The sequence below is a fragment of the Mycolicibacterium confluentis genome, assembly GCF_010729895.1.
Lineage (GTDB): Bacteria > Actinomycetota > Actinomycetes > Mycobacteriales > Mycobacteriaceae > Mycobacterium > Mycobacterium confluentis.
Genome location: NZ_AP022612.1, coordinates 516,670 through 573,054 on the forward strand (window position 1 = coordinate 516,670; position 56,385 = coordinate 573,054).

Genomic DNA, 56,385 nt, shown 5'->3' on the forward strand with positions numbered 1-56,385 from the left:
CGCCGACGTCACGCACAGCCTGATGGGTGCATTCGCCTCAGCAAGGCAGGCCGCTGACACCATCGCCGCGGTCATCGCCACCGGAGTGGTGCCTGCCGCGGTGGAGTGGCTCGACCGGGCGGGTATCGCTGGACTGCAGCAGTTTTACGACACAGGCTATCCGCTGGACGCCGATTCGATCGTGCTCATCGACATCGACGGCACCGCCGCGGAGGTGGCGCGAGATCAGAAGATCGTGCAGCGGGTGCTTGGCGAGAAAGCGACCGAGGTCCGCGTCGCCGAGGACGAGAAAGACCGTGCCGCACTCTGGTACGGCCGCCTCAACGCGCCCAACTCAGTGGTGCAGAGCGGCAAGGGCTTCTTCATCGGTGACGTCACCGTGCCTCGCGATCGGATGCCGCAGATGCAGGAAGCCATCCAGGGCATCGTCGCCCGCCACACCGACGGGCTTCTGTTCATCGCGGTGTGCGGTCACGCCGGTGACGGCGACCTGCACCCCACCACCTTCTACGACAAGGACAATCCACTGGCGGCATCCGCCCTGGATGCCGCCAACAACGAGATCATCGAAGCCGCGCTCGCCCTGGGCGGCACCATCACCGGTGAACACGGTGTCGGCACCGAGAAGATCCAATTCATGACCAAGCGCTTCACACCGGTGGAGATCGCTGCACAACGGTCGATCAAGAAGGCGTTCGATCCGGCCGGGCTGCTCAACCCCGGCATCATGCTGCCCGAGCCATCCCCCGACGAGCCCGACACCAGCGCGTTCGGCGCCGCCGTTCGCGACGCCCTCACCGGAAACACCAGTTTCGACTTGAGAGCTCCGCTCATCGCGGGTGACAACACCGACATCACCATCAACCTCGGCAACCTCAGTCTCGTCGTCGGCGCGGCCACCACGCTCGATGCGCTCAAGGGTCACCTCCGCGAGCACGGCGTCAGCTGTGCCGCGGTCCCCGACACAGGCGGAGAGCGCACCATCGGAGAACTCGTGGCCACCGCCACCGGCTCCGAGCGGGATCACATCAGGCATGCGTTACTCGGCGCCGGCGTCACCATCGTCGACGGGCAGATGCGCGCCCGCTTCGGTGCCGAAACCATGAAAGACGTTGCCGGATACGACACCAAACGGCTGTACATCAGCGGAAGGGGCGCCTTCGGTGCGCTGGAAACCCTGATCTTCAAAATTGTGGTGGAGCGGTAATTCTCGTCCACGTCGACGCGACGGCGCCCGTCGGCGGTGAGCAGCGAGCGGCTTGGGTGGGCGCCTTCGAAACCCTGTCCAGACTCGTGGTGTGTGAGACGATTTCCTCGTGGTGCTTCATCAACAGTGCCTATCCGACCATCACCCCCACGTCGGAACACGCGATGCCTGAGCGCACAGGGGCCCACATCGCAGACTTCGACACGGCACCGATTCTGACGTTGCGCACCGGTCCCGATACGCCGCCGCCCGTCGTTCCCACCGCCGTCGACTCCGGTCAGCAGTGACGACATGACCATCTGGGACCGCCGCCGCAACGCCAAAGCCGAACGCGTACATTCCGGTCGCGCGTACAGCAACGGCAAGGTGGTGGACCCGGCGAAGCTGAAAGACCTTCTGCACCAGGTGATCCGCTCCGGTGACCGAGTCGCACTGGAGGGCGATAACCAGAAGCAGGCCGACTTCTTGTCCCGCACGCTGGCCGATTGCGATCCGGGGCGAATCAACAAACTGCATATGCTGATCTCCTCGGTGTCGCGATCCGAACACCTCGACCTGTTCGAGCGCGGCATCGCCGACAAGCTCGACCTGGCCTACGCCGGGCCGCAGAGCGTGCGCATAGCGCAGATGGTCGAAGACGGCGTCGTCCGCATCGGTGCCATCCACACCTACGTCGAGTTGTATGCGCGTATGTTCGTCGACCTCGCCCCCGACGTGGTCCTGCTGTGCGCAGAACAAGCCGATGCCGACGGCAACCTGTACACCGGCCCCAACACCGAGGACACCCCGACGATCGCCGAGGCCGCCGCCTTCCATGACGGTGTGGTGATTGTGCAGGCCAATGAAATCGTGGACACCGCCACGCTTACCCGAGTCGACATCCCCGGGAGTTGGGTGGACTTCGTGGTGCAGGCCGACCGGCCCTTCTTCCTGGAGCCGCTGTTCACCCGGGATCCGCGCCACATCGGCCCCGTCGAGATCCTCAAGGCCATGATCGCGATCCGCGGAATCTACGAGCGTCACCAGGTGGTCTCACTCAATCACGGCGTCGGATTCGACACCGCCGCAATCGAACTGCTGCTTCCCACCTACGGTGAGAGCCTCGGTCTGAAGGGCCGGATCGCGAGGCACTGGGTGCTCAACCCGCATCCCACCCTGATCCCGGCCATCGAGTCCGGCTGGGTGGAATCCGTCCATTGCTTCGGCGGCGAAGCCGGAATGGACCGCTACACCGCCGCCCGGCCGGACGTGTTCTTCACCGGAGCCGACGGGTCATTGCGCTCGAACCGGGTGCTGGCGCAGCTGGCCGGCCAGTACGCCATCGACATGTTCATCGGTTCCTCGTTGCAGATCGACGCCGTCGCCAACTCCTCCACGGTGACTGACGGCCGGCTCTCCGGTTTTGGCGGCGCCCCGAACATGGGCCACGACCCCCACGGGCGACGACACTCGTCGGCGGCGTGGCTGGACCTCGCGGACGGCGACGGCGCCAGTCGACGCGGCCGCAAGCTGGTGGTGCAGATGGCCCAAACCTTCCGCGCCGGAGGCGTACCCACCTTTGTCGAGACACTCGATGCCGTCGAGGTGGGTAGGCAGGCCGGGATGCCGCTGGCGCCGGTGATGATCTACGGTGACGACGTGTCCCACGTGGTCACCGAGGAGGGCGTCGCCTACCTGTACAAGGCGCACTCACTGGCCGACCGTCGCGCCGCACTGGCCGCGGTTGCCGGCGTGACACCGGTGGGCCGCCGCGCCGACACCCGTCAGGTCGAGGGACTGCGGCGGGACGGACTGGTGGCCTTTCCGGAGGATCTCCACGTCGAGACCCGACTCGCCGAACGCTCTCTGCTCGCCGCCCGCAGCATCGAGGACCTGGTGGCCTGGTCGGGTGGTCTCTACGAACCGCCGTCACAGTTCCGGGACTGGTGACGACGATGCGCACCTCCAGTTCTCTCGCCACGGCACCGCTCACCAGCATTGAGATCGCCGACATGGCCGTTGCCGCGCTGCACGCCGAAGCGGATCTCACCCCGAAACCCGGACTGGTCGATCAACGGGGCCGGGGCGCGCACACGGATATGGACCTGGCGGTGCTGCACGCATCGGCGGACTCGCTGCACCTCGCGTTCGCCGAGTGTGCTTCCGCGGCAACTCAATCACTGGCCGACGACGAATTGCGAGCTCGGTTGGGTGAGATCGGTCGGGCCGGGGAACGGGACATGCTGGCGGTCACCGGTGGTGTGAACACCCACCGCGGTGCGCTGTGGGCGTTGGGGCTGCTCAGTGCAGGAGCAGCTCTCGGCGCCGACGCTGTGGCCGTTGCGGCCCGGCTGGCCGCCATTCCCGATCCGCACGGCCCTTCGACGGCGTCACACGGGGCGCGGGTCCGTCAGCGTTACGGGGTCTCCGGCGCCACAGGTGAAGCACAGGCCGGGTTCCCGCACGTGCGTCTGCACGCGCTGCCGGCGCTGCGGGCCTCCCGTCGATCCGGCGCCGATGAGGGCACCGCGCGGCTGACGGCACTGTTGGCGCTGATGGCGACCCTGGAGGACACCTGCGTCCTGCACCGCGGCGGACCTGACGGCTTGAGTGCGGTGCAGGCCGGAGCGCGGGCAGTGCTCGACGCGGGTGGCATCGGCACACCCGAGGGGCGACATCACTTCACCGCGCTCGACGAATTGTGCTTGTCCGGGCGGCTCTCTCCCGGCGGCAGTGGCGATCTGCTGTCGGCCACTGTGTTTCTCGATGCGCTGGACGCAGAAGGACTGACGCCATGCAGACCCTGACGTACCGATTCCCGGCACAGGAGGCCGCGGCGCATGCGATACACGTCGGTGTTGTCGCGTCGGGAGATCTGGAGATTCTCCTGCAACCGCCCGCACCGGGAGAGCCGACCGACAGTGTCATCGTGCGGGTACGCACGAGTGTCAACGGATTCGACACGGTCTGGCATGACGTGCTGCAGCGGTTCTTCGCGCGGACGCCCCTGGCGGGCAGTTGGGAACTCAACGACTTCGGCGCCACGCCGGGTGTGGTGAACCTGCGGCTGCGCCAGGCCGCGGAAGCGGCGGCATCATGACCGAGGCGACACCATTGGCCGGCCAAACCTGGCAGGAACTCCTGGCGCGGCGGAGCTTCATCGAACTCGACGCGTTGGGCCGGGCGGCCGCACTGCTGGACCCAGGGACGCTGCGGGTCCTATCCGGCCCCTTCGATCGGCTCGAGTCCCCCTGGCTGGAGCCGCAGGGCATCACGCCGCAGGCCGACGATGGCACCGTCATCGCCCGTGGCGCTGTGGACGGCAAGCCTGTCGTCATCGCGGCGATCGAGCAGGGCTTCCTCGGCGGCGGAACGGGCGAGGTGTCCGGCGCCAAGATCTCCCAGGCACTGCTGCTGGCCGCCGCAGACTCCCGGGCGGGCACGCCCACGGCCGCTGTCATCCTGTTCGAGACCGGCGGTGTCCGACTGCAGGAAGCCAACCTCGGTCTCAATGCGGTAGCCGAGATCTGCTCCGCCCTCTTGGATCTGCGCCCGCACGCACCGGTGATCGGGGTGGTGGCGGGAACGGTCGGATCGTTCGGCGGCATGAGCATCGCGGCGGGCCTGTGCACCCGACTGATCGTCACACCGCAAGCTCGCATCGGTCTCAACGGACCCGCGGTGATCGAACAGGAGGGTGGTATCGACGAATTCGATTCGCGTGATCACATTCTCATCTGGGCGATCGATGGGGGCGAGCAACGCCATGCCATCGGACTGGCCGATGATCTGGTGCCCGACGATGCCGACCGGTTGCGTACCGCGGTGATCGACGCGGTCAATGCCGGTGTACCGCGGGCAGGCCACCACCGCAGCGAGCGCCTGGACGTGCTGGCATCGCGGCTGGCCGTTCTGAACCCAGCCGATGCACCGACCCCTCGCGACCTCAGGACCCTCTGGGGAGCCTCCCGCGAGCCGGCTCCGGCTCCGGCCACGGCTCCGGTCGCAGCGCTCGATCCCCCTGCCACCAGGGGCAGAACGTGGCTGGCCGCGCTCAGCGGAACGGCCACTGTCCAACCGGTCATCCCGTCGGTCCTTTCCGCGACCACTGCAGACGCCCGGTACCTCGCCGTCGTTCCCGATCCGGACAACCGGTTCTACCGCGCCCGTGAAGGGCAGGTCGGTGTCACCGAATCGCTGGCCCTGGCACAGGCGGTCCACGACATTGTCCACGGTGACCGGCACGCCCAACACAAGCGGGCCGTCATCGCCATCGTCGACCTGCCCAGTCAGGCCTACGGCCGCTACGAGGAGATGGCCGGACTCCATCAGGCGATGGCGGCGGCCACCGACGCCTACCACCGCGCGCGAGTTGCCGGCCACCCCATTGTTGCTGTCGTCGTCGGCACCGCCCTGTCCGGTGGCTTCCTCACCCACGGCCTGCAGGCGAACCAGATTCTTGCGCTCGATGCGCCGGGTGTCGAGATCCACGCGATGCACAAGGAGGCCGCCGCCAAGATCACCCTGCGTTCGGTCGCCGAACTCGACGAGCTCGCGAAAACCATTGTGCCGATGAGCTACCGGGTCGAGGACTGGGCGAAGCTCGGCTTCTGCGACGGTCTGTTGACGGTCGCCGATGCCGACAACCCCACCCCAGACGATGTCGCCTCGGTCGCCGCCGCGGTCACCGCCGCCATCCAGCGCGCCCGGCGCGGTCCCTTCGACCTGTCCAATCGGCTTGAGTCCGACGCGGCCGTCACCGGCAGGCGCGCCTCACGTGCTGTTCGCGACCTGCTGGCACGGCAGTGGGAAGGCGCTGACTGAGATGGATACCGCACGCCCGCATGACCTGTTGCGACTGTCCGGTGCCACCGCGCTGCCTGCCGACGCTCCCGACTGGGCGGTGCGCGCACTTCGCCTCACCCCGTGGGCGGTGGTCCGGCGCAGCCCGCCGCAGGACGGTTTCATCCCCGTCGGAGTGCGCGGGAGCAGCCGGTCTCGGCGATACGCCACCTACGCGGCAGCGGACGACGTAGACGCGATCAAGAAGCCAGAAGAACTGGTGCACTGCCGATCTGGTCGCAATCTGCCGGCGTGGCGCGCCTTGTGCATGGGCCGTCCTCTCCTGGAATCCACCGGGCTGGCGTGGGGCCCCACAGGCAGCGTCGGCTTCGAACTGGCCACCGGTCGGGCCACCGCGACTCCCGGCAGCGATCTGGATCTCGTGGTTCGTGTCAACGAGCTGCGCGAAGTGCTTCCGCTGCTGACCGCATTGCAGTGCCAGCTCCGGAGACTTCCCGCGCGAGTGGACTGCCAGGTCGAAACCGGCTCTGGCGCTGTGGCTCTCGCTGAATTGGTGAGTAGTCAGACTGATGTCTTGGTGCGCACAGCCAACGGCCCCCGGCTCGTCGCACGCACAGCGCTGTCATGAGCCTGGCGTTTCTGTTCCCTGGGCAGGGCGCCCAACACCCCAACATGCTTCACGAGCTGCCCGCCAGCCCCTCAGTCGCGGCAGTCCTCCAGGAAACAGGTTGCCAGCTGACCGAGCTCGACTCCGAAGCGGCGCTGAAGAGCACGACCAATGTACAGATCGCCATGCTTGTCGCCGGAGTGGCGAGCGCGCGGGCGCTGATCACGGACCACGGCCTGACCCCTCAGTTTGTTGCCGGTCACTCCGTGGGTGCCTTCGCCGCCGCGGTCACCGCGGGAGTCCTCACAACCGCCGAGGCGCTCACGGTTGTGTCACTACGTGGTCGGTTGATGGAAAACGCCTGTGCACAGGGTGTTTGGGGCATGGCCGCGGTGACGGGACTTCCCACCCGTGCCGCGTTCGAGCTGGCGCACCAGATCAGCACGAACCGCGATCCGATCTGGGTCGCCAACATCAACAGCGCCACCCAGACCGTTTTCAGCGGCACCGGATCGGCATTGAAGACGTTGGCCGACGCGGCCAGACGTGCCGGCGCATGGGACTGCGAACGGCTCGACGTGGCCGTCGCCTCACACTGCCCGGCGCAAGCGGACACCGCCCGGCGCATGGCTGCGCACCTGGCGACACTGCCGCGTCGAACACCGACGGCGCGTTATCTCACCAACACGATGGGACGGGCGACGACGTCGGCCGAGGCCGTCCTCGACGATCTGGCGAACGCGGTGGCGCATCCCGTCCGGTGGTACGACGCCACCCGGCTGATGGGCGAACTCGGTGTCACGTGTGCCATCGAAACCGCGCCCGGCCATGTCCTGACCCGACTGATGGCGTCGGCTGTCCCCGCGGTGGTCGCCGTGTCTCTGGAGGACGACGGCTTGTCGAACGCTGCTCGTCGAGTCGAGACCATCCTGCGGGACCATGGGCGGAGGTAGCTCACGGAGTTCGTGCCGCCATTGCCGCAAACAGGGTCGGACGATACGTGCCCGTACGACGAACCAATGCCGCGCGTTGCAGCACATCTCGGCAGGTCAGCCGAGAACGGCCGAACCCCCGATGGCCTGCTGCAGCCCCCGCGTCGCCAACTGGTCGGCCAACTCGTTGTCGGCGATGCCCGAGTGACCCTTGACCCAGAACCACTCGACCTCATGCCGTGCGCAGGCGGCCTGCAGACGCTGCCAGAGATCAACATTCTTCACCGGCTGCTTCGCCGCGGTCAGCCAGCCGTTGCGCTCCCAGCCGAACACCCACTTGGTGATGCCGTTGCGCACATAGGTGCTGTCGGTGTGCAGGTGTACCAGCACCGGCCGGGTCAGCGCTTCGAGCGCCATGATCGGCGCCATCAGTTCCATCCGGTTGTTGCTGGTCTCGCCGGGCTCGCCGCCGAACATCTCGCGTACGTGCTCACGGTGGCGCAGGACCGCGCCCCAGCCGCCGGGTCCGGGGTTGGGTCGGCAGCCGCCATCGGTGTGGATGATGACGGGATGGGTCTCCATGGACTCAGAGAATAGGTGCCGAGATCATTGCCGTCGGTACCGACATTCCGAGAGCGCGATGCTTCAGCGTGGTGATCCGACGTCCGGGCTGTACGGCGTCTTTGACCGGTGTCGTGCGGTCCCCGAAGAACGCCGCGGTCGCCTCCACGTCGCCGACGACGTAGGTGATGCCCCACAGCGTCGACGGGCCGTCCTCGGCCGAATCCGGTGACCCGACCACTTCCAGGATCACCTCGCCGAGGCGGAAGAAGACCTGCTTGACCCGTCGTCCACCCAGTTCGGCCTCGCGTTCCCGGCGCGGGGCGACACCGACCGCCGCGAGGGCGTCGACCGTCCTCCTCAGATGGGGCGACAGCAGGACGACGTGGTCGATGGAGGTCGCACCGTTGGCGTGCGTGGCCGGCGCTGGCGGTGCTGTGGTGGCTCGGGTCGTCCGGACGCCGTCGAGGACGCCGGGGGCGTCTGGTGGCAGGTCCCGCAATGACCAGCCGACGATGCCCTTGCCGGGCTCGCGGCCGAGAAGACGGATGCTCACCGCGCCGATGCGGCAGACCCCGTCCTCCACGGTGAACCCTGCCTGGGCCCACGCTTCCGGCGGGTCGGCGACGTCGAAGGAGTCCACACTGACGGCCATGGGGCTCAGCGTACAAATCCTGTCGGTGCCTGCTCCTAGCTTGGGTGCATGAGGCGGATAGCGGTCCTTCTTCCCACGGCGGATCTGGTGGAGCGGATGATCCGGGACAAACCGGAGTGCTGGACGTGGGCGGTGTTCGCGTCGGTGCTGTTCCAACGCTGGGCGGTGCTGGAGGAGCGCAAGGTGGTGCAGGTGATGAGCACCCCCGTGACGCCGGCGGGTGTGCTGCTTGAGGCTCCTGACGTGGCACGCTTCGTCACAGAGCACATCCGCGGTGCGGAGGTCGCCATCGTGAAGCTCATCGATTGCCTCAACGGTCCCGCGTTCGAGGCGGCCTTCGGTGCTCCCGACAATGAGGACGCGGCGAACGCCGAGGCCATCGTTGCGGCGGCCCATGAGTTCGGCGACTGCTACCAGCAGGTGCTCGAAATCGCTGAGGAGTGCCGAATCTGGTTGACGCCAGGGGAGTTCACCGACCTGCTGGCCGACACCGTGCAGCTGATCAACGGCTTTCTGCAGGACCTGGCTGGCTTCGTCAACGACGTCCTCGCGCGACTGGAGGATCTGCAGAAGCTGGCGATGGTCAACCAGCGCCCGTCGAAGTTCCAGCCCGTACTCCCGCAGATCGTCGTCGACGGGCAGTTGTTGGCATCCATTCAGAAGCGGCTCGACGAGATGGGCTGAGGTGTGCCCTGCGCTCAGGGGGTAGTCCTTTCAAATGCCCGCCTATGAGCGACTTTCGGCGGGCAGCTGAGGGTTCGATGATGATCCGCGGCGTGCGTGTTATGCGGCGGATGGGGACTGCTGCGTTGCTCGAGGCCCAGAGGTAGTCCTCTCATTTGCCCGCCTATGAGCGACTTTTTGCCGGGCGCTTGAGTTGTCGGCCCTTCGTGCCATGGTGCAACATGGCAATTCGACTGCGGGGCACAGAACTCCGCTATGTGCTGACCAGCATTCTCCTACTGTACGGGCCCATGAAGGTCAGCGAACTGGCGGAAGAACTGACGCGTCAGGGTTTCACGGTCGACGGGCGCCCCACCAAAACCGTGTCCGACGCGCTGCGCTGGGAGAGGCGGCGCGGGCGAGTGGTCCGCCTGGGCTGGGGAGGCTACGGTCCTGGCGCCATGCCGCGATCCACTGAATATCGGATCGATCAACGGGTCCTCGCGTTACGCATGGCCGTCCGAAAGTCGCTCTTAGCCGAGCAATTGGAAGGATGGGAGGAGGGGTGGCGTGAGCGGGTTTGAAGTGAGGTCGCCTCGTTCTGCGGCTGCCCCACCCCAAAGTCGCTCGTAGCTGGGCAATTGAGAGAGTCGCCCCTGGACACGGGAGTCAATGCGCCGGGGCGAAGTCTCCTCACCCTTCGCCCGCCCCACCCGAAAGTCGCTCGTAGTCGGGCATTTGAGAGGGGTATCCCCTGGGGCATAGGAGACAGCCCGCCGAGGCGAAGTCTCCTCACCCTTCGCCCGCCCCACCCGAAAGTCGCTCGTAGCCGGGCATTTGAGAGGGGTATCCCAGCGGAGGTCAGCCAGGCCAGCCCCCCCAACCGCGGTCTACTGTCCCAGCACCGTCTTCAGCGCCTCGAGCACCGACGCGTCCTCAATCGTCGACGGCACCGGCTCGTCACGGCCCGCCGCGATGCCCCGCAGCGTTTTGCGCAGAATCTTGCCGGACCGCGTCTTCGGGAGTGCCGGCACCACGTCGACCATCTTGAATGCCGCGACGGCACCGATCTCCTCGCGCACCAACGCGACCAGCTCCGAGGTCAACTCCTGCGGTTCGGCGCCGGCCTTGAGCACCACCAGGCCTCTCGGGGCCTGCCCCTTGATCTCGTCGGGCACGCCGATGACGGCGCACTCAGCCACCGACGGGTGCATCGCCAGCACCTCTTCGATTGCCCCCGTTGACAACCGGTGCCCGGCGACGTTGATGACGTCGTCGGTGCGGCCCATCACGAACAGGTAGCCGTCCGAGTCGAACCGCCCGCCGTCACCGGTCAGGTAGTACCCGGGATGCTCGGACAGATACGACGCTTCGTACCGAGCGTCGGCGTTCCACAGCGTCGGCAGCGTCCCGGGCGGCAACGGCAGCGCGATGCAGATCGAGCCCTCCTCGCCGGGCTCGCAGCGGTACCCGTCGTCGTGCAGGATCTGCACGTCGTACCCGGGCATCGGCTTTGTGGGTGAACCCGCCTTGATCGGAAACTGCTCGACGCCCATGGGATTGGCGGCAATCGCCCATCCGGTCTCGGTCTGCCACCAGTGGTCGACGACGGGCACACCCAGATTGTCGGTGGCCCAGTGATAGGTGTCGGGATCGAGCCGTTCACCCGCCACGAAGAGGTACTTCAGGCTTGAGATGTCATGCTCAGCAAGGTGTTTGGCGGCGGGGTCTTCTTTGCGGATCACCCGGATGGCGGTGGGTGCGGTGAACAGCACTTTGACGCCGTACTCGGCGATCACGCGCCAGAACGCGCCGGGGTCAGGGGTTCCGACGGGCTTACCCTCGTAGAGCACCGTCGTCGCGCCGTACAGCAGTGGCGCGTACACGATGTAGGAGTGGCCGACCACCCAGCCCACGTCGGAGGCCGCCCAGAACACGTCCCCGGGTTCGATGTCGTAGATGTTGCGCATGCTCCACAGCAGCGCCACCGCGTGCCCGCCGTTGTCGCGGACGATGCCCTTGGGCTTGCCCGTCGTCCCGGAGGTGTAGAGCACGTAGAGCGGGTCGGTCGCAGCCACCGGCACGGCCTCGGCGGGCGAAGCCGTCGCCATCACGTGATGCCAGTCCACATCGCGGCCCTCGACCATGTCGCAGCGGTGCCGATCGCGCTGCACCACGACGCAGTGCGCCGGCGGGTGCTCGGACATCGCCACGGCGTCGTCGAGCATCGGTTTGTACTCCACGATGCGGGCGGGCTCGATCCCGCACGACGCGGTGACCACGACGGTGGGTTGCACGTCGTCGATGCGCACGGCGAGTTCGTGCGGCGCGAACCCGCCGAACACCACCGAGTGCACGGCCCCGAGGCGCGCGCAGGCCAGCATGGTGATGACGGCCTCGGGGATCATCGGCATGTAGATGACGACCCGGTCGCCCTTGTTGACCCCGAGGCTGCGCAGCATCCCGGCGCAGCGCGCGGTCTCATCGAGCAGTTCGGCGTAGGTGTAGACCCGCTTTGTCGAGGTGACGGGGGAGTCGTAGATCAGCGCGGCCTGCCCACCGCGACCGGCGGCGACGTGTCGGTCCAGCGCGTTGACGGACGTGTTGAGTTCGGCATCGGGGAACCAGCGGTAGAACGGCGGGTTGGTGTCGTCGAGAATCCGCCGCGGGGCGCGGGTCCACGTCACGGCCTGGGCCGCGTCGGCCCAGAATCCGGCGGGGTCGGTGATGCTCGCGTCGAACACATCTTTGTATGCGCGCATGCGGGCACCTTAGTCCCCGTATTCCCCTATCGTCGGCGGGGTGTCCGCTGAAGTCGAGATCAGGTCCCTGGACGGTACGGAAAATGCGGCGAGCGGCGACATCGCCGTCGTCACGCTGAACCGTCCCGAGAAGCTGAACGCCATCGACGGCGCCCTGATGGCAGGCATGGACGCCGCCCTCGACGAACTCGAATCGGGTCGGTACCGCGCGGCGATCCTGACCGGGGCAGGGCGCGGCTTCTGTGCGGGTGCTGATCTGAGCGGCACCGGCGCGGCGTGGACGGGCAAGGCCAAGACCGCCCTGAAGACCAGCTATGACGGGCAGGTGCGCCTGGCCGACCAGATGACCCGTTTGTACGAACTGCCCGTGCCGGTGATCGCGGCGGTCAACGGAGTCGCGGTCGGTGGCGGCCTGGCGTACGCGCTGCACTGCGACATCCGGATCGCGTCGACAGCCGCACGCTTCGGGTCGGTGTTCATCAAGGCCGGGTTCTCGTCCATGGACATGGGCACCAGCTATCTGCTGCCGCGCATCGTGGGCGCAGGCATCGCCCGCGAACTGATGCTCACCGGCCGCATCATCGATGCCGACGAGGCATACCGAATTCACCTGGCCAACGACCTGACGTCACCCGAGGACCTCATGGCCGTCGCCGAGGCCAAGGCCCGCGAGATCGCGGCCAACAACACCTACGGGGTGTGGCAGACCAAGACCGGGCTCAACACTGCCCTGGACGCGCCGAGCCTGCGTCATGCCAAGGAGATCGAGAACCGCACCCAGGTGCTCAGCACGTTCACGGGCAACTCGGCCGAGGCCGCGATGGCCCTCCGCGAGAAGCGCGCCCCGGTCTGGAACGAGCTGTGATCAGGCGGCTCAGACCCGCGCGATGACCTTCTCCGCGAACTTCTCCAGGTGGCGGATCTTGGTGTCCAGGGGCTCAGGGTCGGGGCCCTGGATGTAGGGGTAGCGGAAGCCGACGATCACGTCGGTGACGCCCTTGTCCTCCAGACGTTTGATGCCGTCGGGCGTGTAGGCGTCGCCGGAGATCACGTGGATCTCGAAATCGTCCTTGGGCTCCTGCTCGGCGCGATACCGGGTGAGCTTGGCCAGCAGTTCGTCGAGTTCCTCGGGCGCACCGCCGCCGTGCATCCACCCGTCGTTGCGGGCGGCGCGACGCAGGGCCGCGTCGGCGTGACCGCCGATCAGGATCGGGATGGGCTTGGTGGGCGCGGGGGTCATCTTGGTCTTGGCGATGTCGTAGAACTCGCCGTGGTACTCGAAGTACTCGCCGGTGGTGAGCCCGCGGATGATGTCGATGCACTCATCCATCCGCTTGCCGCGTTTGGCGAACGGGACGCCCATCAGGTCGTAGTCCTCGGGCCACGGACTGGTGCCCACGCCCAGGCCCAGCCGATTGTTGAACATCGCGGCCAGCGACCCCGCCTGCTTGGCCACCAGGGCCGGCGGCCGGATCGGCAGCTTGAGGACGAAGAAGTTGAACTTCAGCGTCGTCGTCACGGCAGACAGCGCCGCGGTCAGCACGAAGGTCTCGATCATCTCCTTGCCGTCGAGGAACTCCCGGTTCCCGTCGGGGGTGTAGGGATACACCGAATCCGACTCGAACGGGTAGGCGACGCTGTCAGCGATGGTCATCGCGTGGTAGCCGGCGGCCTCGGCCGCCTGGGCCAGCGGGATGTAGTGGGCGGGGTCCGTCATGGCCTCGGCGTAGGTGAACCGCATGCGGAGATACTAGAACACGTTCTAGTTTCCGCGACGGGCTTCGGCCCGATTCAGTCGAGTGCGAACGGCGGGGCGCCGACCCCGGCCACTGTGTAGCCGCCCCACGGCGTCCGCTCGACGACGCGCGCTTGAGCGGAATGGGTGGGCGTCGAAAGCGTAAGTATGCGTTGACCTTTGAGAACATCCTCGGGGATTGCGCCGAAGATCGTGCCCCGCCAGTGGTAGCGGCCGTCGATCGCGTCCAGGTGTCCGGCAAGGCGGGCGTCGACGTCGACGTCGCTGTCGGCGAGCGCGAGTGACGCCGAACCGCGGTAGAGGTCGTCGTGGCCCGGCGTCGATCCGGTCAGGTGGAACCGCCCCCGCGGAGTAGTCCGTCGCCACCACCGCAACGCCACGCGGGACTTGGCCTCGATCCGCGTCGACCCGGACTGTGCCAGCAGGTCGAGGCACTGCCGCACGAAGCGGACCTGCGCCGCGGTGTCGGGGCCGGGAACCCGGAATAGGTTCGGCATACCGTGCACCGCGAGCGTGGCGTCGCTGGACGCACGTGCGTCGATCAGCGTGCGGGCCGTGACGGTGCTGCCGTCGGGGGCGTCGATCGTCCAACTGTCGGTCGCGTTGTCGAAGTGCGCATCGCGCAGTCGGGCGTCGGGCAGCACCACACCGGGAAAGCCCACATCCGTTCCGAGGACGATCGACGTCACAGGAACCCGGCCCGTCGCCACATCCGCCTGCCCACGCGGCCCATCAGTCCGACCTCCTCGAAGAAGGCCGCCAGGGGCGCGAACCCCGAGACGCACTTGGTGTGGAAGTGCGGGTTCCGGCGCGCGACCCTGCGCATCTCCTGGCCGTCCAGGCCCATCCGGCTGTACTGCAGCGGCAGCGTGAACAACATCCGGTAGAACGGCCCGCCCGCACCGTGCAGGTTGGCGATCAAAGCCCGGCGATACCACGGCATCACCGGCACGCTCTTGCGCAGGCCGTCACGCGCGAACTGGATGTGCCGCGCCTCCTCGGTGACGTGGATGCGCATCAGGCGCTGCACGACGGGCTGAAGGTCGGGGTCTTCCAGGATCTGGCGTTGCAGCGAGTCGAAGATCTCCTCACCGACCAGCGCGGCCGTCCACAGCACCGGCCCGCGGAAGACCAGCGGCAGCGAGTTGATGATGATCCGTTGAAACAGCTTGGGCCGCACCGGAATACCACCCACTTTGTCGATCGCCTTGCCGAACATGATCATGTGGCGGGTCTCGTCGCCGAGTTCGGTGAGGGCGTAGTGCGTGCTGTGGGCGGTCGGGTTCTTGTGCATCAGATCGCGCAGCAGCGCCTGATTGAGGATGTTCTCGAACCAGATGCCCGCGGAGAGGATGTTGACCAACTCCTGCCGGGACAGGTCGATCTGCTGTTCGCGGGTCAGGGCGTCCCAGGCCGGCGTGCCGTAGAGCGTGACCATCTCCGGGGGCAGGAAGTACTTGTCCGGGTCCAGTGGTGCGTCCCAGTCGATGTCGACGACGGGCTCGTAGGACTTCTTGACCGACCCCTTGAGGAGGCGTTCGGAGAACTCCTCGCGGTTGGGGGTCGCGGCAGCGGCCCGATTGGGCGTCGACGTGGTCATCAGGGCACACCTTCTGTGTGACGTTCTATGTGACGTGGCTGACAGTGAACGTAAGACGGCCGTCGACACTTGTCAATACCGCCGGTACCGGGTACTTGAAATTGTGATCTGGGATCGCTGCACTAGCCTGCCGATGTGCGCACTATCCACGTCATCGGCATCGGCGCCGGAGATCCCGACTACGTCACGGCGCAGGCGGTCACGGCGCTCAACGACACCGACGTCTTCTTCGCGATGGACAAGGGTGAGGCCAAGTCGGATCTGGTGGCGCTGCGCCGGCAGATCTGTGAGCGCTTCATCGACGGCGACGACTGCCGCTTCGTCGAACTCGCCGATCCCAAGCGGGCCAAGGCCGACGACGGTTCCGGTTACGTGCAGGTGGTGGCCGACTGGCACGAAGCCCGCGCCGCCGTGTGGGCCCGTGCCATCGAAGCCGAACTCGGCCCCGACGGGGTTGGGGCCTTCCTGGCGTGGGGTGACCCGTCGCTCTACGACAGCACGCTGCGCATCCTCGAACTGGTCCGGCGGCACGTCGACATCGAGTACGACGTCGTCCCCGGCATCACGGCCATCCAGGCGCTGACGGCGCGACACCGCATCCCGCTCAACGATGTTGGCGAACCGGTGCTGATCACCACGGGTCGTCAACTGCGGGAGAACGGCCTCGACGGTGCCGCGGTGGTGATGCTCGACGCGGAGTGCTCGTTCATGGAATGCCCGCCGGCGACGCACATCTGGTGGGGCGCCTACCTCGGCACACCCGACGAGTTGTTGGTGGCCGGCACAGTCGGTGAGGTGGGCCGCCGGATCGTGGCGATGCGCGCGGATGCGCGGGCGCGGCACGGCTGGATCATGGACACCTACCTGCTGCGTGCACCCAACTGAGGCTCGTCAGGGATCGCGGTTGGCGCGACCGTTCCCGCTGCTGAACACTCGCCACTGGCGGTCCCAGGCGGCGTAGCGTCGCCGATCCATGTCGGCGCGTAGGACCGCCATCGCGCCCAGGCTGGCGAGAGTCATGCTGGTCCATACCGCGAGCCCAACGCCCAGTCCTGCACTGCCGATCTCTGCGGGGGTTCTCGGCGGATCGGTGATCTGGCCCGCGGAGTCGAGCCAGACGGTGATGCGGTCACCGGGATGATGGTCGGTGTCGAGGCCCCGGATCGTCTCGTTGCGTTCGTTGTAGGCCCACATGAACTTCACGTCGAGATTGCGGGTGAGATGCGGAAGGCGACTGGGCGCACCGTTTCGGACCTGGACCACGGTGGCCTCGACCGTGTTCAGCGACCGGACGTACTCCTGGTTCTGCTCGGCTTGGGCCGCGCTCATGGCGCGACCGGCGAGCATCGCAGTCGGTACGGCCGCGACGAGAAACGCAAGGAGGCAGACCGTGATCAAAGCCTCGAGGCGGTCGTGGCGCCGAACCAGGGTGTTGCGACCCAGCCCGCACAACACCCAGAACCGTCGACGACGCTGCTGCGATTGATTCATGAGCGTTCCCAAAACCCGTGTTACGACTACGTTAACAACTTTGTCGCCTGAGTGCCCGCATTCGAAAGGTGTGACTTAGCTTGCGCGGGGTGCGGGACACGGCAGACTGGAGAGATGCCAGAACTGCCCGAGGTGGAGGCCCTGGCCGACTACCTGCGCCATAACGCGGTGGGACAGACCGTCAGCCGCGTCGACGTCGGCGCGCTGTCGGTGCTCAAGACGTACGACCCCCCGGTGACCGCGCTGACCGGTCAGGCCGTGACGGGCGCCAATCGCTGGGGCAAGTATCTCGGCCTGGAGGTGGGTGAGCTCAACCTGATCACGCACCTGTCCCGGGCGGGCTGGCTGCGCTGGTCGGACAAGCTGAGCCCGACGCCGCTCAAACCCGGCAAGGGCCCGATCGCGCTGCGCGTGCATCTGGAGAACAGCACCGGATTCGACCTCACCGAGGCGGGGACGCAGAAGCGGCTCGCGGTCTGGTTGGTGCGCGACGCCTGGAGCATTCCGCAGATCTCCGCGCTGGGTCCCGACGCGCTCGAACTGACCCCGGAGGATCTGGCGGCCGTGCTCAAGGGCAACACGGGCCGGATCAAGTCGGTGATCACCGATCAGAAGGTGATCGCCGGGATTGGGAACGCCTACAGCGACGAGATCCTGCACGTGGCGAAGCTGTCGCCGTTTGCGACGGCGGGCAAGCTCACCGAGGCGCAGGTGGCCGCGCTGCACGACGCGATGTTCTCGGTGCTCAACGACGCGGTCACCCGGTCCGTGGGCCAGCAGGCGGCAACGCTCAAGGGGGAGAAGCGGTCCGGGCTTCGCGTGCATGCGCGCACCGGTCTGCCGTGCCCGGTGTGCGGGGACACCGTGCGGGAGGTGTCCTTCGCCGACAAGTCCTTCCAGTACTGCCCGACGTGTCAGACCGGCGGCAAGGCTCTCGCTGACCGTCGAATGTCCAAGCTGCTCAAATAGTTCCGCAGTACGAGCCGGTCGCGGCGCCCAGCGCCTGCTGCTGCAGGGTGTCCAGTTGGCGCTCGCCGACCACCTGGGTGACGGCCCGCTGAAGATCAGTTGGGCAGGTGGGTTCCTGCAGTGAATCCCAGTGCAGGGCAATCTGTTCGACCATCGCCCGGGTGCAGCCGTCGATCTGCGTGCGCGAGGCGGCCAGGGCGGCCAGGGCGGTCGGGAGGGCGGGAGTGGCGAGGACAGCCAATGCCAGTGCCAGTGCCAGGCGTTTCATTCGGCCCAGTTCAGCACCGAATCAGCCGTAGTTCAACCGCCGGTCCGCCTGCGCCGACAGCAGGCGGCGCGCCGGGACGGGGTTGTCGTCGCCCTTGACGTCGATCAGCAGCAGCGGTCCCAGGACGGCTTTGTCGGCGACCAGCAGTGCCGTGGCGTTCGACAACAGCACGCCACCGGAAGGCGCCGCGACCTGCATCTTGCGGGCGACGTCGAGGAGGTGGCCGGCCGAACGGTTCTCATCGATCACCACGTCTCCGGAGTTCACCCCGAAGCGGCCCGGGTGCTCGAGGGTCGACTGGATCTCCAGCGCTGCCATACAGGCGCACAGCGCGTGGTCGGCGAGCCGGGTGCGCGCTCCGAACCAGGCGCGGAAGCCGTCCCCGGTGAAGGTGTCGACGGTCCCTCCACAACGGGCCACGATGGCCGCGCACCGGTCGAATCCTGGACCGGCCGCCGTCGTCGGCGCCACGATGTCGCCGCACATCACCGTGACCTGGGTGCGCGTGGCGACTGGGTCCGTCGACAGTCGGACTCCGCATTGGTCGCAGTACTTCGCCGACGGTCGCAGGTCATGACCGCATGCCGAACAATCGCCCATTCGCAGTCCCCCCTGGGATCGACGATGCTGAAAGCCCTCCAAGTATGCCCCGACCTGCCGGGCGAGGGATGGTTCATTCTGTGCCAGGCGGCTCAAGGGGGCGCAGGAGCATGAATTCGCCTTGCGCGTTCAGCTTCTCAAGGACCGCCTTTCGAGCCGTGAACGCGGTCCGGAAGGCATCGGCGTCTCCGGCGGCGTCGGCCAGGATCAACTCGTTCAGGAGCACGCAGTTGTCCAGGGCGAGCAGTTCGGTCTGCTGCGCCACAGCCCGTAGACCGGCGGTGAGCATGGTGGCTTCGTCGATGTCCTCCTCGCGTCCACGGGCCGCGAGCACCTGCACAAGCGTGCTCGCGGTCAATCCCACGAAGGTGAAGTTGGCGTTCTCGAACTGCCGGCCGATCTCATCGCGGATGAGTTCGATTGCGCCGTCGAGATCCCCGTTTCGTGCGGTCGCGATGGCGAGATCGGCTTCGATCGGTCCCGCGGTGATGACGGCGGTCCGGTGTTTGGCGATGACGGCACGCGCCCGCTCCAACAGACGGACTGCCAGGCCACTCGCGGAGGGATCGAGTCGCAGGACCATCAGGGCGTAGGCCCACAGTCCGCAGATGATGCCGAAGTTGTCACCGAACTGTTCTGCTTCGAGCAGAGCCTCCTCGGCGGCGTGAAGGGTGCTGCTTGTGGCCGACTCGACTCCGACGGCCACGAGTCCGCAGTTGAACGCCATCACCATCGCGTATGTCGCGGGATCCAGCGTCCGTGCCTGCTGCAGTCCGACCTGCAGATCACGACGGCCCTGATCGGGGTCGTCGCCGGTGACCAGGTGGGTCAACCCGGCCACCGCATAGGCCCGCGCCGTCGCGCTGCTGACGAGGTCCCCCGCAACGGTGCGCAGGCGTGTGGCAGTCTGCTGCGTCGCGGGATAGTCACACGCCATGAACTGCGCCCACATGACGGTGAAGAGCAGGTCGACCTTCGCAGTGACATCGGTGGGGACGGTGTCGATCATCTCAAGGAGGTCCGCGGCGAGATTGACCGCTTCCATCGGCCTGCCGTAGTTGGTGCACAGTGCCGTCATGCGACCGGCGATTCCGATCATCTGCGATCGGGTGTCGCCGGACTGCGCGGCCAACTCCCGCAACTCGCGGTAGTTCGACTCGGATTCCGGGTCACACCCCAGCATCCATTCGGTCCAGGCCAGCATGGCGCGCGGTGCCGTCTGCAGCATCTGGCGCAGGTCGACGTCGGCCGGCATCTGGTCGGCGAGGTCCCGTGCGTGGGTCCAGCTGGAACGCGCGGCGATGATGTCTCGCGACTGCAGCCATTCCGCGGCACGCATATGCCAGCCGTAGGCGCGCTCCAGATCGCCCGCCGCCTCGAGATGCGCGCCGATCAGCGCCGCGACTTCGTCGGGGTTGGTCTCGTTGGCTGCCTCGATGGCTTCTGCGACGCGGCGGTGCGCATGGGTTCGAACGTCGGTGAGCTGCGACTCGTAGGCGACCGTGCGCACCAGCGGATGTCGAAAGGCGTACCGCGCGTCCGGGACGAATTCGATCTGGTCGATCAGTTCGACCGACACCAGTTCAGCCAGTTGCCCCTGGTCGACATGGGGTAACAGCGCGTTGAGCCAACGAAGTTCGAAACGTGAGCCGATGACGGCCGCGGCGTTGAGGATCGCCTTTCCCTCGGTGGACAACCTGTCGATGCGAGAGGCGAGCACCGCTTGAATCGTTGCCGGTACCGCGATTTCGTCGACGTGGCCTTCACCGCGATAACTTCCTCGGCTGCCGGTCAGCACGTTGCGGCCGACGAGGTCGCGGACGATCTCCTCGACGAAGAACGGGTTGCCGGACGCCGCAGCGGAGACCAGCTCGGCGACACCGGCCAGCGACACGTCGCTTCCGATCAGACCGCGCGCGATTTCGAGTGTCATCGCCTCGTCGAGCGGTTCGAGTGTGACCGCGACCTCCGCGAGATCTCGGATCGTGCCCCGATACTCGGGTCGGTAGCTGACAACGAGCATCGACTCGGTGGCGGAGATGGTCGAGGCGAAGTCGGTCAGCGTCGCATCGCTGGCCGCATCGATCCAGTGCAGGTCTTCGAGGATGAAAAGTGTTCGCAGTGGCCGGAACTCGACGGCCTTGAGCATGGTTTCGACAAGCCACCGTCGCCTGGCATCGAGATTGAGTCCGACGGCTGGGGAATCGCCGACGGCGATTCCGAGAAGCTCGAACAGGATGCCGACGCCCGCCGCGTCGTCGGCGATCGAGGCCGGCAGACGGTGGAGGACCTGCGCGCGGGCGGCATCGTCGTCGAGGCGTGCGATGCCGAACATCGCTCGCAGCATCCGAGCTAAGGCCCACAACGGCACATCGGCGGTGTGGGCATCGCAGCGACCGATCACCACGTCGGCGCCCTGTTCTCCTGCGAACGCTGCGAACTCGCCGATGAGTCGACTCTTGCCCAGTCCGGGAGCGCCCATGATCTCGACCAGACAACCCTTTTCGGCTTCGAAGGCGCCCATCAGCTGGGCCAACTGGCCCGCGCGTCCCACCATCGGTCCTTCGTCGCGACCCACGATCGGCCGCTCGGTGGAGACCGACAACAGTTGTCGGGCCGGTACCAACTCCGTCTCACCCTTGATCGCGACGTGTTGCACCGGACCCAGTTGTGCGGCTCCCTGTGCCAGGACTGCGGTCGATTCGGAGCACAGCACACCGTCTGCCGGGGCGGCCGACTCCATCCGCTGCGCCATTCCGACCGCCTGGCCGATGGCCGTGTAGCTTTCCGGGCCGGAACCGATTTCGCCTGCGACCACGGCGCCGGAGTTCAACCCGATGCGCAGTCGGAGGTCGACACCGTCGCGCTCGCGAACCTCGGCGGCGAGTTCCTTGGCGACGGTCTGGATCTGCAGGGCCGCAATACAGGCGCGCGTGGCGTGGTCTTCGAGCGCGATCGGCGCACCGAACAGCGCCATCAATCCGTCCCCGGTGAACTTGTCGACGGTGCCGCCGTAGCGCTGTACGACAGCGGCCGACCTGTTGAACAGGTTGTGCATCAGATACCGCAACTCTTCGGGGTCAAGGCGTGCCGCAAGTTGCATCGACCCCACGACGTCACAGAACAGCACGGTGACCTGCTTGTGCTCCCCGGCGGCCTCGGTGTGGCTCAAGCGCGCACCGCAGTGCTCGCAGTACCGGGCCGTCGGCCGCAGGCCAGTCACGCCGCAGTTGCGACAGGTCAGCGTCTGTACGTCAGCCATCGCTTCGAAGTGCCCCCTCAGGTATCACGATTATCGCTGCGTTGGGCCGAATGCGCGCTGGTTAAGCTGCCCGAATGACTCGGCAGAAGATTCTGATCACCGGAGCCAGTTCCGGGCTCGGTGCGGGCATGGCGCGCGCGTTCGCGGCCAAGGGGCGTGACCTGGCGCTGTGCGCGCGGCGCACCGACCGTCTGGATGAACTGAAGGCGGAGCTCGAGGCCCGGCATCCCGGCATCACCGTGGCCGTCGCGGCCCTGGACGTCAACGACCACGAGGCCGTGCCCAAGGTCTTCGCCGAATTCTCGGAAAAGTTGGGCGGCATCGACCGCGTGATCGTCAACGCCGGAGTCGGCAAGGGTGCGGTGCTCGGTTCGGGCAAGCTGTGGGCCAACAAGGCCACCATCGAGACCAATCTGGTCGCCGCTCTGGTGCAGATCGAGACCGCGCTGGAGATGTTCCACAAGGCCGGGTCCGGGCACCTCGTGCTGATCTCGTCGGTGCTGGGCAACAAGGGTGTGCCGGGCGTCAAGGCCGCGTATGCCGCCAGCAAGGCCGGCGTCAGTTCGCTGGGGCAGTCGCTGCGCGCCGAGTACGCCAAGGGCCCGATCGCCGTCACTGTGATCGAGCCCGGCTACATCGAATCGGAGATGACGGCCAAGTCGGCGTCGACGATGTTGATGGTGGACAACGAGACCGGCGTGCGGTCGATGGTCGCGGCGATCGAGCGCGAACGCGGAAGGGCAGTGGTGCCGGCCTGGCCGTGGACGGTGTTGGTTGCGCTGATGAAGGCCACGCCGGTGCGCTTCGGCAAGCTGTTCGCTTAGAAGCTGCTCCCGCTTGCTCCCGCTCCGCTTCTGTCGCGCCGAGGGCCGACTTGTTGACGGGTTTTCCCAGTAAGGGCCGTCAACAAGTCGGCCCTCGGCGCGTAAGACCTCAGCCCACCCGGCTCGGGCCTGTTCGGCCGGGCTGGTCTTCGCCTGGCGGCTCAGCCCACCCGGCTCGGGCCTGTTCGGCCGGGCTGGTCTTCGCCTGGCGGCTCAGCCCACCCGGCTCGGGCCTGATTCGGCCGGGCTGGTCTTCGCCTGGCGGCTCAGCCCACCCGGCTCATGCCTGATTCGGCCGGGCTGGTCTTCGCCTGGCGGCTCAGCCCACCCGGCCGCGTTCCGCGCGGTAACGCCGCACCAGCGCATCCGTCGAACTGTCGGACTGCTGCGCGGGTGAGCCGTCGCCGGTGAGCACCGGCAGCAGTGCCTTGGCCTGGGTCTTACCCAGTTCCACACCCCACTGGTCGAACGAGTCGATACCCCAGATCACGCCCTCGGTGAACACCTGGTGCTCGTAGAGCGCGATCAACTGACCGACTACCGACGGCGTGAGCCGGGTGGCCAGGATCGACGTAGACGGCCGGTTGCCGGGCATCACCTTGTGCGGCACCACCTCGGCCGGAGTGCCTTCTGCGGCAATCTCTTTGGCGGTCTTGCCGAAGGCCAGCACCTGCGTCTGGGCGAAGAAGTTGCTCATCAGCAGGTCGTGCATGCTGCCGGTGCCGTCGGCGGTCGGCAGGTCATCGGTGGGCTGGGAGAACCCGATGAAGTCCGCGGGCACCAGGCGTGTCCCCTGGTGCAGCAGTTGGTAGAACGCGTGCTGGCCGTTGGTTCCCGGTTCGCCCCAGAAGATCTCGCCGGTGTCGGTGGACACGGCCGAACCGTCGGCGCGCACCGACTTGCCGTTGGACTCCATGGTCAGCTGCTGCAGATAGGCCGCGAACCGCGACAGGTCATTCGAGTAGGGCAGCACCGCACGGGATTGTGCGCAGAAGAAATTCGAGTACCACAGGCCGATCAGCCCCAGCAGCGCCGGCGCGTTCTCGGCCAGCGGCGCGGTCCGGAAGTGCTCGTCGACAAGATGGAACCCGGACAGGAAGTCGGCGAACGCCTCCCGGCCGATCACCGCCATGACAGACAGGCCGATCGCCGAGTCCACCGAATACCGGCCACCGACCCAGTCCCAGAAGCCGAACATGTTGTCGGTGTTGATGCCGAACTCGTCGACCAGGCGCTTGTTGGTCGACACCGCCACGAAATGCTTGGCCACCGCGGCATCGCCGAGTGCGTCGGTCAGCCAGCGCCGCGCCGCGGTCGCGTTGGTCAGCGTCTCCAACGTCGAGAATGTCTTCGATGCGACGATGAAAAGCGTTGTGGCCGGGTCAAGTCCGTCGAGCGTGGCGACCAGATCGGCGGGGTCGACGTTGGACACGAACCGAGCCGAGATGCCGGCGTCGGCGTAGTGCCGCAACGCGTCGTACACCATCACCGGACCCAGGTCGGAGCCGCCGATGCCGATGTTGACCACGCATCTGATCCGCTGTCCGGTGGCGCCGGTCCAGTCACCGTTGCGCAGACGGTCGGTGAAGTCGCCCATCGCGTCGAGCACCTCGTGGACGTCGGCGACGACGTTCTGGCCATCCACGGTCAACGACGCATCGCGGGGCAGGCGCAGCGCGGTGTGCAGCACCGCGCGGTCCTCGGAGGTGTTGATGTGCTCGCCCGCGAACATCGCGTCGCGGCGCTGCTCGAGGCCCGCGGCGCGAGCCAGGTCCACCAGCAGGCGCAGGGTTTCAGGTGTCACCCGATGCTTGCTGTAGTCGATGTAGAGGTCGCCGACGCTCAGCGTCAACTCCCGACCGCGGTCGGGATCCTCGTTGAAGAGGTCACGCAGATGTCGGTCACCGATCTGATCGTGGTGACGAGCCAGGGCGTTCCAGGCGGGGGACTCGGAGATCGGTGGATAGTCGGCGGCCATGGCTCAAACCTAGTGAATGATGGGGGGATGGACATCGCAAAGCTGTTGTCGACGGTTCCGACGGGTCTCTGGATCGGCGGTGAGGAGCGTGCCGGGTCGTCGACCTTTGACGTGTTGAATCCGGCCACCGATGAGGTCATCACTCAGGTCGCCGATGCCACTGCCGCGGACGGCATCGCCGCTGTCGAGGCCGCGACCGCGGTTCAGGACGAGTGGGCGTCCACGCCGGCGCGTGAGCGTGGCGAGGTTCTGCGCTCGGTGTTCGAGACGATCACCGCACACACCGACGACATCGCCGCGCTGATGACCCTCGAGATGGGCAAGGTGATCGCCGAGAGCAAGGGCGAGGTCAAGTACGGCGCCGAGTTCTTCCGCTGGTTCGCCGAGGAGGCCGTCCGCATCGACGGCCGCTACACCCAGAGTCCCGCGGGCACCGGCCGGATCATCGTGACGAAGGCTCCGGTCGGACTCTGCTACGCGATCACGCCGTGGAATTTCCCGCTGGCCATGGGCACCCGCAAGATCGGCCCGGCCGTCGCCGCGGGGTGCACGATGATCGTCAAGCCGGCGCAGGAGACGCCGCTGACGATGCTGCTGCTGGCCAAGCTCATGGATGAGGCGGGCCTGCCCAAGGGCGTGCTCTCGGTGCTGCCGACGTCCAAGCCCGGCGACCTGACCACGGCCCTGATCGACGACGGCCGGTTGCGCAAGCTGACGTTCACGGGTTCCACCGGAGTCGGCAAGGCACTGGTCAAGCAGTCCGCCGACAAGCTGCTGCGGACGTCGATGGAACTGGGCGGCAACGCGCCGTTCATCGTGTTCGACGACGCCGACGTCGACGCCGCGGTCGAGGGCGCGCTGCTGGCCAAGATGCGCAACGGCGGCGAGGCCTGCACCGCGGCCAACCGGTTCCACGTCGCCAACGCCGTCCGCGAGGAGTTCACCGACAAGCTGGTGAAGCGGATGAGCGAGTTCACGCTGGGCAATGGCCTCGATGAGGGGTCGACGCTGGGCCCGTTGGTCAACGCCAAGCAGGTCGCCACCGTCGCCGACCTGGTGTCCGACGCTGTGGCGCGCGGCGCGACCGTGGCCGTCGGCGGCGTCGCTCCTGGCGGGCCCGGAAACTTCTACCCGGCCACGGTGCTCACCGACGTCGCACCGGACTCACGCATCCTCAAGGAGGAGGTGTTCGGGCCGGTCGCTCCGGTGATCGGGTTCGACACCGAAGAGGAGGGCATCAAGGCCGCCAACGACACCGAGTACGGTCTGGCGTCCTACATCTTCACGCAGTCGCTGGACCGTGCACTGCGGGTCGCCGAGTCCATCGAGTCGGGCATGGTCGGGGTCAACCGCGGGGTGATCTCCGATCCGGCCGCGCCGTTCGGCGGGGTCAAGGAGTCGGGCTTCGGCCGCGAGGGTGGCACCGAGGGCATCGAGGAGTACCTCGACACCAAGTACATCGCCCTGACGAAGTAGTTCTTGACGCCCAAACCGGCATGTGGGCGCGGAAAGTGCCCTTTTCCGCGTCCACATGCCGGTTTCGGCGTCGGAGGGGCAGTCAGAGGGCGGGCGTCGAGCGAGTGGGCTCAGTGCCCGAGGCGACCGCGGCCCATCCGCAGCAGCAGCATCGCCAGGTCCTTGCCTTCCGGCCCCAGCTCGCTGTAGCGCTCGATGACCTTCATCTCGCGGCTGTGCACCAGTCGGGTGCCGCCCGACGCCATTCGCGCCTTGCCGATCGTCTTCGAGACCTCCTGCCGGCGCTTCACCGCGGCCAGGATCTCGGCGTCCAGTCGGTCGATCTCCAGGCGCAACTGATCGATGTCGGGGACCTGATCGGTTTCAGCCACTTTTCGAGTGTGCCACCAACCCTCGTGCCAGGACAAAAGTGTCTGCAGACGGCGGTAGGTTTACAGACGATATGAGCATCAGCACCGAAACCGATCAGCTTCTCGACGGCCTCAACCCCCAGCAGCGCCAAGCCGTGCTGCATGAGGGCACACCTCTGCTGATCGTGGCCGGCGCCGGGTCGGGCAAGACCGCGGTGCTGACCCGCCGCATCGCCTACCTGCTGGCAGCCCGCGATGTCGGTGTCGGGCAGATCCTGGCCATCACCTTCACCAATAAGGCCGCCGCTGAGATGCGGGAACGGGTGGTCCAGCTGATCGGCCCGCGGGCCAGGAACATGTGGGTGTCGACGTTCCACTCGACCTGCGTGCGCATCCTGCGCAACCAGGCGTCGCTGCTTCCGGGGCTCAACTCCAACTTCTCGATCTACGACGCCGACGACTCGCGCCGTCTGCTGATGATGATCGCCAAGGACATGGGCCTCGACGTCAAGCGGTACTCGCCGCGTCTGCTGGCCAACTCGATCTCCAACCTGAAGAACGAACTCGTCGACCCCGAGCAGGCCGTCGCCGAGTTGTCCGACGTCTCCGACGACCTCAACCGCACGGTGGCCACGGTGTACGGGGAGTACCAGCGCAGGCTGCGTGCCGCCAACGCGCTGGACTTCGACGACCTGATCGGTGAGACGGTCGGAATCCTGCAGGCCTTCCCACAGATCGCCCAGTACTACCGGCGACGGTTCCGGCACATCATGGTCGACGAGTACCAGGACACCAACCACGCGCAGTACGTGTTGGTGCGCGAACTGGTGGGCGTTGAGACCACCCCCGACGGCGTGGAACCCGGCGAGTTGTGCGTGGTGGGCGACGCGGATCAGTCCATCTACGCCTTCCGCGGGGCCACGATCCGCAACATCGAGGACTTCGAGCGCGACTTCCCGAGCGCCACGACGATCCTGCTGGAGCAGAACTACCGGTCCACGCAGACCATCCTGAATGCGGCCAACGCCGTCATCGCCCGCAACGCCGGCCGGCGGGAGAAGCGGCTGTGGACCGACTCCGGCGAGGGTGAGCTCATCGTCGGGTACGTCGCCGACAACGAGCACGACGAGGCGCGATTCATCGCGGGTGAGATCGACGCGCTGGCCGACAACGGCGACATCAACTACAGCGACGTCGCGGTGTTCTACCGCACCAACAACAGCTCGCGTGCGCTGGAAGAGATCTTCATCCGATCCGGCATCCCCTACAAAGTCGTTGGGGGAGTCCGCTTTTACGAGCGCAAGGAGATCCGCGACATCGTCGCGTACCTGCGGGTGCTCGACAACCCAGGTGACTCGGTGAGCATGCGCCGCATCCTGAACACCCCGCGTCGCGGCATCGGCGACCGTGCTGAGGCATGCGTCGCGGTCCACGCTGAGAACACCGGCAGCAGCTTCAACGACGCGCTCCAGGCCGCGGCCGAGGGCAGGGTTCCGATGCTCAACTCGCGGTCGGAGAAGGCGATCGCGGCCTTTGTGGAACTGCTCGACAGGTTGCGCGCCAAGCTGGGCGACGAACTGGGCGAACTCGTGGAAGCGGTGCTCGAGCAGACCGGGTACCGGCGTGAACTCGAGGCATCCAGTGACCCACAGGATCTCGCGCGCCTGGACAACCTCAACGAACTCGTCAGCGTCGCACACGAATTCAGCATCGACCGAGCCAACGCCAAGGCACTGGCGGCCGACGACGAGGATGCCCTCGACGAGGACGTCCCCGAGACGGGGATCCTGGCCGAGTTCCTGGAGCGGGTGTCGCTCGTGGCTGACACCGACGAGATCCCCGAACACAGTTCGGGTGTGGTCACTTTGATGACGCTGCACACCGCCAAGGGGCTGGAATTCCCGGTGGTGTTCGTGACCGGCTGGGAGGACGGGATGTTCCCGCATATGCGGGCATTGGGCGATCCCACCGAACTGTCCGAGGAACGACGCCTGGCCTATGTGGGCATCACCCGCGCGCGGCAGCGGCTGTACCTGACCCGGGCCAAGGTCCGGTCATCGTGGGGCCAGCCGATGCTGAATCCGGAATCGCGCTTCCTGCGCGAGATTCCACAGGAGCTCATCGACTGGCGGCGCACCGAGCAGTCCTCGTCTGCGTTCAGTGCTCCGGTCAGCGGAGCGGGTCGCTTCGGCGGTCCGGCCAGGCCGTCGCCCACCCGGCCCGCCGCAGCGCGCAACCGTCCGCTGCTGGTGCTCGCGCCGGGTGACCGCGTCACGCATGACAAGTACGGATTGGGACGCGTCGAAGAGGTCTCCGGCGTGGGGGAGTCGGCCATGTCGCTCATCGACTTCGGCAGCGCGGGCCGCGTCAAGCTCATGCACAATCACGCCCCGGTGAGCAAGCTCTAAACGCTGACCCGGCCCGCCGCGAGCGCAGTGCAGCTGCGCGTCCGAGCGGCGGGCATTGGGAATCAGTCAGACGCCACGGGATCGGCACCAGGCGGCAGTGCTCGGCAGCAGCACCAGCACCGCGGTCGCGATGGGGAAGATCAGTCCCAGGAAACCGAAGACGGACGACGACCCCTGCCCAGCGGCGATATCGGCACCCATCCCTCGGTACATGGCGGACGCGACGACTTCGCTGACGATGCCGAAGACGATCGCAACGCCGCATGAGGCCGCGACGACGATCCGTGCCCACGATCTGCCCGCCGTCAGGAATCCGCCACCGACAAGGAGTCCGGCGCACAGGGCGACGCTGACGAGCAGCGTCAACACCATGACCGCGCCGTACCAGTCCGGAAGATATTGGCTGACAGTGCTATCGGAGGTCAGCGTGAGGGCCACGAGCGAGCCGAAGACGGTGACCACCTGCGCGAGCCCGCCCAGCAGGCTCAGGATGGCGCCGGTGATCGCGGTGCCACCGCTGGGCCGGGCTGGGAACGGTTGCGCTGCTGCGTAAGCCGGGTGGGCCGGGTACGCCGGGTACGCGCGCTGGGCCGGGTAGGGCTGGTGGGCCCGGTACTGCACAGGGTTCTGGTACATGGAACCTCCTCGTACATCGACCGTAACCCGGCCCGGAAGGCCCTTATGACACCAAAATCCAGCGTTTGGTCGCGGGGTGCAGAGCCAGGGCCGCGCTGACGACGGGCAGCACGGGGATCGCATAGACGATCCAGGGGATCTTGGCGCCCGCGATGAACACCCCGACGAACGCGAGCAGGGCGACCACGGCGCCCGCGGCCACCAGCCAGCGGCCCATGATGCGGCGCAGCAGCACCATCACGACTCCCGTGATGGTGCTGGAGGCGAACACGAACGCCAGGAAGGCCACGGCGACGCAGAACAGTCGATCGGTGTCCCACCACCCGATGATGAGGCTCGTCGCGACGACGGAGGTGGCCCACCCGCTGAGCATCGCCACGACACAGGCCGCGACCGCGGTCACCGGACTGGGCGCCTTCTTGGGGCGTGGGCGGGCCGACGGGGTCGGGATGTGCTGGGTGGGGAACGAACCCGTGGGCGCCTGCCCGATCATGCTGGTCTGGGCGTCGTCGGCCCGCGGTACCGCTCCGGTGGCTCCTGTGGGCGCCCGCCGGATGATGCTGGTGTGGGCGTCGTCCGCCTGCGGCAGCGCTCCAGTGTTTCCAGTGGGCACCCGCCGGATGATGCGAGTCTGTTCCCCGGAGGGGGGCTCGTGTGGTGTGGGAGGCGGCTGGGTCACCGGGTCAGCCGGCGTAGCCGCCGACGCTGATGCCGCGCTGGGACAACCACGGCACCGGGTCGATGCGATCCGAGCCGTTGGGCATGACCTCGAAGTGGCAGTGCGGGCCCGTCGAGAAGCCGCGGTTGCCGATGGTGGCGATCTGGTCGCCGGCGAACACGCGCTGGCCGATGCTGACCGTCCAGGTGTTGATGTGGCCGTAGAGGGTCACGGTGCCGTCGGAGTGCCGCAGCTTGACCCAGGCGCCGTAGCCCGCGGTGGGGCCGACGTCGATCACGACACCGTCCGCGACGGCGTAGATCGGGGTGCCGATCGGGCCGGCGAGGTCGACGCCCGCGTGCAGGGCGCCCCAGCGGTAACCGAAGCCGGAGGTGAAGATGCCCTGAGTGGGCTTGGCGAACAGCGGGCGGGCCAGTCGGGCCTCACGCTCGGCGCGCTCCTGCGCGTAGGCGGCGCCCTTGGCGAGTTCCTCGGAGTGCAGGGTGCTGTTGAGCGCGGGCGTCACGCTGACGACCTGCATACCGCGGGCGGTGCCCGTCACGTTGGGGGTGTCGCCCAGCGTCGTGTCGGAGGCCAGCAGGGTCTCGGCCGAGGCCTTGTCCGACGGGTTGACGGCACTGTGCGCGGCCGCGGCGGCGGCTCCCGCGGCCATCGCCGCGATCATCACGCGGCCCTTGAGGGCGCTCGCGGCGGGCTTGCGGTGCTGGGCCCCACTGATCCGCGGGATCACGTCGGTCGCGTCGGGATCGTGGATCACGTTCAGATCCATGCGGCGCATCAGCTGGAACGGCGTCTCTTCGATGTCGGCGAGATCGTCGAGTTCCGGAGCGCGCAGGACGTCGGTCGCGGTGTCGAAGGCGCTGGCCTGAAAGTCGAGGTCATCGAGGCTGCCGAACTCGTTGAACGGCACGATGTCGGTCACTTCATTGGGGTGGAAATCCTGCTCTGCGCGGCGCGCGCTCCTCGACGTTCCCGAGCGTGATGCCGGTGTCGAATGATGCGTTGCCAAAGCTGACGTCCCTTTAATGTCGTGAGTCTCGTGACCAAAGCGTTATCGAAGACCCCAGAGACGTTAACCAAACTCCAATGTTGGTGGCAACCCGTAGAAGTGTTCCTGGGCAGATTGTGATCTCAATCACTATGTGCTCAGTGGTGACATGTGCCACAACAGTAGTAGGCGGTGCGAGCGCGTCGCAGTGAGGTCGATAAGGTGCCCAACGGGCCAAAAACCCCCACAAACAGTCACCGCCGTCATTGCCGATAGACAGACTGCGCGTCAGTTAGGAAGCTCATGGATCTATTCGAGTATCAGGCGAAGGAACTGTTCGCCAAGCACAACGTCCCCACCACTCCGGGACGGGTCACCGATTCCGCCGAAGGCGCCAAGGCGATCGCCGAGGAGATCGGCAAGCCGGTCATGGTCAAGGCGCAGGTCAAGGTCGGCGGCCGCGGTAAGGCCGGCGGCGTGAAGTACGCGGCCACCCCTGAGGACGCCTTCACCCACTCCCAGAACATTCTCGGCCTGGACATCAAGGGCCACGTCGTGAAGAAGCTCCTCGTCGCTGAGGCCAGCGACATCGCCGAGGAGTACTACATCTCCTTCCTGCTCGACCGTTCCAATCGCACCTACCTGGCGATGTGCTCGGTTGAGGGCGGCATGGAGATCGAAGAGGTCGCCGCGACCAAGCCCGAGCGCCTCGCCAAGGTCCCCGTCAACGCCGTCAAGGGTGTCGACCTGGCGTTCGCGCGCTCGATCGCCGAGCAGGGCCACCTGCCAGCGGAGGTGCTCGACGCCGCCGCCGTGACCATCCAGAAGCTCTGGGAGGTCTTCGTCGGTGAGGACGCGACGCTGGTCGAGGTCAACCCGCTGGTGCGCACGCCCGACGATCAGATTCTGGCGCTGGACGGCAAGGTCACCCTGGACGCCAACGCCGACTTCCGTCAGCCGGGTCACGCGGAGTTCGAAGACAAGGACGCCACTGATCCCCTCGAGCTGAAGGCCAAGGAGAACGACCTCAACTACGTCAAGCTCGACGGCGAGGTCGGCATCATCGGTAACGGCGCCGGCCTGGTTATGTCGACGCTGGACGTCGTGGCCTACGCCGGGGAGAAGCACGGCGGCGTGAAGCCGGCCAACTTCCTCGACATCGGCGGTGGCGCCTCGGCCGAGGTGATGGCAGCCGGTCTGGACGTCATCCTCAACGATGCGCAGGTCAAGAGCGTGTTCGTGAACGTGTTCGGCGGCATCACCGCGTGTGACGCGGTCGCCAACGGCATCGTGCAGGCGCTGCAGATCCTCGGTGACGAGGCCAACAAGCCGCTGGTCGTGCGTCTCGACGGCAATAACGTCGAAGAGGGCCGTCGCATCCTGGCCGAGGCCAACCATCCGTTGGTAGTCCAGGCAGAAACCATGGACTCCGGGGCCGACAAGGCCGCCGAGCTGGCGAATAAGTAAGGGAGCCAACAACTTATGTCCATCTTCCTGAACAAGGACTCCAAGGTCATCGTCCAGGGCATCACCGGCGGTGAGGGCACCAAGCACACCAAGCTGATGCTGAAGGCCGGCACCCAGGTCGTCGGCGGCGTCAACGCCCGCAAGGCCGGGACCACCGTGTCGCACGTCGACAAGGACGGCAACGACATCGAACTGCCGGTGTTCGGCACCGTCGCCGAGGCCATCAAGGAGACCGGCGCCGACGTGTCGATCGCCTTCGTGCCGCCGGCGTTCTCCAAGGACGCCATCATCGAGGCCATCGACGCCGAGATCCCGCTTCTCGTGGTCATCACCGAGGGAATCCCGGTGCAGGACAGCGCGTATGCGTGGGCCTACAACGTCGAGAAGGGGCAGAAGACTCGCATCATCGGCCCCAACTGCCCCGGCATCATCACTCCGGGTGAGTCGCTGGTCGGCATCACGCCGAACAACATCACCGGCAAGGGCCCGATCGGTCTGGTGTCGAAGTCCGGCACCCTGACCTACCAGATGATGTACGAGCTGCGCGATCTCGGCTTCTCCACCGCCATCGGTATCGGTGGCGACCCGGTCATCGGCACCACCCACATCGACGCCATCGAGGCGTTCGAGAAGGATCCCGAGACCAAGCTGATCGTGATGATCGGTGAGATCGGCGGCGACGCCGAGGAGAAGGCCGCGGCTTACATCAAGGCCAACGTCACCAAGCCGGTCGTCGGCTACGTCGCCGGCTTCACCGCTCCCGAGGGCAAGACCATGGGCCACGCGGGCGCCATCGTCTCCGACGGTGCGGGCACTGCCGCCGGCAAGCAGGAGGCGCTCGAGGCTGCCGGTGTCGCGGTCGGGAAGACGCCGTCCGAGACCGCCGCCAAGGCGCGCGAGCTCCTCGCGAACCTGTAAGGGTTCACCAAACCCGTTCAGCAGAAACAAAATCGCCCTCAAACCTCGGTTTGGGGGCGATTTTGCTTGGGGGCCTGGGACTGTTGGCTGGGGCCTCAGGCCCGGCCACCGAGATGCTGCGCGAGGAACCGCTCCACCGCGTGATACATGTCGATGCTGTTCTCCGGGTTGACGAAACCGTGCCCCTCGTCGGCCTTGACCATGTACTCAACCTCGACGCCGCGGGCGCGCAGGGCGTCGACCATGTTGTCCGATTCGGCCTGTACCACCCGAGTGTCGTTGGCGCCCTGCACCACAAGCAGCGGGGTGCGGATCCGATCCACCTTGGTGATGGGGGAACGGGCCAACATATCGGCCTCCTGTTCCGGATCCGAAGGATCGCCGACGTAGAGGTGCCAGTTGCTGGCCAGGAACCGGCGGGCGACGTCGGGCAGGGTCCGCAGGAAGTTGGGCAGACTGGAGATCCCGACGTAGTCGATGGCCGCGGCGAACACGTCCGGGGTGAACGTGACGCCGACCAGCGTGGCGTACCCGCCGTAGGACCCGCCGAAGATCGCGACCCGGTCGCGGTCGGCGTACCCCTGCTTGACGGCCCAGTCCACTGCATCGATCAGATCGTCGTGCATCCGGCCGGCGAACTCGCCGATCGCGGCCTGGGTGAAAGACTTGCCAAAACCGGTGGATCCGCGAAAGTTGACCTGCAGCACCGCATATCCGCGATTGGCCAGCAGTTGCACGTCGGGCTGGAAGCCCCAGTAGTCGCGTGCCCACGGACCGCCGTGCACCAGAAGCACCAGCGGCAGATTCTCCGGCGGGACGCCCACCGGCAGCGTCAGATACGAATGCAGGGGCAGTCCGTCGCGCGCGGTGATCGTGACCGGTGTCATCGGAGCCAGCGCGGCAGGATCCAGATGCGGGAACGGCTGGAACAACAACCGGCTCTCACCTGTCGAATGGTCGTAGAAATAGGTGAGGCCCGGATCGCGGTCCTGGGTGAAGCTGACCACCCAACGTTGTCCGCTGTCGTCGCAGGACATTCCGGCGAGGTCACCGTCGGACAGATTCGTCAGTGCGGCCAGAACCTCGGCGAAATCGTCGTCGAGGGCGTGGATCACCTGTCGCTCACCGTAATAGCGGGCACCGATCAGTTCACCGGTCTGCTCGCTGAGGATGAACGGTGACGGCAGCATGATCTGCGCCCCGAGGTCGAAGGTCGGGTGGGTGTCCACCTCGATCTCCTCCCCGGACGCCACGTCGAGGCGGGCCAGTCGCAGGCGTTCGCTGCCCTCGTAGGAGCCCAGCCAGAGGCCGGTGCCGTCTGGGGCGACGGCGACGGGGTAGATGCCGAGTGGGTAGTCCCGGCCCTCGTAGACCTTGATTGGGCGCAGCGACGAGGTGGCAGAATCCCATTGCGAGACCTCGATATCCCCGTCGGCGGTCAGGGTGTTGGTGAACAGGTCACCGCTGGGACCGCTGATCCAACTGATGACGGTGCCGGGATTCTCGGCGAGCAGGGTGAGGTCACCGGTGGCGATGTCGAGTTCGTAGGCGTCCATCAATTCGGCGTTGCGGGCGTTGTGCTGAACGACGGCCTTGCCTGGGCGGCCCTTGAGCAACTCGAACGAGGCCCGTGCTCCCGGAAACGGCGTGAGATCCTCGGCGGGGGCATCCGGGTCGTCGGGATCCACCCGGTAGACGTGCCAGCGCTCGTTGCCGCCCTCGTCCTGCATGTAGAGCAGCCACCGGGAGTCCTGGGTCCAGCTGAAGATGTAGACGCTGCGATCCTCATCCGCAGTGACGCACCGGGGTTCGTCGGTGCCGTCCACACCCTGCACCCAGATGTTCAGCCGGTTCTGCCACGGTGCCAGATAGGCGATTCTGGTTCCGTCCGGTGAGATCGCGGCACCGGCACGCTGGGGCGGGTTGAAGAAGTCCTCCACCGAAATGAGTTGGGGGAGAGGCATGGTGGTCCTTCCGGTTGTGGATGTCGTCGATCGCCGGGCCTGTGGCTACAGGTCCGTTTTGTCGTGTTCAGGTGGTTATCGGGTGACGGGTCCGCCAAGCCGGCCGTTGGTGGCTTCGCGAATGGCGCGGTCGATGAGGGCCAGTGTCTGCTCCGCGGTGACCTTCTTGCCGTCGATGACCACTGCTCGGCTGACGTCCTCGTCGACCACGCGGAACGCGCCGGTGATCGCTGCAGCGCTCAGTCGCACCGTGAGGTCGGATTCGGGTAGGCCCAGGCGGTCGGCGATGACCGGGATGAAGCCCTGTTCCATCTGGTCATGCACCATCAGATACGCAGTGCGCAGGGCGGGTTCGGACGAGGTCATGGTCGCGATGCGCATCGCGCTGATCTCATCTTCGATGTCCTGTGGTGAGAACGGATGCGAAAAGCTGACCACGGCAAGGTGCTCCGAGAGTGACAGCTCATGTGGCCACCGCTGCAGAACGTCGATGAACCGCGCCGTCGACCGCGCGAGCAGTGGTTCGACGCAACTCTCCTTGCAGCGGAAGTACCGCCAGATCGTGCGGGTGGACAGTCCGGCGGCCTCGGCGATGTCGTCGCCGCTGGTGCCGGAGACTCCCCGTTCCCAGAAGAGCGCGCAGGCGTGCCGGGACACCGAGAGACGCGCCTGCTCCTGTTTGTCGCTGATGGCTTCACCTCCTGTCACTTAGTGACATCACCACTGTGTCACTTAGTGACAGGGAGGTCAAGGGCGGGGCCGTGAGCAGGTGCTGCGCAGCCAAGGGTGGGGTCGTGAGCGGCGCGGGATTGCTCGCGAGGTGGGTTGGGGCCGTCCCGGCGTCGACACTTAAACCGTTGCGAAGACGCGCCGGGAAGTGTCGCAGACGTTTAAGTCTCGGCGATGGTTCCAGCGCAGGCCTCGGACAAAGCCCCGGTTGAACCCCCGGCCTCCGGGCCCTGGGCGCACCCCCGGCCTCCGGGCCCCGGTTGAACCCCCGGCCTCCGGGCCCTGGGCGCACCCCCGGCCTCCGGGCCCCGGTTGAACCCCCGGCCTCCTGGCCCCGGTTGAACCCCCGGCCTCCTGGCCCTGGGCGCACCCCCGGCGCCCAGGCCCGAGAACACCCCCGGCCTGCCCTTTTCGCGCCGGATGGACAGTTCGTTTAGCCTGTCAAAATGACTGTGGATCCACGCACGCCCGTCGTCGTCGGCGTCGGTCAGTTCACCGAGCGCATCGAGGACTCGGGCTACCGGGGCATGTCGGCGGTGGAACTGGCCACCGAGGCGGCCCGTGCGGCCCTGGCCGACACCGAGGTCGACGTCGCCGCTGTCGCCGCAGCCATTGACGTGTTCGTGGGCCTGCGGCAGTTCGAGATCTGCACCCCCTTCAGCAGCCCACCCCTGGGCGCCTCCGACAACTACTTGCGGTCGGTCGCGGGCCGAATCGGCGCCGACCCGAAGCGGGCGGTCCTGGAACCACTGGGTGGGCACGGCCCGCAGAAGGTGCTCACCGAGTTCGCCGGCGCCATTGCGGCAGGCGAGGCCGACGTCGTCCTGGTGCTCGGTTCGGAACCCGGTTCGACGACGCGGCACTTCGCCAAACGGGACGACAAGCCCGACTTCACCGAACACGTCGGGGGTCAACTCGAGGACCGCGGTTTCGGATTCGATCAGTACATCAGCGAGTACACCGTCAAGCATGGCCTGACCGGTGCGCCCGTGCAGTACGGCCTCCTGGAGAACGCACGCCGGGCTCGCCTGGGTGTCGGTGCCGCCGACTACCGGCAGCAGATGGCCGAGCTTTTCGCGCCGTTCTCGAAAGTTGCTGCCAAGAACCCCTTCTCGTCGTCTCCGGTGGAGCGCTCGGTCGACGAACTCGTCACCGTCACGGCCGAGAACCGGATGATCTGTGACCCCTATCCGCGCCTGATGGTCGCCCGCGATCAGGTGAACCAGGGTGCGGCAACTCTGGTGATGTCGGTGGACGCGGCGCGGCGCCTCGGTGTGCCCGAGGACAAGTGGGTCTACCTGCATGGCCATGCCGACCTCGTCGAGCAGGAACTGCTGGTCCGAGAAGACCTGGGCGCCAGCGCATCAGCGGAGCTGGCCGTCACGGGCGCGCTGAACATGGCGGGTATCGGCCTCGATGAGATCGCCAGCTTTGATCTCTACAGCTGCTTCCCGTTCCCGGTCTTCGCGGTGTGCGACTCGACCGGACTCGCGGCCGACGACCCGCGTGGGCTGACCCTGACCGGCGGGCTGCCGTACTTCGGAGGGCCAGGAAACAGTTACTCGCTGCACGGCATTGCCGAGACCGTCTCGGAGATGCGTGACCGGCCCGGCCATTTCGGTCTCGTCGGCGCCAACGGCGGTGTGATGAGCAAGTATTCGGCGGGTGTGTACTCCACCGAGCCCGCCGCGTGGAGGGCCGACGACAGCGCGCGACTCCAGGCCCAGATCAACACACTGTCCCAAGTCACCGTCACCCGGGACCTCAACGGCCGCGGCACAATCGAGACGTACTCGGTGCGCTACGACTGGCCCGAGCGCACCGGGATCATCATCGGCAGGGTGGACGCCGACAACAGTCGGTTCATGGCCATCACGACCGACGCCGACCTGCTGGCGCTGATGACCGACGGTGACCCGCTGGGTGCGGCGATCCAGGTGGCCGCCGCCGACGGCGTCAACTCAGCGACGCTGGCGTAACGGGGGACGCAGGGGTCAGAGCGCGGCGAGCTTGCCGGCCAGCCGTTCGACGTAGGCCGCGACCTCGGCCTCCGGCTTGTCGGGCAGGCCGAACAGCACCTCGGTGACCCCGAGATCGCGCCAGTGGGCGAGCTTGTCGGGGTCCGGCTTGAAGTCCAGCGCGACGATCTGCGGTGCGCCGTCGCGACCGGCGCCCGCCCAGGTGTCCTGCAGCAGTTTCACCGGGTCGTCGATGTTGAAGTCGCGCGGCGTGGTGATCCACCCGTCGGCGGACCGGGAGATCCACTTGAAGTTCTTCTCCGTGCCCGCTGCGCCGACGAGCACGGGGATGTGGGACTGCACGGGCTTGGGCCACGCCCAGGACGGGCCGAACTGCACGAATTCGCCGTCGTATTCGGCCTCCTCCTGCGTCCACAGCGCCCGCATCGCCTCGAGGTACTCCCGCAGCATGGTGCGGCGCCGGCCGGGCGGCACCTTGTGGTCGGCCAGTTCGTCGGTGTTCCAACCGAATCCGACGCCCAACGACACCCGCCCGCCGGAGAGGTGGTCCAGCGTCGCGATGGACTTGGCCAGCGTGATGGGGTCGTGCTCGACGGGCAGGGCGACGGCGGTGGACAACCGCACGCGCGACGTGACGGCCGCCGCGGTGCCCAGGGACACCCACGGATCCAGCGTCCGCATGTAGCGATCGTCGGGCAGGCTCTCGTCGCCCGTGGTGGGGTGCGCGGCCTGCCGCTTGATCGGGATGTGGGTGTGCTCAGGCACGTAGAAGGTGGTGAAGCCGTGGTCATCGGCAAGTTTGGCCGCTGCGGCGGGCGCGATGCCCCGGTCGCTGGTGAAGAGCACAAGCCCGAAATCCATGGAGTGAATCTAGAACGTGTTCTAGTTGTTTGACCAGGGGGGTCGGGTATCGGACTACGCATGACCCCGCGCGTCCACCCCGCAAGGAACTGCTGCCCGTGACGTTGGCCGGACCGACCTGCGACGGCGTCGACGTGATCGCCCCGGACTGCCCGATGCCGGAGTTGGCGGTCGGCGACGTGGTGGTCAGCCCGATGAGGGGCGCCTACACCTTCGTCACGTCCTCGCGGTTCAACGGGATCCCCGAGACGCGCATCGTCACGGTGCCGTCGGGGGATTTTCAGCCCCGGCGAATTAAATACGTGACCCGAGGGCGTCCACCGACTGGGATTGCACACCATGACGACCGAACGCATCTCCGACCACGTCAAGTTCGCCTACTGGGTGCCCAACGTCAGCGGCGGTCTGGTCACCAGCGACATCGAGCAGCGCACCGACTGGAACTACGAGTACAACAAGAAACTCGCCCAGACCGCGGAGAACAACGGGTTCGAGTACGCCCTGAGCCAGGTGCGTTACGAGGCCAGCTACGGCGCCGAGTACCAGCACGAGTCGACCAGCTTCTCGCTGGCCCTGCTGCTGGCCACCGAACGCCTGAAGGTCATCGCCGCGGTGCACCCGGGCCTGTGGCAGCCGGCCGTGCTGGCCAAGCTCGGCGCCACCGCCGACCACCTGTCCAACGGGCGGTTCGCCGTCAACGTGGTGTCCGGCTGGTTCAAGGACGAGTTCACCCACCTCGGCGAACCGTGGCTCGAGCATGACGAGCGGTACCGCCGCAGCGCCGAGTTCCTGCAGGTGCTGCGCAAGATCTGGACGGAGGACGACGTCGATTTCCGTGGCGACTTCTACCGCATCCACGACTTCACGCTCAAGCCCAAGCCGCTGAACACGGCCGAGCGCCCCAACCCCGAGTTGTTCCAGGGCGGCAACTCGACGGCGGCCCGTCGCAACGGCGGCCACTACGCCGACTGGTACTTCTCCAACGGCAAGGACTTCGACGGCATCACCGAGCAGGTCGTCGAGGTGCGCGACCACGCGCGCGACGCGGGCCGCGAGGTCAAGTTCGGCCTCAACGGATTCATCATCGCTCGGGACACAGAAAAAGAAGCAAGGGAGACGCTTCGCGAGATCATCGCCAAGGCCAACCGGCCCGCGGTCGAGGGGTTCCGCGGGGCGGTGCAGCAGGCCGGCAACTCGACGAGCGACAAGAAGGGCATGTGGGCCGACTCGTCGTTCGAGGATCTGGTGCAGTACAACGACGGCTTCCGCACCGGCCTGATCGGCACTCCGGAGCAGATCGCCGAGCGCATCGCGGCCTACCGCAAGCGTGGCGTCGACCTGATTCTGGGCGGATTCCTGCATTTCCAGGAGGAGATCGAATACTTCGGCGCCAACGTGCTTCCGCTGGTGCGCGAGATCGAGGCCGCTGAGCTGGGGACGCTCGACGCGCCGGTACTGGCCTCCGTTTAACCGCGTCGGACACGCCGATTGGCGCGTGGCGCCCATCTCAACGTGCGCTAGCGTGGGTGTTCGAATCGTGATCGGTACGCCGGGAGTGCAACGCTGCCCTGCGCGGGCCGGCCGCGGTCCATGGAAGCGTCGCGGGAGGCGACGCCCAACGACACAGGAGAGGTCATGACCTACTCATCCGGCTCACCCGGCGGCTCTGGCTACCAGCCCGCCCAGCCCCCCGGTTCGTACGGCGCCCCGGCGTCCGTCGGCCAGGCGGCTGACGGCGGTCCGAGCAGACTGCCGCAGTACTTGACGATCGCCGTGGTGGCCCTCGGGTTCATCGCCTACCTGGTGACCTTCGGCCCCATGTTCACCCTCAGCACCGAGATGGGCTCGTTCGTGAGCGAAATCTCGGCGACCGGCAGCGGACTGCCGGTCCTCGGCGTACTGACCGCGGCGCTGCTCGCCGCGGTCAGCCTGCTGCCGAAGGCGCACAACTACTACGCGGTCATCGCGGTGCTCGCGACGCTCGGCCTGCTGCTGGCGATCTCCGATCTGATCGGCAAGCCCGAGGGCTTCGCGGTCGGTTGGGCGTTCTGGGTGTTCCTCGCCGCTTCTCTGCTGCAGACCATCGCCGCGATCGGCGCCCTGCTGCTCGAGTCCGGGGTGATCACCCCGCCCGCGCCGCGGCCCAAGTACGACCAGCCCCAGTACGGGCAGTACGGCCCGCCCGGGGGTTACTACGGCCAGCAGCCCGGCGCGCCGGGCCCCGGCCAGGGACAGCGTCCCGGCTACCCGTCGCAGTACGGCGGCGGCTACCCGCAGCAGCAGGGGCCGTCGGCCGGCGGCTACGGAGCACCGCAGGGTGGCGCACAGCAGGGTCCGCCGACTCCGCCGACCGGGTACCCGAGCTTCAGCCCGCCGCCCGCGGTGGGTTCGGCTCAGCCGCCGAGCGGTGGGTACACCCCGGGTGCTCCCACCCAGCAGGCGCCCACGCCGCCCACCGGCCCGACCACGCCCTAGTCGTACTCGTCCGCACCCGGCATCGCCGGGTGCGGACCAGTCGGACGTGAATGCACGACAACCGCACGGCGGGCGCACGACAGGCCCGTGATCTGGTCCGGGTCGCGTTCGGCCCGGCGATCGTCGCGTTAGTGATCATCGCGGCGATCGTTCTCCTGCAACTTCTCATCGCCAACAGCGATATGACCGGCGCGTTCGGCGCCATCGCCAGTATGTGGCTGGGTGTCCACGGGGTGCCCATCTCCATCGGCGGCCGCGAACTCGGCGTGATGCCGCTGTTGCCGATCCTCCTCATGGTGTGGGGTACGGCGCACACCACCGCAGCCGCGGTGCCCGATCGAGGCACCGGCAAGCCGTCCTGGTTCGTCATCCGCTGGGTGGTCGCCTCTGCGCTCGGCGGGCCCATGCTGGTCGCGGCGATCGCCCTGGCGGTCATCCACGACGCAGCGTCGGTCCTCACCGAACTCCAGACGCCCAGTGCGTCCCACGCTTTTGCCGCGGTGCTCGGGGTCCACGCGGCCGGCGCCGCACTCGGCGTCGGCTCCAAGGTGGGGCGCCGCGCCCTGGCGGCCTCGCCGCTGCCGGACTGGCTGGCCGATGCTGGGCGCGCCGCCACGGCCGGTGTGCTGGCCCTGTTCGGTCTCTCGGCCGCTGCCACCACGTTGTCGCTGGTGGTGCACTGGTCGACGATGCACGAGTTGTACGGCATCACCGACTCCCTCTTCGGGCAGTTCAGCCTCACCGTGCTGGCCGTGCTCTACATCCCCAACGTCGTCGTGGGCACCGCCGCGATGGCGGTCGGGTCGTCGGCCCACGTCGGTTTCGCGACCTTCAGTTCGTTCACGGTGTTCGGCGGCGACATCCCCGCGGTGCCGATTCTCGCGGCCGCACCCTCGCCGCCGCTGGGCCCGGTGTGGGTGGCGCTGTTGATCATCGGCGCGGCCTCGGGCGTCGCCCTGGGTCAGCAGTGCGCGCGCCGACCGATGCCGCTGCTTCCCGCGCTGTCCAAGGTCGCCGTCGCCTCGGCTCTGGCGGCCGGCGTGATGGCACTGCTCGGCGCCATGGGCGGGGGAGCACTGGGCAATTTCGGCCACGTCGGGGTGGACCAGGCGACGTTCGGGCCGGCCGTGTTCCTGTGGTTCTTCGTCGTCGGCTCGGTGACCGTGGCGATGGCGGGCGGCCTGACCAAGCGGCCCAAGCCCCCGCCGCGGCCCGAACCCATGCGTGAACTCGAAGCGCGCCAGGAACCGCCGCACGAGGAGGCGCTGTTCACCGACGATGTCGAAACCAACGCCTTCGAACCGCTGTCCGACGAGGACGACGCGGTGACCGAGGCCATCGTCATGCCGCAGCGTTCTGAGGTCCCTCGCGGGCCCGTCGACGACCTGCCCGACGCCGAGGATCTGTGGGAGGTCGACAACGACCGACCCACCGCCCCCGAACCGCCCGAGCGGTCCGACTAAGCTTTCCGCGTGCAGCAACCGCTCCAGATACCTCCCAGCGCGCCGTCCCGGCTGGTCGTGCTGGCTTCGGGTACCGGTTCGCTGTTGGCTTCGCTACTGGAGGTCAGCAACGTCGCCGACGGCGACTATCCGGCGCGTGTGGTGGCCGTGGGGGTGGACCGGGACTGCCGGGCCGCCGAGATCGCGGCCGACGCCGGCATCCCGGCCTTCACGACCCGGCTGCGCGACCATCCCGACCGCGAGGCATGGGACGTCGCCCTCACGGAGGCGGTGCTGATGCACGAACCCGACCTGGTGGTGTCTGCCGGGTTCATGAAGATTCTTGGGCCGAAGTTCCTTTCGACCTTCCCGGGCCGGGTGGTCAACACCCATCCCGCGCTGTTGCCGTCATTCCCGGGCGCGCACGCGGTGCGCGACGCGATGGCCTACGGCGTGCGCGTGACGGGAACGACGGTGCACCTGGTGGACAGCGGTGTCGACACCGGCCCGATCCTGGCGCAGGAGGCGGTCGAGGTGCGCGACGACGACACAGAAGAGACTCTGCACGAACGCATCAAGGTCGTCGAACGACGGCTGCTGGTGGACGTGCTCGCCGCGATGGCAACGCGCGGTGTGATCTGGAACGGACGAAAGGCGACCTTCGGATGAGCGAACGTAAACCGATCCGGCGCGCGTTGATCAGTGTGTACGACAAGACCGGCCTGGCCGAGTTGGCGCGTGGCCTGCACGAAGCCGGCGTGGCGATCGTGTCGACAGGCTCCACCGCGAAAAAGATTGCCGAGCAGGGCATTCCGGTGACCCCCGTCGAGGACGTCACAGGCTTCCCCGAGGTGCTCGACGGCCGAGTCAAGACCCTGCATCCCAAGGTGCACGCCGGTCTGCTGGCTGATCTGCGCAAGCCCGAGCATGCCGCGGCCCTCGAGGAGTTGGGCGTTGAGGCCTTCGAACTCGTCGTGGTCAACCTCTACCCGTTCAGCGAGACCGTCGCCTCGGGCGCCGGTCCGGACGAGTGCGTCGAGCAGATCGACATCGGCGGGCCGTCGATGGTGCGCGCCGCGGCCAAGAACCATCCGAGCGTGGCAGTCGTCGTCGACCCCATCGGGTACGACGGCGTGCTGGCCGCCGTGCGGTCCGGCGGGTTCACCCTCGCCGAGCGGAAGATCCTGGCCTCGTTGGCGTTTCGGCACACCGCCGAGTACGACGTGGCCGTCGCGACCTGGATGGGGTCGACGCTCGCCCCCGAGGAGCCCGCCCAGAAGCTGCCGCAGTGGTTCGGTGGCACCTATCGCCGCACCGCGGTGCTGCGCTACGGCGAGAACCCGCATCAGCAGGCCGCGCTCTACCGCGACAACACCGCGTGGCCGGGCTTGGCGCAGGCCGAGCAGCTGCACGGAAAAGAGATGTCCTACAACAACTTCACCGACTCGGATGCGGCCTGGCGCGCGGCGTTCGATCATGAGGAGACCTGCGTCGCGATCATCAAGCACGCCAACCCGTGCGGTATCGCGATCTCGTCGGTGTCGGTGGCCGACGCGCATCGCAAGGCCCATGAGTGTGATCCGCTGAGCGCATTCGGCGGCGTGATCGCCACCAACTCGACCGTCAGCGTCGAGATGGCCGAGACCGTTTCTGAGATCTTCACCGAGGTGATCATCGCCCCGGCGTATGAGGACGGCGCCGTGGAGATCCTGGCGCGAAAGAAGAACATCCGGATCCTGGTGGCCTCGGAGCCTCTCATCGGGGGCACCGAGTTCCGTCAGGTCAGCGGCGGCCTGCTGGTGCAGACCCGCGACGAGTTCGACGCCGAGGGCGACGACCCGGCCAACTGGACGCTGGCCACCGGTGAACCGGCGGACACGGCCACGCTGGCCGACCTGAAGTTCGCCTGGCGCACCGGACGCGCGGTGAAGTCCAATGCGATCGTGGTGGCCAAGGACGGCGCGACGGTGGGCGTCGGCATGGGACAGGTCAACCGGGTCGACGCGGCCCGTCTGGCGGTGGAGCGTGCCGGTGACCGCACCCAGGGCGCGGTGGCGGCCTCGGATGCGTTCTTCCCGTTCCCCGACGGCTTGGAGGTGCTGACCGCGGCGGGCGTCAAGGCCGTCGTGCACCCCGGAGGTTCGATGCGCGACGAACTGGTGACCGAGGCTGCGGCCAAGGCCGGCATCACGCTGTACCTCACCGGCGCCCGGCACTTCGCGCACTGACGTGACCGAATACCTGGACGCACCCCTGCCCAAGTTCGGCGACTACTCGACGTTGGGCATCGCGCCCGCCGGTGAAGTCGTGATGATCGCGGGCCAGTTGGGCGCCGACGCCGACGGTGAGTTTCCCGCCGACGGCGCCGAGCAGACGAGACTGACGTTCGCCAACATCGGCACCGCGTTGGCGGCCGCTGGGCTGGGCTTCGAGCACGTGGTCGGCTTCCGCACCTATGTGGTCGGCCGCGAGTCGATTCCGGAGTTCGTCGCCGGACGCAGGCAGGTGTACCCGGAGATCTACCCGTCGGGCGTCTACCCGCCGAACACGCTTCTGATCGTCAGCGGCCTCGTGTCGGAGACGGCCAAGGTCGAGATCGAGGCGCTTGCGGTCCGTCCAGCGGCCAACCGATAAGCCTTATTCCGCCGTTCGCATAACGCGCAATTGCGGGGGAGCACATGACCACTCCGCCGACCCGTCGTAGCGTGGAGTGGTGACATCACCAAACGATCAGCCTCGTACTGTCGGTGAGCTGCGTGCCACCGGTCATGAAGAGAAGAGCGTCAAGCAGGAACTCCGCGACAATCTGCTGGCGGCGCTCGCCGACGGAACCGACGTCTGGCCGGGGATCTTCGGCTTCGAAGACACCGTGTTGCCGCAGGTCGAACGCGCGCTGATCGCCGGTCACGACTTCGTTCTCCTCGGTGAGCGCGGTCAGGGCAAGACGCGTCTGCTGCGCTCTCTGGTGGGTCTGCTCGACGAGTGGACGCCGGTGATCGCCGGTTCGGAACTCGGCGAGCACCCCTACAGCCCCATCACGCCCGAGTCGATCCGGCGTGTGGCCGAGTCCGGCGACGATCTGCCCATCGAGTGGCGGCACCGCAGTGAGCGCTACACCGAGAAGCTCGCGACCCCCGACACCAGCGTCGCGGACCTCGTCGGCGACATCGATCCGATCAAGGTCGCCGAGGGACGCAGCCTCGGGGATCCCGAGACCATCGCCTACGGCCTGATCCCGCGCGCCCACCGCGGCATCGTCGCGGTCAACGAGTTGCCCGACCTCGCCGAGCGCATCCAGGTGTCGATGCTCAACGTCATGGAGGAGCGCGACATCCAGGTGCGCGGCTACACGCTGCGCCTTCCGCTGGACGTTCTGGTGGTCGCCAGCGCCAACCCCGAGGACTACACGAACCGTGGCCGGATCATCACTCCGCTCAAGGACCGGTTCGGGGCCGAGATTCGGACCCACTACCCGCTGGAACTCGACGCCGAGGTCGGCGTCATCAGCCAGGAGGCGCACCTGTCGGCCGAGGTGCCGGAGTACCTGCTGCAGATCATCGCGCGGTTCGCGCGTCTGCTGCGCGAGTCCAATTCGGTGGACCAGCGCTCCGGTGTGTCCGCGCGGTTCGCGATCGCGGCCGCCGAGACCGTCGCCGCCTCGGCCCGCCACCGCGGCGCGATCCTGGGTGAGCAGGAACCGGTGGCCCGAGTCGTCGACCTGAGCACCATCATCGACGTGCTTCGCGGCAAGCTGGAGTTCGAATCCGGTGAGGAGGGCCGCGAGCAGGCTGTGCTCGAACACCTTCTTCGCCGGGCCACCGCCGACACCGCGTCGCGTGCGCTCGGCGGGTTGGATGTCGGCCCCCTGGTGGCCGCCGTCGAGGCCGGCTCACCGGTGACCACGGGTGAGCGGGTCAGCGCCAAGGACGTGCTGGCGGCACTGCCGGACCTGCCGGTGCTCGACGAGATCGCGCAGCGCCTGGGCGCGGAGTCCGACGGACAGCGTGCGTCGGCGACCGAGTTGGCGCTCGAGGCGCTGTATCTGGCCAAGCGCATCGACAAGGTGTCCGGTGAAGGCGAAACGGTCTATGGCTGAACGCACCTCGAGATATTCGAGATACACCGGCGGGCCTGACCCGCTGGCGCCCCCGGTCGATCTGCGTGAGGCGTTGGAGCAGATCGGGCAGGACGTCATGGAGGGCTCCTCGCCGCGCCGTGCGCTGCAGGAGATGCTGCGTCGCGGCACCCAGAACATGAAGGGTGCGGACAAGCTGGCCGCTGAGGCCAACCGCCGGCGTCGAGAACTGCTGCAGCGCAACAACCTCGACGGCACCCTGCAGGAGATCAAAAAACTGCTCGACGAGGCGGTGCTCGCCGAGCGCAAGGAGTTGGCGCGCGCGTTGGACGACGACGCGCGGTTCGGTGAACTGCAGTTGGAGTCGCTGTCGCCGTCACCGGCCAAGGCCGTGCAGGAACTCTCCGAGTACGACTGGCGGTCTCAGGAGGCCCGGCAGAAGTACGAGCAGATCAAGGACCTGATGGGTCGCGAGATGCTCGACCAGCGGTTCGCCGGGATGAAGCAGGCCCTGGAGAACGCCACCGACGAGGACCGTCAGCGCGTCAACGACATGCTCGACGACCTGAACAATCTGCTGGACAAGCATGCGGAAGGGAAGGATTCGCAAGCAGACTTTGATGACTTCATGGATAAGCACGGCGAGTTCTTCCCGGAGAACCCGAAGAACATCGACGAGCTTCTCGATTCCCTGGCCCAGCGGGCCGCGGCGGCCCAGCGCTTCCGCAACAGCCTGTCCGAGCAGCAGCGCGCCGAGTTGGATGCGTTGGCGCAGCAGGCTTTCGGATCGCCGTCGCTGATGAATGCGCTGAACCGGCTGGACTCGCACCTGCAGGCCGCGCGTCCCGGCGAGGACTGGGACGGTTCGCAGCGCTTCTCCGGCGACGATCCGATGGGGATGGGCGAGGGTGCCCAGGCGATGGCCGACATCGCCGAACTCGAGCAGTTGGCCGAGCAGTTGTCGCAGTCCTATGCCGGGGCGTCGATGGACGACGTGGACCTCGACATGCTGGCGCGCCAACTGGGCGACGAGGCCGCCGTCAATGCGCGCACCCTGGCTGATCTGGAGCGCGCGCTGATGAACCAGGGCTTCCTGGATCGTGGTTCCGACGGGCAGTGGCGGTTGTCGCCGAAGGCGATGCGTCAGCTTGGGCAGGCCGCGCTTCGTGATGTGGCGCAACAGCTTTCCGGGCGGCACGGTGAGCGCCAGACCCGGCGCGCCGGTGCTGCGGGGGAGTTGACCGGGGCGACGCGGCCCTGGGCGTTCGGCGACACCGAGCCGTGGAACGTCACCCGGACGCTGACCAATGCCGTGCTCCGCACGGCGGCGACCAATGCGGGTCCGATCCGCACGGCGGCGACCAATGCGGGTCCGATCCGCACGGCGGCGACCAACACGGGATCACTGCGCGAGGCCGGGCCCGGGGAGGAGGCTCGGCCCATTCGGATCACGGTCGAGGACGTCGAGGTGTCCGAGACCGAGACGCGGACCCAGGCTGCCGTCGCGCTGTTGGTGGACACGTCGTTCTCCATGGTGATGGAGAACCGATGGCTGCCGATGAAGCGCACCGCCTTGGCGCTCAACCATCTGGTGAGCACCCGGTTCCGTTCAGATGACCTGCAGATCATCGCGTTTGGTCGCTACGCCAGGACCGTGACGGCGGCCGAGCTGACCGGTTTGGAAGGCGTGTATGAGCAGGGCACCAACCTGCATCACGCCCTGGCGCTGGCGACCCGGCATCTGCGCCGGCATCCCAATGCCCAGCCCGTCGTGCTGATCGTCACCGACGGTGAGCCCACCGCGCATCTGGAGGATTACGGCGGTGACCAGGGGGCGTCGGTGTTCTTCGACTATCCGCCACACCCGCGCACCATCGGGTTGACCGTCAAGGGTTTTGACGAGATCGCCCGTCTGGGTGCGCAGGTCACCATCTTCCGGTTGGGCAGTGACCCGGGCCTGGCGCGGTTCATCGACCAGGTGGCGCGCAGGGTCGAGGGCCGAGTCGTCGAGCCTGATCTCGACGGGTTGGGTGCCGCCGTGGTGGGTGACTACCTGAAGGCGCGGCGTCGGCGTTAGGGGTTGCCCCGGCGTGTTTTTCCGCGGCGTTGGTTGTCGTGGCGAAAAAGTGCGGAATTGCAGGGAAATCGGCTGATTTGCCTGCAATTTCGCACATTTCGGCGGGTTTGGCGCGGGGTGGTTGCGCGACGCGACCGCCCCACCCCGTGCGATGACTCCAAGAACGCATACCGGAAACCCCTTGACAACGTACAACCGATCGGTTGTATGTTGAAGGCGTGACCGTGATTGACGAGAGCAGAGCCGACGCCCTGTTCCACGCGCTCGCCGACCGAACCCGGCGCGACATCCTGCGCCGCGTGCTGGCCGGCGAGCATTCGATCTCCGAACTCGCGGTCAAGTACGACGTCAGCTTCGCCGCGGTGCAGAAGCACGTCGCCGTCCTGGAGAAGTCCGGGCTGCTCATCAAGCGGCGGCGTGGCCGCGAGCAGTTGGCCAGCGGTGACGTCGCGGCGGTGCGCTCGGTGGCGGCCCTGCTCACCGAGCTTGAACAGGTGTGGCGTGGCCGCATCGCCCGCATCGACGACCTGATCGCAGCCGACAACAACGAGAACAAGGAGAACTGAACCATGCCCGTGACCGACGTTCAGCACGATCTCGACAGCCTCACCCTGACCATCACGGCCGAGTTCGCCGCCCCGGTGGAACGCATCTGGCAGGTGTACGCGGACCCGCGCCAACTCGAGAAGATCTGGGGCCCGCCGAGCCACCCGGCGACGGTCGTCGACCACGACCTCACTCCCGGTGGCCGGGTCACGTACTTCATGACCGGTCCCGACGGCGAAAAGTACGCCGGATACTGGCAGATCACCGCCGTCAACGAGCCGACGAGCTTCTCGTTCCTCGACGGCTTCGCCGACTCGGACTTCAACCCGAACCCCGACCTGCCGGTCTCGGAGAACAATTACACCTTCACCGAACACAACGGCGGCACCCGCGCGCGGTACGTGGGCACCTACGCCTCTGTCGAAGCGCTCCAGCAGGTGCTCGACATGGGCGTCGTCGAAGGCGCATCGTCGGCCATCAACCAGATCGACGACCTGCTTGCGTGAATCGGTGGCCGCGCGGCAGTAACTGCCCTTATGGTGTTGCCATGCTGAGTTCTGGTGGACGCCAAGCGTATCCGGGGCAGTTCCTGCTGGCAGTCGGTGCCATTGCGGCACTGCTCGTGGGGTGTGGTTCGAATGCCGCGCCGCAGCAGGAGTCGTCGGTGACCGAGTCCCCGGCCGAGGTGGTCGCGGACACCGAGGGCTCCGCCGAGGACGACGACAACGGCAGCATGGTGCCCGAGTATGAGGACGCCACCACTGCCGAGGCCCGCAACGGCAAGGGTCTGATGGAGCGGTTGAACCTGCTCGAAGATCTGTCCGACACCGTCAACGGAAACCTCAAGCTGCCCTTCGACGTTCCGCTGAAGGGCTCGCAGTGCGACGAGCCCAACGACTACTGGAGCCCCGACGACAAGGAGATGGTGCTCTGCTACGAAGACGTCGACGAGAGTCTGCGGATCTTCGGCGAGGCAGGCGATCCCGACCCCGAGGCCAGTGCGCGCCGGGTCGCGATCGCCTCGTTCTTCCACGAACTCGGGCACATGGCCATCGACCTGTACGACCTGCCGGCCACCGGGCGTGAGGAGGACGCTGCCGACCAGATGGCGGCGTTCTGGCTGCTGACCCCGGATTCGGACGGTTACGTCGACCCGGACCTGGTGCAGGCGGCCAAGGACCAGGCGCGCGAATACCGCGTCTATGCTCAGGAGTGGGGCGCGCCGGAGGACAGCGACTACGCCGACGTGCACACCCTCAACCAGGCCCGGATGTTCAACTTCGAATGTTGGATCTACGGTTCGGATCCCGACGGCAACCAGGACATCGTCGACTCCGGCCTACTGCCGCAGGCTCGCGCGGACCGCTGCGAAGACGAATACAACCATCTGGTCAAGGCCTGGGGAACGCTGCTCGAACCGCACATCAAGGACTGAGCCCAGAGCTCAGAAGTACTTGTAGAACCCCTCGCCCGTGGCCAGGCCGAGCTTGCCCTTGTCGATGTAGTTCTTCTTGAGCCAGGCCGCCATCTGCTGAGCGTCCTCGTCGCCGTGCGACATGATGTTGTACGGCGTGCGCATCCCGATGACGTCGTAGATCTGAAACGGCCCGACGGGTGCGCCGGTGCCGATCCGCCAGGTGTTGTCGACGTCGCCCGGTTCGGCGTATCCGCCGGCGACCAGTTCCAACGCGGCCCGCAGGAACGGCACCAACAACGTGTTGAGTACGTAGCCCGCCTTCTCCTTGTGGAGTTCGATGGGCACCATGCCGATGGCGACGGCGAATTCGACGACGGCCTCGTACACCGCGGGGTCGGTGTCGGCGGTCCCCATCACCTCGGCGATGTTCGAACTCCAGATCCGATTGGCGAAGTGCAACGCCAGGAAGCGATCCGGGCGACCAGTGGATTCCTTGAGATCGCTGGGCAGCATCGTCGAGGAGTTGGTCGCGAAGATCGTGTGCTGCGGGGCCAGCGTGGCCAGCGTCGAGTAGGTCTGCTGCTTGACGTCCAGGAGTTCGGGGACGGCCTCGATGATGAGGTCCGCGTCGGCCGCCTGGCCCAGGTCTGTCGTCAGGGTCAACCGGGCCAGGGCGGCCTGCGTGGTCTCGTCGTCGGCGCCGGGCACCTCATTGAGGTAGGTCGCGGCCAGGTGGTCGAAGCGCTTCTGAGCAGCCCGCAGTGCCTCGTCGTCGATGTCGTAGGCGATGACGGGAAAGCCCTTGTATGCGCTCTGATACGCGATCTGGGAACCGAGCACTCCGGCGCCGAGGACGGTGACAGTGCTTATTGATGTGGGCATGCTGCTCCATTTCGCGGCGGCGACGATGACAGGTTCAGGGTAGTTCGGCCCATGTGGTTCATTCAGCTAACTATCTGGGCCTGGTTGACGGCGTTCGGTTGCAGACGTCTTGGGTGCGTCATCCAGGACTGGTTCTGGCGGCGACGTCAAGAGCTCACGTCACCGCGAGTGGAGGTCGCAATCCCAGCTAATGGGGCTGTTTCGGCGACCCCGGCATCCTGACATGGGACATCTGACGTACACAATGCCCGACACAATCACGCGTCATTCGTCACGGGTGTGGCGGGGCATATCGGTTGCTGATCGGCAAACCACCCCTTAGGATCCTCTCAGCAACTTCTAGGTTTGCACCTATGAGTGACGTCAAGTTATGTCCAACCTGATCGGGGAGACCATCCATATGGCACTGAAGCCCATCCTCACCTCTGGCGTTGCACTCGCGAGTGCCGCCGCGATCATCGCGGCGACGCCCGAATTGATGCCCGCACCCACTGTTGAGGTCGCTGCAGCGCAGAGCATGCCCACCCCGACCCAGATCTCATCCGCGAAGTACGAGCTCACGGCGCTGTCGCTGCGCAACGCGCTCAACGCGCTGTTCGAGGGCTACGACGGTGGGGATTCGCTGCACGATCCGCTGTCGGACGAACACGCCGAGCAGTACGGCGTCGACCTCAATCCTGACGGCAAGCTCAACACCGGTGATGAGTGGGATCCTTGGGTCGGTTTCGGTGTCGAGGCATTGCTGTACTACCTGATCGACGAGGGCTTGGCGAGCCTGGGCGTCACGTTCCACCATGACGACATCCTGTTCTCGGCCGGCCAGACCGCGCTGTTCAACAAGATCGCCCAGGACCTCAACCTGGACGGACTGCTGGCGTTCATCAGCAACCCGCTGATCGCGCTGCCCCCCGAGGTCGGCGATTTCCTGACGGACCCGGTCGGCCTTGTCGAGGACACGGCTCTGGAACCGATCCTGCAGTTCTTCCACGATCCGGTCGGCGCGATCCCCCTGCTCGAACTGCTCGTGGCGCTGCCCACGATCATCGTGCAGTCCACGCCGCTGGACATCCTCGCCGATCCGGCCGCGTACCTGCCTCCCGCGCTGGCTGCGTTCGTCACCCACCCGCTGGGCACGATCGTCCAGATCATCGGCGTGCTCATCCCGAACGACGAAGACTTGGTTGAGCCGGACGACGACACGGCCGGACAGCGTTCGTTCAAGGCCGCGGTCGAGGGCGAGGGCATCTCCGAAGAGGGTGAAGAGGGCGAGGCTGCCGCCGAGGATCAGAAGCCCAGCCCCTTCGCGGCCGTCACGCTGCCCAGCCCGATCGAGTTCCGCGACGACTTGGCGGCCAAGGCCAAGGAGGCTCTGGGCGCCCTCAAGCCGAAGGACTCGGTCACCGAGACCGTCGTCGAAGACAAGGTCGAGGGCGTCGACGAGGGGAAGACCGAAAGCGCACCCGAGGCCGACAAGAAGCCGGGCCTGCCGAGCCTCAGCGACACCATCAGTGACGCCAAGGCCAAGGCGAAGGAAGCCAAGGCCGAGCGCGCGGAGAAGCGTGCAGAGCGTAAGGAGAGCTTCCGCTCTGCACTCGGACTGAAGCCCCGCACGACCAGCGGCCCCGAGGCGGGCGCGAAGGTCGGTGGCGGCGACGACAACGGTGGTGGCGCGACCGGCGGTGGTGCCACCGGCGGTGGCACCGAGGGCGGCGAGAGCTAACCCAGCCAAGCGACCAAGCCAAGCGACCAAGCCCGTTGGCCCCTCCCGATTCGGGAGGGGCCAACGGCGTTTTCGGGCACGTCAGCGTGGCCCGATCGCGTCGAAATCCCGGGCGATCGACCCCGATCCGCGGGTAGTTGCCTTGAGCAAACAAAACGGAGCCCCGTGGCGCATCGTCCTCATGGCTGCCGCGGCCCGCACTCTGGGCGTTGTGTCACCCGAGGCGGCAGGCCGCGGAGTTACTCGACGCGCACATCGCATACCAGCTGATCAGCGCGTTTTCGGCGTGGCTGACGCTGCTGGGCGGTGGGGCCTGTCGGGGGTCGTCCGCGCGAACTGGGCTGCTCCGAAAGCAGTGAAAACGCGTGTTTCAGTTGCTCATCGGCAAACCACCTTTTAGGGTTCTCTCAGCAAGTTCTGGGTTTGTGACCAGGAAACCCGTCCGTCGACCACTCAGATTGGGGGATTCCCCTCAGATGGCGCTGAAGCCCATCCTCACGTCAGGCGTCGCACTCGTGGGTGCCGCTGCGATCATCGCGGCCACTCCCGAGGTTCTGCGGGCGCCGACCGTCGAGGTGGCTGCAGTGCAGGAGGGGGTCACGCCGTCCGAGGACTCGCCGGGCTCGTTCGACCTGACCGCGCTGTCGATGCTCGGCGCGCTCAATGCGTTCTTCAAGGGCTACAACGGTGCCGATTCGTTCAACGGCCCCCTGGCTCCCAAGGACGTCGACCGCTATCTCGCGGGCGGCGCCGGAGGCGGGGACGGGATCGTGGGCGACGACCCGGCGACCATCAGGAACGAGTCCCTGGACGACTGGAACCCGTCGGCGGGGATGGGTGCCCAGTCGCTGCTGTACTACTTCGTCGACGAGGGCATCGCGAGCCACGGCATCGCCTTCGACTACGACGACATCCTGTTCTCCGCGGGCCCTCGGGCTCTGCTCGCCAAGATCTTCGATGATCTCGGGCTGACGGAGTTGGTGGACTTCGTCGTCGAACCGGTCGTGGTGATGGCGGGCGTTGTCGGTATCAACCTGCGGGACCTCGATCCGACGAGATGGCTTCAAGGGGGCCTGCGGGACGGCGTGAAGCGAGCGACCGAAACGCTCGCCGAGATCTTGAACATCGACGCCTACCTGCCTCCCGCGGTGGTCGCGGTGCTCAAGGACCCGGTGGGTGCGCTGATCCGGGTCATCGAGGCGCTGCTCCCGCGCGAGCAGCGGGCCACCCCCACGAGCGTCCGGCTTCAGATCCCGGACGGGGCTGTCGGTGCAGAGGCCGCCACGCCGGCCATCGAGACGGACCCTGAGGGGGCGACCGTCGAGCGTGAACTGGATTCCGAGACGTCACCCGCGTCTGAGGCTGGTTCGCCGGGTGCGGTGAACCCCGTCGCGAGTCAGCCCAAATTCGACCTGCGTGTGCCCAGCGCGATCGCCGAGCACGCGAAGGCCATCAGCGACGGACTCAAGGACGCCAAGGCCAAGGTGAAGCAGGCCCGTGCCGATCGCGAGGCCGCCCGCGAGGCGTTCGCCGAGCGGACGGTGGAGCGCCTGGACAGGGTTCGAACCAGCTTCGGGGGGAAGCCCACGCCGGTGTCCCAAGGCAATGACGGCGCCGACACGGGCAGCCCGGCCGGCGGCGAAGCCCCCGAATAATGCTGCGTGACAACTGAAGTGCGTTGGCCCCTCCCGAAGCGGGAAGGGCCAACGGCATTATCAAGCTGTGGTGACTAGGCGACCTCGTCGACGCGGCCGGCGCGCCGCTTCTTGCGCTTGATCCCGACGTTGCCCCAGAACGCGAATCCCGAGATCCGCACGCACGGTGCGCCGGGCGCGCCATGTTCGGTGATGTTGTGCTCGAATCCGCCCATCACGCCCATGCCGCCCACCTCGACGTTGACCTCGGGCGGCAGCAGAATGGTCTGCCCGCCCATGATCGAGTACGCGTGGATGTTGACCGTCGGTGAGGTGAAGTCCGCGTAGCGGAGGTCGACGACCCCGCCACCCCAGAACGTGAACGTCGTCAACTTCTGCGGAACGTTCCAACGACCGCGGCGCTGGAAGCCGCTCAAGATCGCCAGCAGCACGGTCGAGGGTGCCGGTTTGCACGCGCCTCGGCGGATGTTGGCGATGCTGGGAAGATCAGCCGACAGGCGGTCGAGCTCACCGAAGGTCTGGGCCGCGTAGGCCTGCGTGAGCCGGCTCTCGAACTCAGCAAGATCCAGCTGACCCTGCGCGGCGGCATCGGTCAGCAATTGGGCAGTCTGGATCCGGTCGGTGTCGGCGGCTCGCAATGATGAGTCCCGCTGCGCTGAATCGCTCATCGGTGACGAGCCTACGACGCACGTTGTCAACCGCAAAGTGCGGACATCTAATTAGG

Annotated in this window: 53 protein-coding genes and 1 pseudogene (2 of these 54 cut by a window edge); 33 read left to right on the forward strand and 21 right to left on the reverse strand. The window is 67.0% G+C overall.

The window, feature by feature from the left end; all coding sequences use genetic code 11:
- From G6N34_RS02385 to G6N34_RS02415, 8 genes are all read left to right on the forward strand, one after another.
- On the forward strand, positions 1 to 1,207 hold the 3' portion of the coding sequence (locus G6N34_RS02385; protein WP_085155247.1) for an FAD-linked oxidase C-terminal domain-containing protein. The gene continues 662 nt to the left of window position 1, outside the view; the window shows 1,207 of its 1,869 coding nt (coding positions 663–1,869); the start codon falls outside the window, past its left edge; its stop codon occupies positions 1,205 to 1,207.
- A 164-nt stretch (positions 1,208 to 1,371) separates the two neighbouring features.
- On the forward strand, positions 1,372 to 1,494 hold the full coding sequence (locus G6N34_RS28220; protein ID WP_264016551.1) for a hypothetical protein: 123 nt from the start codon (positions 1,372 to 1,374) through the stop codon (positions 1,492 to 1,494).
- Positions 1,495 to 1,498: 4 nt separating this feature from the next.
- Entirely contained in the window at positions 1,499 to 3,136 is a 1,638-nt protein-coding gene (gene mdcA / locus G6N34_RS02390; RefSeq protein WP_085155243.1) for a malonate decarboxylase subunit alpha, read from the forward strand.
- A gap of 5 nt (positions 3,137 to 3,141) precedes the next feature.
- Positions 3,142 to 3,993 (forward strand): triphosphoribosyl-dephospho-CoA synthase, encoded by an 852-nt coding sequence (locus G6N34_RS02395; RefSeq protein ID WP_085155445.1) that lies wholly within the window; start codon positions 3,142 to 3,144, stop codon positions 3,991 to 3,993.
- Positions 3,981 to 4,286 carry a malonate decarboxylase acyl carrier protein gene (gene mdcC / locus G6N34_RS02400; protein WP_085155241.1) on the forward strand — a complete coding sequence of 102 codons (306 nt, stop codon included), beginning with the start codon at positions 3,981 to 3,983 and terminating at the stop codon, positions 4,284 to 4,286. The genes G6N34_RS02395 and mdcC overlap by 13 nt, the downstream gene beginning before the upstream one ends.
- Positions 4,283 to 6,010, forward strand: a complete 1,728-nt coding sequence (gene mdcD, locus G6N34_RS02405) for a biotin-independent malonate decarboxylase subunit beta (RefSeq protein ID WP_085155239.1) — start codon at positions 4,283 to 4,285, stop codon at positions 6,008 to 6,010. The genes mdcC and mdcD overlap by 4 nt, the downstream gene beginning before the upstream one ends.
- Before the next feature lies 1 nt (position 6,011).
- Complete coding sequence (locus G6N34_RS02410) at positions 6,012 to 6,617, forward strand: malonate decarboxylase holo-ACP synthase (RefSeq protein ID WP_133057815.1); 606 nt, start codon at positions 6,012 to 6,014, stop codon at positions 6,615 to 6,617.
- The gene (locus tag G6N34_RS02415) at positions 6,614 to 7,549 is read left to right on the forward strand and encodes an ACP S-malonyltransferase (RefSeq protein ID WP_085155235.1); all 936 of its coding nucleotides are present in this window, start codon (positions 6,614 to 6,616) and stop codon (positions 7,547 to 7,549) included. The genes G6N34_RS02410 and G6N34_RS02415 overlap by 4 nt, the downstream gene beginning before the upstream one ends.
- Positions 7,550 to 7,645: 96 nt before the next feature.
- Here G6N34_RS02415 and rnhA read toward each other — a convergent pair whose 3' ends face one another.
- The gene (gene rnhA, locus G6N34_RS02420; RefSeq protein ID WP_085155233.1) at positions 7,646 to 8,110 is read right to left on the reverse strand and encodes a ribonuclease HI; all 465 of its coding nucleotides are present in this window, start codon (positions 8,108 to 8,110) and stop codon (positions 7,646 to 7,648) included.
- Between the two features lie 4 nt (positions 8,111 to 8,114).
- Entirely contained in the window at positions 8,115 to 8,744 is a 630-nt protein-coding gene (locus tag G6N34_RS02425; protein ID WP_085155231.1) for a glyoxalase, read from the reverse strand.
- Between the two features lie 48 nt (positions 8,745 to 8,792).
- On the opposite strand from G6N34_RS02425, the gene G6N34_RS02430 reads away from it, so the two are divergent.
- Positions 8,793 to 9,428 carry a hypothetical protein gene (locus G6N34_RS02430; RefSeq protein ID WP_085155229.1) on the forward strand — a complete coding sequence of 212 codons (636 nt, stop codon included), beginning with the start codon at positions 8,793 to 8,795 and terminating at the stop codon, positions 9,426 to 9,428.
- A gap of 221 nt (positions 9,429 to 9,649) precedes the next feature.
- On the forward strand, positions 9,650 to 9,991 hold the full coding sequence (locus tag G6N34_RS02435) for a hypothetical protein (RefSeq protein WP_085155227.1): 342 nt from the start codon (positions 9,650 to 9,652) through the stop codon (positions 9,989 to 9,991).
- Positions 9,992 to 10,297: 306 nt separating this feature from the next.
- Here G6N34_RS02435 and G6N34_RS02440 read toward each other — a convergent pair whose 3' ends face one another.
- The gene (locus G6N34_RS02440; protein WP_085155225.1) at positions 10,298 to 12,169 is read right to left on the reverse strand and encodes a propionyl-CoA synthetase; all 1,872 of its coding nucleotides are present in this window, start codon (positions 12,167 to 12,169) and stop codon (positions 10,298 to 10,300) included.
- Positions 12,170 to 12,209: 40 nt separating this feature from the next.
- Between G6N34_RS02440 and G6N34_RS02445 the strand changes: the two genes are divergently transcribed.
- The gene (locus G6N34_RS02445) at positions 12,210 to 13,034 is read left to right on the forward strand and encodes an enoyl-CoA hydratase/isomerase family protein (RefSeq protein ID WP_407663202.1); all 825 of its coding nucleotides are present in this window, start codon (positions 12,210 to 12,212) and stop codon (positions 13,032 to 13,034) included.
- 9 nt (positions 13,035 to 13,043) lie between these two features.
- Here the strand turns inward: G6N34_RS02445 and G6N34_RS02450 are convergent, their stop codons facing one another.
- Genes G6N34_RS02450 through G6N34_RS02460 form a run of 3 tightly spaced genes read right to left on the reverse strand, consistent with a single transcriptional unit; the run spans position 13,044 to position 15,525 of the window.
- Positions 13,044 to 13,910 (reverse strand): LLM class flavin-dependent oxidoreductase, encoded by an 867-nt coding sequence (locus G6N34_RS02450; RefSeq protein ID WP_085155223.1) that lies wholly within the window; start codon positions 13,908 to 13,910, stop codon positions 13,044 to 13,046.
- Between the two features lie 50 nt (positions 13,911 to 13,960).
- Entirely contained in the window at positions 13,961 to 14,614 is a 654-nt protein-coding gene (locus G6N34_RS02455) for a DUF4873 domain-containing protein (protein ID WP_133057814.1), read from the reverse strand.
- Entirely contained in the window at positions 14,611 to 15,525 is a 915-nt protein-coding gene (locus G6N34_RS02460; protein ID WP_085155219.1) for an AurF N-oxygenase family protein, read from the reverse strand. The genes G6N34_RS02455 and G6N34_RS02460 overlap by 4 nt, the downstream gene beginning before the upstream one ends.
- 135 nt (positions 15,526 to 15,660) lie before the next feature.
- Here G6N34_RS02460 and cobF point away from each other — a divergent pair, with 135 nt between their 5' ends.
- Positions 15,661 to 16,410: a precorrin-6A synthase (deacetylating) gene (gene cobF / locus G6N34_RS02465; protein ID WP_085155217.1), complete on the forward strand. Its 750-nt coding sequence runs from the start codon at positions 15,661 to 15,663 to the stop codon at positions 16,408 to 16,410.
- A gap of 6 nt (positions 16,411 to 16,416) precedes the next feature.
- Here cobF and G6N34_RS02470 read toward each other — a convergent pair whose 3' ends face one another.
- Positions 16,417 to 17,016 (reverse strand): Rv1733c family protein, encoded by a 600-nt coding sequence (locus tag G6N34_RS02470; RefSeq protein WP_085155215.1) that lies wholly within the window; start codon positions 17,014 to 17,016, stop codon positions 16,417 to 16,419.
- 114 nt (positions 17,017 to 17,130) lie between these two features.
- Between G6N34_RS02470 and G6N34_RS02475 the strand changes: the two genes are divergently transcribed.
- Positions 17,131 to 17,985 carry an Fpg/Nei family DNA glycosylase gene (locus G6N34_RS02475; protein WP_085155213.1) on the forward strand — a complete coding sequence of 285 codons (855 nt, stop codon included), beginning with the start codon at positions 17,131 to 17,133 and terminating at the stop codon, positions 17,983 to 17,985.
- Here the strand turns inward: G6N34_RS02475 and G6N34_RS02480 are convergent.
- The 3 genes from G6N34_RS02480 to G6N34_RS02490 all read right to left on the reverse strand — a co-directional run bounded on the left by G6N34_RS02480 (position 17,978) and on the right by G6N34_RS02490 (position 22,115).
- The gene (locus G6N34_RS02480; RefSeq protein ID WP_085155211.1) at positions 17,978 to 18,253 is read right to left on the reverse strand and encodes a chorismate mutase family protein; all 276 of its coding nucleotides are present in this window, start codon (positions 18,251 to 18,253) and stop codon (positions 17,978 to 17,980) included. The genes G6N34_RS02475 and G6N34_RS02480 overlap by 8 nt on opposite strands.
- 21 nt (positions 18,254 to 18,274) lie before the next feature.
- A complete protein-coding gene (locus G6N34_RS02485; RefSeq protein WP_085155209.1) occupies positions 18,275 to 18,853 on the reverse strand; it encodes a zinc ribbon domain-containing protein in 579 nt (192 codons plus the stop codon).
- Between the two features lie 73 nt (positions 18,854 to 18,926).
- On the reverse strand, positions 18,927 to 22,115 hold the full coding sequence (locus G6N34_RS02490) for an ATP-binding protein (RefSeq protein ID WP_085155207.1): 3,189 nt from the start codon (positions 22,113 to 22,115) through the stop codon (positions 18,927 to 18,929).
- Positions 22,116 to 22,189: 74 nt separating this feature from the next.
- Between G6N34_RS02490 and G6N34_RS02495 the strand changes: the two genes are divergently transcribed.
- A complete protein-coding gene (locus tag G6N34_RS02495; protein WP_085155205.1) occupies positions 22,190 to 22,939 on the forward strand; it encodes an SDR family oxidoreductase in 750 nt (249 codons plus the stop codon).
- A gap of 319 nt (positions 22,940 to 23,258) precedes the next feature.
- Here G6N34_RS02495 and pgi read toward each other — a convergent pair whose 3' ends face one another.
- On the reverse strand, positions 23,259 to 24,917 hold the full coding sequence (gene pgi, locus G6N34_RS02500) for a glucose-6-phosphate isomerase (protein ID WP_085155203.1): 1,659 nt from the start codon (positions 24,915 to 24,917) through the stop codon (positions 23,259 to 23,261).
- Positions 24,918 to 24,944: 27 nt separating this feature from the next.
- Between pgi and G6N34_RS02505 the strand changes: the two genes are divergently transcribed.
- Positions 24,945 to 26,393, forward strand: a complete 1,449-nt coding sequence (locus G6N34_RS02505) for an NAD-dependent succinate-semialdehyde dehydrogenase (protein WP_085155201.1) — start codon at positions 24,945 to 24,947, stop codon at positions 26,391 to 26,393.
- 110 nt (positions 26,394 to 26,503) lie between these two features.
- Here the strand turns inward: G6N34_RS02505 and G6N34_RS02510 are convergent, their stop codons facing one another.
- Positions 26,504 to 26,764: a chorismate mutase gene (locus tag G6N34_RS02510; protein WP_085155199.1), complete on the reverse strand. Its 261-nt coding sequence runs from the start codon at positions 26,762 to 26,764 to the stop codon at positions 26,504 to 26,506.
- A 71-nt stretch (positions 26,765 to 26,835) separates the two neighbouring features.
- Here G6N34_RS02510 and pcrA point away from each other — a divergent pair, with 71 nt between their 5' ends.
- Entirely contained in the window at positions 26,836 to 29,151 is a 2,316-nt protein-coding gene (pcrA, locus tag G6N34_RS02515) for a DNA helicase PcrA (protein ID WP_085155197.1), read from the forward strand.
- 66 nt (positions 29,152 to 29,217) lie between these two features.
- On the opposite strand, the gene G6N34_RS02520 is transcribed toward pcrA, so the two are convergent.
- The 3 genes from G6N34_RS02520 to G6N34_RS02530 are packed head-to-tail and all read right to left on the reverse strand — an operon-like array spanning position 29,218 to position 31,475.
- The gene (locus G6N34_RS02520) at positions 29,218 to 29,787 is read right to left on the reverse strand and encodes a hypothetical protein (RefSeq protein WP_085155195.1); all 570 of its coding nucleotides are present in this window, start codon (positions 29,785 to 29,787) and stop codon (positions 29,218 to 29,220) included.
- A 43-nt stretch (positions 29,788 to 29,830) separates the two neighbouring features.
- The gene (locus G6N34_RS02525) at positions 29,831 to 30,466 is read right to left on the reverse strand and encodes a hypothetical protein (protein WP_085155193.1); all 636 of its coding nucleotides are present in this window, start codon (positions 30,464 to 30,466) and stop codon (positions 29,831 to 29,833) included.
- Positions 30,467 to 30,470: 4 nt separating this feature from the next.
- Complete coding sequence (locus tag G6N34_RS02530; protein WP_085155191.1) at positions 30,471 to 31,475, reverse strand: M23 family metallopeptidase; 1,005 nt, start codon at positions 31,473 to 31,475, stop codon at positions 30,471 to 30,473.
- A gap of 282 nt (positions 31,476 to 31,757) precedes the next feature.
- Here G6N34_RS02530 and sucC point away from each other — a divergent pair, with 282 nt between their 5' ends.
- Together sucC and sucD are read left to right on the forward strand one after the other, a co-directional pair.
- Positions 31,758 to 32,921, forward strand: coding sequence for an ADP-forming succinate--CoA ligase subunit beta (sucC, locus tag G6N34_RS02535; RefSeq protein ID WP_085155189.1), 1,164 nt, complete (start codon positions 31,758 to 31,760; stop codon positions 32,919 to 32,921).
- Positions 32,922 to 32,936: 15 nt separating this feature from the next.
- The gene (gene sucD / locus G6N34_RS02540) at positions 32,937 to 33,839 is read left to right on the forward strand and encodes a succinate--CoA ligase subunit alpha (protein WP_085155187.1); all 903 of its coding nucleotides are present in this window, start codon (positions 32,937 to 32,939) and stop codon (positions 33,837 to 33,839) included.
- A gap of 95 nt (positions 33,840 to 33,934) precedes the next feature.
- Here sucD and G6N34_RS02545 read toward each other — a convergent pair whose 3' ends face one another.
- Both G6N34_RS02545 and G6N34_RS02550 read right to left on the reverse strand, forming a co-directional pair.
- Positions 33,935 to 35,803 (reverse strand): S9 family peptidase, encoded by a 1,869-nt coding sequence (locus G6N34_RS02545; protein WP_085155185.1) that lies wholly within the window; start codon positions 35,801 to 35,803, stop codon positions 33,935 to 33,937.
- A gap of 75 nt (positions 35,804 to 35,878) precedes the next feature.
- Positions 35,879 to 36,511, reverse strand: a complete 633-nt coding sequence (locus tag G6N34_RS02550) for a TetR/AcrR family transcriptional regulator (RefSeq protein WP_109788642.1) — start codon at positions 36,509 to 36,511, stop codon at positions 35,879 to 35,881.
- Between the two features lie 467 nt (positions 36,512 to 36,978).
- On the opposite strand from G6N34_RS02550, the gene G6N34_RS02555 reads away from it, so the two are divergent.
- A complete protein-coding gene (locus tag G6N34_RS02555) occupies positions 36,979 to 38,511 on the forward strand; it encodes an acetyl-CoA acetyltransferase (RefSeq protein ID WP_085155183.1) in 1,533 nt (510 codons plus the stop codon).
- A 15-nt stretch (positions 38,512 to 38,526) separates the two neighbouring features.
- Here the strand turns inward: G6N34_RS02555 and G6N34_RS02560 are convergent, their stop codons facing one another.
- Complete coding sequence (locus tag G6N34_RS02560) at positions 38,527 to 39,372, reverse strand: LLM class F420-dependent oxidoreductase (protein WP_085155181.1); 846 nt, start codon at positions 39,370 to 39,372, stop codon at positions 38,527 to 38,529.
- A 29-nt stretch (positions 39,373 to 39,401) separates the two neighbouring features.
- Between G6N34_RS02560 and G6N34_RS28225 the strand changes: the two are divergent.
- From G6N34_RS28225 to G6N34_RS02620, 12 genes and pseudogenes are all read left to right on the forward strand, one after another.
- Positions 39,402 to 39,551: pseudogene (locus G6N34_RS28225) on the forward strand (hypothetical protein); the annotation flags it as partial.
- A 160-nt stretch (positions 39,552 to 39,711) separates the two neighbouring features.
- Entirely contained in the window at positions 39,712 to 40,842 is a 1,131-nt protein-coding gene (gene sfnG, locus G6N34_RS02570) for a dimethylsulfone monooxygenase SfnG (RefSeq protein ID WP_085155179.1), read from the forward strand.
- A 165-nt stretch (positions 40,843 to 41,007) separates the two neighbouring features.
- The gene (locus G6N34_RS02575) at positions 41,008 to 41,847 is read left to right on the forward strand and encodes a DUF5336 domain-containing protein (protein WP_085155177.1); all 840 of its coding nucleotides are present in this window, start codon (positions 41,008 to 41,010) and stop codon (positions 41,845 to 41,847) included.
- Positions 41,848 to 41,897: 50 nt separating this feature from the next.
- Complete coding sequence (locus tag G6N34_RS02580; RefSeq protein WP_085155175.1) at positions 41,898 to 43,310, forward strand: cell division protein PerM; 1,413 nt, start codon at positions 41,898 to 41,900, stop codon at positions 43,308 to 43,310.
- Positions 43,311 to 43,319: 9 nt separating this feature from the next.
- A complete protein-coding gene (gene purN / locus G6N34_RS02585; protein ID WP_085155173.1) occupies positions 43,320 to 43,958 on the forward strand; it encodes a phosphoribosylglycinamide formyltransferase in 639 nt (212 codons plus the stop codon).
- On the forward strand, positions 43,955 to 45,517 hold the full coding sequence (gene purH, locus G6N34_RS02590) for a bifunctional phosphoribosylaminoimidazolecarboxamide formyltransferase/IMP cyclohydrolase (RefSeq protein ID WP_085155171.1): 1,563 nt from the start codon (positions 43,955 to 43,957) through the stop codon (positions 45,515 to 45,517). Before purN ends, purH begins: the two co-directional genes overlap by 4 nt.
- 1 nt (position 45,518) lies before the next feature.
- A complete protein-coding gene (locus G6N34_RS02595) occupies positions 45,519 to 45,923 on the forward strand; it encodes a RidA family protein (protein ID WP_163645297.1) in 405 nt (134 codons plus the stop codon).
- Positions 45,924 to 46,002: 79 nt separating this feature from the next.
- Positions 46,003 to 47,385: a sigma 54-interacting transcriptional regulator gene (locus G6N34_RS02600; protein ID WP_085155439.1), complete on the forward strand. Its 1,383-nt coding sequence runs from the start codon at positions 46,003 to 46,005 to the stop codon at positions 47,383 to 47,385.
- Positions 47,378 to 49,441: a VWA domain-containing protein gene (locus tag G6N34_RS02605; protein WP_085155167.1), complete on the forward strand. Its 2,064-nt coding sequence runs from the start codon at positions 47,378 to 47,380 to the stop codon at positions 49,439 to 49,441. Before G6N34_RS02600 ends, G6N34_RS02605 begins: the two co-directional genes overlap by 8 nt.
- A gap of 218 nt (positions 49,442 to 49,659) precedes the next feature.
- Positions 49,660 to 50,007, forward strand: coding sequence for an ArsR/SmtB family transcription factor (locus G6N34_RS02610; protein ID WP_085155165.1), 348 nt, complete (start codon positions 49,660 to 49,662; stop codon positions 50,005 to 50,007).
- A 3-nt stretch (positions 50,008 to 50,010) separates the two neighbouring features.
- Positions 50,011 to 50,493, forward strand: a complete 483-nt coding sequence (locus G6N34_RS02615; protein WP_085155163.1) for an SRPBCC family protein — start codon at positions 50,011 to 50,013, stop codon at positions 50,491 to 50,493.
- A gap of 41 nt (positions 50,494 to 50,534) precedes the next feature.
- Positions 50,535 to 51,422 carry a DUF4344 domain-containing metallopeptidase gene (locus G6N34_RS02620; protein WP_085155161.1) on the forward strand — a complete coding sequence of 296 codons (888 nt, stop codon included), beginning with the start codon at positions 50,535 to 50,537 and terminating at the stop codon, positions 51,420 to 51,422.
- 9 nt (positions 51,423 to 51,431) lie between these two features.
- On the opposite strand, the gene G6N34_RS02625 is transcribed toward G6N34_RS02620, so the two are convergent.
- On the reverse strand, positions 51,432 to 52,286 hold the full coding sequence (locus G6N34_RS02625) for a 3-hydroxyacyl-CoA dehydrogenase (protein WP_085155159.1): 855 nt from the start codon (positions 52,284 to 52,286) through the stop codon (positions 51,432 to 51,434).
- A gap of 370 nt (positions 52,287 to 52,656) precedes the next feature.
- On the opposite strand from G6N34_RS02625, the gene G6N34_RS02630 reads away from it, so the two are divergent.
- Complete coding sequence (locus G6N34_RS02630; protein ID WP_085155157.1) at positions 52,657 to 54,006, forward strand: hypothetical protein; 1,350 nt, start codon at positions 52,657 to 52,659, stop codon at positions 54,004 to 54,006.
- 476 nt (positions 54,007 to 54,482) lie between these two features.
- Entirely contained in the window at positions 54,483 to 55,661 is a 1,179-nt protein-coding gene (locus tag G6N34_RS02635) for a hypothetical protein (protein ID WP_085155155.1), read from the forward strand.
- Between the two features lie 74 nt (positions 55,662 to 55,735).
- Here the strand turns inward: G6N34_RS02635 and G6N34_RS02640 are convergent, their stop codons facing one another.
- Positions 55,736 to 56,329, reverse strand: a complete 594-nt coding sequence (locus G6N34_RS02640; RefSeq protein WP_085155153.1) for a DUF1707 SHOCT-like domain-containing protein — start codon at positions 56,327 to 56,329, stop codon at positions 55,736 to 55,738.
- 47 nt (positions 56,330 to 56,376) lie between these two features.
- On the reverse strand, positions 56,377 to 56,385 hold the final stretch of the coding sequence (locus tag G6N34_RS02645; protein WP_085155151.1) for an enoyl-CoA hydratase family protein. 780 nt of this gene lie beyond the right edge of the window; the window shows 9 of its 789 coding nt (coding positions 781–789); the start codon falls outside the window, past its right edge; it ends in the stop codon at positions 56,377 to 56,379.

Coding starts and splice junctions, on each gene's coding strand:
- G6N34_RS28220 (WP_264016551.1), top strand. CDS start 1,372: ATGCCTGAGCGCACAGGGGCCCACATCGCAGACTTCGACACGGCACCG.
- mdcA (WP_085155243.1), top strand. CDS start 1,499: ATGACCATCTGGGACCGCCGCCGCAACGCCAAAGCCGAACGCGTACAT.
- G6N34_RS02395 (WP_085155445.1), top strand. CDS start 3,142: ATGCGCACCTCCAGTTCTCTCGCCACGGCACCGCTCACCAGCATTGAG.
- mdcC (WP_085155241.1), top strand. CDS start 3,981: ATGCAGACCCTGACGTACCGATTCCCGGCACAGGAGGCCGCGGCGCAT.
- mdcD (WP_085155239.1), top strand. CDS start 4,283: ATGACCGAGGCGACACCATTGGCCGGCCAAACCTGGCAGGAACTCCTG.
- G6N34_RS02410 (WP_133057815.1), top strand. CDS start 6,012: ATGGATACCGCACGCCCGCATGACCTGTTGCGACTGTCCGGTGCCACC.
- G6N34_RS02415 (WP_085155235.1), top strand. CDS start 6,614: ATGAGCCTGGCGTTTCTGTTCCCTGGGCAGGGCGCCCAACACCCCAAC.
- rnhA (WP_085155233.1), bottom strand. CDS start 8,110: ATGGAGACCCATCCCGTCATCATCCACACCGATGGCGGCTGCCGACCC.
- G6N34_RS02425 (WP_085155231.1), bottom strand. CDS start 8,744: ATGGCCGTCAGTGTGGACTCCTTCGACGTCGCCGACCCGCCGGAAGCG.
- G6N34_RS02430 (WP_085155229.1), top strand. CDS start 8,793: ATGAGGCGGATAGCGGTCCTTCTTCCCACGGCGGATCTGGTGGAGCGG.
- G6N34_RS02435 (WP_085155227.1), top strand. CDS start 9,650: ATGGCAATTCGACTGCGGGGCACAGAACTCCGCTATGTGCTGACCAGC.
- G6N34_RS02440 (WP_085155225.1), bottom strand. CDS start 12,169: ATGCGCGCATACAAAGATGTGTTCGACGCGAGCATCACCGACCCCGCC.
- G6N34_RS02450 (WP_085155223.1), bottom strand. CDS start 13,910: ATGCGGTTCACCTACGCCGAGGCCATGACGGACCCCGCCCACTACATC.
- G6N34_RS02460 (WP_085155219.1), bottom strand. CDS start 15,525: ATGACCACGTCGACGCCCAATCGGGCCGCTGCCGCGACCCCCAACCGC.
- G6N34_RS02470 (WP_085155215.1), bottom strand. CDS start 17,016: ATGAATCAATCGCAGCAGCGTCGTCGACGGTTCTGGGTGTTGTGCGGG.
- G6N34_RS02475 (WP_085155213.1), top strand. CDS start 17,131: ATGCCAGAACTGCCCGAGGTGGAGGCCCTGGCCGACTACCTGCGCCAT.
- G6N34_RS02480 (WP_085155211.1), bottom strand. CDS start 18,253: ATGAAACGCCTGGCACTGGCACTGGCATTGGCTGTCCTCGCCACTCCC.
- G6N34_RS02485 (WP_085155209.1), bottom strand. CDS start 18,853: ATGGGCGATTGTTCGGCATGCGGTCATGACCTGCGACCGTCGGCGAAG.
- G6N34_RS02490 (WP_085155207.1), bottom strand. CDS start 22,115: ATGGCTGACGTACAGACGCTGACCTGTCGCAACTGCGGCGTGACTGGC.
- G6N34_RS02495 (WP_085155205.1), top strand. CDS start 22,190: ATGACTCGGCAGAAGATTCTGATCACCGGAGCCAGTTCCGGGCTCGGT.
- pgi (WP_085155203.1), bottom strand. CDS start 24,917: ATGGCCGCCGACTATCCACCGATCTCCGAGTCCCCCGCCTGGAACGCC.
- G6N34_RS02505 (WP_085155201.1), top strand. CDS start 24,945: ATGGACATCGCAAAGCTGTTGTCGACGGTTCCGACGGGTCTCTGGATC.
- pcrA (WP_085155197.1), top strand. CDS start 26,836: ATGAGCATCAGCACCGAAACCGATCAGCTTCTCGACGGCCTCAACCCC.
- G6N34_RS02520 (WP_085155195.1), bottom strand. CDS start 29,787: ATGTACCAGAACCCTGTGCAGTACCGGGCCCACCAGCCCTACCCGGCC.
- sucC (WP_085155189.1), top strand. CDS start 31,758: ATGGATCTATTCGAGTATCAGGCGAAGGAACTGTTCGCCAAGCACAAC.
- sucD (WP_085155187.1), top strand. CDS start 32,937: ATGTCCATCTTCCTGAACAAGGACTCCAAGGTCATCGTCCAGGGCATC.
- G6N34_RS02545 (WP_085155185.1), bottom strand. CDS start 35,803: ATGCCTCTCCCCCAACTCATTTCGGTGGAGGACTTCTTCAACCCGCCC.
- G6N34_RS02555 (WP_085155183.1), top strand. CDS start 36,979: ATGACTGTGGATCCACGCACGCCCGTCGTCGTCGGCGTCGGTCAGTTC.
- G6N34_RS02560 (WP_085155181.1), bottom strand. CDS start 39,372: ATGGATTTCGGGCTTGTGCTCTTCACCAGCGACCGGGGCATCGCGCCC.
- sfnG (WP_085155179.1), top strand. CDS start 39,712: ATGACGACCGAACGCATCTCCGACCACGTCAAGTTCGCCTACTGGGTG.
- G6N34_RS02575 (WP_085155177.1), top strand. CDS start 41,008: ATGACCTACTCATCCGGCTCACCCGGCGGCTCTGGCTACCAGCCCGCC.
- G6N34_RS02580 (WP_085155175.1), top strand. CDS start 41,898: ATGCACGACAACCGCACGGCGGGCGCACGACAGGCCCGTGATCTGGTC.
- purH (WP_085155171.1), top strand. CDS start 43,955: ATGAGCGAACGTAAACCGATCCGGCGCGCGTTGATCAGTGTGTACGAC.
- G6N34_RS02605 (WP_085155167.1), top strand. CDS start 47,378: ATGGCTGAACGCACCTCGAGATATTCGAGATACACCGGCGGGCCTGAC.
- G6N34_RS02615 (WP_085155163.1), top strand. CDS start 50,011: ATGCCCGTGACCGACGTTCAGCACGATCTCGACAGCCTCACCCTGACC.
- G6N34_RS02620 (WP_085155161.1), top strand. CDS start 50,535: ATGCTGAGTTCTGGTGGACGCCAAGCGTATCCGGGGCAGTTCCTGCTG.
- G6N34_RS02625 (WP_085155159.1), bottom strand. CDS start 52,286: ATGCCCACATCAATAAGCACTGTCACCGTCCTCGGCGCCGGAGTGCTC.
- G6N34_RS02630 (WP_085155157.1), top strand. CDS start 52,657: ATGTCCAACCTGATCGGGGAGACCATCCATATGGCACTGAAGCCCATC.
- G6N34_RS02635 (WP_085155155.1), top strand. CDS start 54,483: ATGGCGCTGAAGCCCATCCTCACGTCAGGCGTCGCACTCGTGGGTGCC.
- G6N34_RS02640 (WP_085155153.1), bottom strand. CDS start 56,329: ATGAGCGATTCAGCGCAGCGGGACTCATCATTGCGAGCCGCCGACACC.